Here is a 53,870-nt window from a genome sequence, read left to right as displayed (position 1 = left end):
TTATATTTGCCATTAAAGCAAAATGAAATAAATATTCACAATAGAATTTCGGAATGAAGTTCCAATTTTGGCTGATATTTCAAGTTTATATAATCTTGTCATTCTTTTCATATTGGGGTTCAAAATTATGAGACTGATTTCCAATGCCGCGCACCGGCCGGAAACTAGAAATTGCAATAAAGAACTGTGCATGATTGGTGAACCGAGCTGTAAATTCCGGACGAATTTCCTGTAGACGCGTTAAAGCTCGCGAACTCGGAACGGCAATGACGGGGAACGACTGTCGGAAGCGGGCCGAGCCAATCGCTTCCCCGCGTGTCACGCTCCGGTCCATGTCCGGCGGCATGTTCGCGATCCTTCACGTCGTCCCGTTGCCCGCTCGCGCGCACGGGCCGGGGCCAGATCCGATGCCGAAAGCCATGTTCACGTCGTCAGCACGATGCCCGCCGTCGCGGACGCGATCCGACGCGGTGAATGCCGGCCTCGTCGGTCGACTCCTCCGGAAGCGGCCGTGCTGATGGTCGCGAGCGCGCTCTGCCTTGTCACCGGAGTCGGGCTGGCGGCCCAGGCACACCACTTCGGCGCACGCTCGTCGCACGCCGAATCCCTGGCCGGTGTCCTTCTGATCCTCGGTCTCGTCCTGATCGGCTTCGGGCTGCCGGTGTTTCGATAGCGGCTTGTCGTGAGGACCGGCCGGCCCGAGGCGGGGCCCCTCCTCACGGGACGTCTCGTCCCCGATCCGCTCAATCCCTCGGGACCAGAGGATTTGGGCTTCGCTCACGCCCCTCGCGGGTTCACCGCTACGGTGCGGTTCGACCGGGCGGAGCTCTGCCGAGTGGTCACCGGCCGCCGCGGGCGGCGAGCCGCGCCTCGATCGCATCCCACACCGAAACCGCGAGATCGGGGCCGCCGAGCCGCTTGATGGTGCGGATGCCGGTGGGCGAGGTGACGTTGATCTCGGTGAGGTGCCCGTCGATCACGTCGATGCCGACGAGGATGAGGCCGCGGCGGCGCAGCTCCGGGCCGATGGTCGCGCAGATCTCGCGCTCGCGCTCGGTCAGGTCCGAGGCGCCGGCCGCACCGCCGCGGACCATGTTGGAGCGGATGTCGCCCTTGGCCGGCACGCGGTTGATCGCGCCCATCGGCTCGCCGTCGACGAGGATGATGCGCTTGTCGCCCTCGGTGATCTTTTCCAGAAAGCGCTGCACCACCCACTGTTCGCGGAAGGTGACGGAGAACAGGTCGAACATCGACCCGAAATTCGGATCCTCCTCCGAGACCCGGAACACCGCAGCGCCGCCATGCCCGTGCAGCGGCTTCATCGCGACGGTGCCGTGCTCCTTGCGGAACGCCTCGATCTCGGCGCGGTCGCGGGAGATCAGGGTCGGCGGCATCAATTCGGGGAAATCGAGGACGAACAGCTTTTCCGGCGCGTTGCGAACCTCGGCCGGATCGTTGACCACCAGGGTGCGCCCGGCGATCTTCTCCAGCATGTGGGTGGCCGTGACGTAGGCCATGTCGAACGGTGGATCCTGGCGCATCAGCACCACGTCGACCTGCGCGAGGTCGATGCGCTCCGGGCTCCCGAGATTCGCATGCGCGCCCTCGACATCCTGGACCGTCACCGGCTGAGCGTAGGCCGTCACCAGCCGACCCTGCATCGAGAGGCGGTCCGGCGTGTAGGTGTAGAGCGAGTGGCCCCGGGCCTGTGCCTCCAGCATCAGGCCGAAGGTGGTGTCGCCCGCGATGCGGATCGACTGGATCGGGTCCATCTGGACCGCGACGGTCAACGCCATGCTCGTCCCCGGATTGCTGCGCGTTCCGCCGAAAAAGCGGGCTCCCGGGGAGCCCGCATCGTTCCGACCGCTGATCCTCGAATGTCCCCTGCCTCAGCGCTGCCTCAGCGCTGGCCGCGGGGCTGCGAGGCGCTCCCGGTGCGGCGATCGTAGTCGCTGATCGCGGCCTTGCACTCGGGCGAGAGGCGGGGGCGGTTGCGGGTCATGCAGGCATCGGCATCGGGGCTGTTGGGATCGACGCCGGCGCAGAGCCGGAAATAATCGTTGGCGCAGCCGAGTTGCAGCCCCTGATCGTCGCGCTGAGCCTGGGCCGGGCTCGCGGCCACCAGGGCCAGCAGCGCCAGGGGAGCCAGTCTCAGAGCCGCGGACACGCCGCGCACCGGGCTGCCAAATCGTGAGAAGTCCGGACGCATTCTGCCTTGTCCTTCGCTCGATCAAAAGTGGGTTTGCACCGCATATCGGGCATCCGCCCTCGTTAGCAAGCGCAGCATGCCGCCGCTGCCGCGCGTCTCTCATGCCCGTTTCCGGCGCGTGGACAGGATGCGCGGAGACGCACGGAAACGCACAAGCCCTCGTTCCGGCATGCGGACCGACCGGCCCGTAAAGAAAGGCCCCGCAACGGGATCCGCGCGGGGCCGAAGTCAAGGGAGGAAACGCCCGCCATGGGCGAATCCGGCGTCGCAAGGACCGTGCCGGTAACGTCACAGGTCCGGAGGAGACCGCCCTCAGGCGGAGGAGAGACGGGCGAGAGACGTGAATGCGGCGTGCGCTGAAACACTCCGTTAACCACGTCGTGCTGAGCTTTCCCCTAGATCGCCCGGCCGGGGCGGGCCCGTCCCGCTCACGAGGAGCGCCCGCCCGACCCCGCCGACCCGTTCGGGAAGGCGACGGGCGGGAGCCGGCCGCCACACGCATCGACGGGACAGGCCCATGCCCCCTTCAACCACGTCCTCGTCCGCTCGGACCGCGGAACCCGCCCGCCGCGAGCGCGGTGCCACGGCCGCGGTCGTTCCCTTCATCCCTGACGCCACCCGACGCTTCCGCCGCGAGGCGGACGATGCGCCGCGCGGTCAGATCCTGCTGTTCACCGGGGTGCGCTACGAGCGGATGCCGGAGGCCGAGACCGCGCCGGTTCCGCGTCGCCGCCGCTCGTGACATCCGCCGGCTCGCGATCGTTCGGCCCGTTTCGCGCCGGCCTGCTCGCGGCGCCGCTGCTGCTGGCCGCCTGCGCGCAGGAGGGTGATTTCGGCCGCCCGGCGCCCAGCGCCTGGAACCGGCTGATCGACACAACGGGAACCCTCGCCGCCCGCGAGCGCGGCGCGCCGGCCTCGGTCTTCCCGCTCAACGACGACGAGGTGGCGCTGCGCGACCGTGCCTGGCGGTTCCTGATGCCCGCCGACAGCCGGGCCGCCTTTGAGGATGCGCTCGCCAATCTGACCCGGGCCCGTGTCCTGCCACCGCGCTGGCGGCATGACGACATTCCCGCCTATCACGGTGATTTGATCTCGGAAGCGTTTCGCTCTTCCTATTCCCGCTACCGCAGGTTGTCGGACGACGCCGTCGCCGATGGCCGGCTGATCCCGCCCTTCGTGGCCGTTGCCGGACGCGTGTTCGAGGCCGACGCGGTGCGCCTGCGCGCCTTGCCGTTTTCCGAAAGTCTCGACGGATGGGACGTGCGGCAGGCCGCCATGCGCGTCGCGGAGAATCGCTGCCTCGTCGCCTGGACACGTCTGGAGACATCCCTGCGGATCGCCCGCTACCGCTACGCCCTTGAGCATTTTCTGGTCGAGATGCCCGGCCGCGAGGCCGCTCCGGCGGAGCAGGCGGTGGCGTTCCTCGAAGGACGGCGGGCGCTTCTCGACCCGCTGCTGCCGCCGGACGCCGCGGCCCGCTGCGGCCTCGTCGAGCCGCCGATGCTGGCCGCGCCGGCCGTGGCCAAGCCGGTCGTGGCCAAGTATTAGCCTCGCTTCGAATTCGGCAGGCCCATCAGTTCGGAGTGAAGGGGATCGATGCGAACCATCGTCTACGCGGATGGCGGTTGCGACCCGAATCCCGGTCCCGGCGGCTGGGGTGTGGTGATCCAGGACCCCGCCGGCACCGTCGAGCTGCATGGCGGCGAGCGCGCCACCACCAACAACCGCATGGAACTGACCGCCGCGATCCGCGCTCTGGAGCATTTCCCTGAAGGAGCGCAGATCGAGATGCGCTGCGACAGCCAGTACGTGGTCAAATCCGTCACCGAATGGATGCGCGGTTGGAAGGCTCGGGGCTGGCGCACCGCCACGGGGCCGGTGAAGAACATCGACCTGATGCAGCGCCTCGACACGCTGGCCGCCGCCCGCGACGTGCGCTGGACCTGGGTGCGCGGCCATGCCGGTGAGGCCGGAAACGAGCGCGCCGACCGGCTCGCCGCTCTCGGCCGGCGCGAAGCCCTGAGCGGAAAGGCCTCGGGCGAGACGGTTCTGCCGACCGCTGACCCCGCGCCTGCGCCTGCCCCGACACCCGCGCCGCCGGAGACGACGCAGGTGGCGCTGAGCACCGACCTCGCCCGGGCGGTGTCGCGGGCCGCGGCCCGTGCCGGCATCAGCCCGCAGGCCTATCTCGAGGACGCCGTGCGGCTCGCGCTGGAGCTCAAGCCGCCGGGCGTCGCCCGCGTCCGCGCCGAGCTGCAGAAGGCGTCCTGACACGGCCCGGTGCGGCGCGATGGACCCGACCTTCTTCGATCGTCCCGCCGCGACCGTCGCCGCCGCGCTGATCGGTCACGGGCTGCTCGTGGACGGCGTCGGCGGCATCATCGTCGAGACCGAGGCCTACGACCGAACCGATCCGGCCTCTCACAGCTTCGCCGGGCCGACGCGGCGCAATGCCAGCATGTTCGGGCCGCCCGGCCGCGCCTACGTCTACCGCTCCTACGGCCTGCACTGGTGCCTCAACCTCGTCTGCGAGACCGGCAGCGCCGTGTTGCTGCGCGCGGTCGAACCGACCATGGGGCTGGCGACGATGCGCGCCCGGCGCGGACTCGATGCCCCGCGCCTGCTCTGCGCGGGGCCCGGCCGGCTCGCCCAGGCGCTGGGCATCGACCTCTCGCATGACGGCCTTCCGCTCGACCGGGCACCCTTCGCCTGGCTGGCGCCGCAGGGACCGGTGGCGGTCGCCGCCACGACCCGCATCGGCATCAGCCGCGGCGTCGAAGCGCCCTGGCGCTTCCTCGTGCCCGGCTCGCCCTATCTCAGCCGGCCGCTGCCGAGAGCACGATCCGGCACCGGTCCGGCGGCGTAGGGATCAGGTCTCGGCGAGGCCGGCGCTCGATTGCGAGGGAGCCCGCCCGTGCGGCGTGCCGAGATATTCCTCCGAGCGCATCTCGATCAGGCGGGACGCGGTGCGCTCGAACTCGAAGGCCTCACGACCTTCCGTGGCGGTGTAGAGGCCGGTCGGCTCGGCCTCGGCCGAGGCGACGAGCTTCACATGCGCGTCGTAGAGCGTGTCGATCAGCGTGATGAAGCGCTTGGCCTCGTTGCGGTCCGCCTCGCCCATCACCGGAATCCGCGAGACGATCAGGGTGTGGAAGCTGTCGGCGAGCGCCATGTAGTCGGAGGCCCCGAGCGGGGTCCGGCACAGATCGTCGAAATGGAAGCGGGCGACGCCGCCGGCTTCCTCCGGCACCGGCACCGCACGGCCCTTCACCGCAACCGTGCTCGGCTTGCCCCTCGCGCGGCCCGTGAGCGCCTTGAAGGCGGCGTCCAGCGCGGCATCGGCCGCCGCATCCGCCGGAACATGGTAGACCGAGCTGCCGCCGAGCTTCTCCAGCCGGAAATCGGTGCGGGAATCGAGGCGCAGCACCTCGACCCGCTCCTTCAGCTCCGCCACGAAGGGCAGGAACAGCGCGCGGTTGAGACCGCCCTCGTAGAGCCGGTCGGGCTCGACGTTCGAGGTCGCCACCACCGTCACGCCGCGCTTGAACAAGGCCCCGAACAGGCGCCCCAAAATCATCGCGTCGGCGATGTCGGTCACCGTGAATTCGTCGAAGCAGAGAAGCGTCGCTTCCGACGCGAGCGCGTCGGCCACCGGTGGGATCGGGTCGTCGCCCGTCACTTCACCCCGCTTGAGGGCCTGCCGGTGGGCGTGGATGCGCTCGTGCGCGTCGGCGAGAAAGCCGTGGAAGTGAACCCGGCGCTTCGGCCCCGGTGCGGCCTCGTGGAACAGGTCCATCAGCATCGTCTTGCCGCGGCCGACCGAACCCCAGATGTACAGCCCCTTCGGCGGACCGGCGTCGTCGTCCTTGCGCCCGAACAGCCAACCCAGCGCGCTGCCCTTCTTCGCCCGTCGGCGGCGTTCCAAATTCTGCGCCAGACGGTCGAGGGCCTGGACGAGGCGGATCTGCGATGGATCGCGCTCGATCGCGCCCGAACTCACCAGGGAATCGTAGCGCTCGCGCACCGGGCCGGGCGGGACCGCGCCCGCACGGGCATGGTCGGAAGGAGCGTGACTTTCGGGCATCCCGGCCGATCGTTCGCGTGAGGAGGCGCCTCGTTCGGCGGGCGGGCCGGCGGAGACGGGAGATGTGGCTCGCCCGCTCTGCCGCGCCGCGACACGGCGATCAAGCCGGCACGGGTCAACCGTGCAAACATGCGCTCCGATCCGAAGCGCCTCGCCGGCGCAGCCGCGGCCGCGCCGCGATCCCCGTACGGCGAGGGGGCGACGCTACTGGGTGATGCGGGCCACTTTGAGGGCCTGGTCGAACATCGCGCCGAGCGAGGCCGTGATGTCGGCCGCGCTGTTGGCCGTGAAGAAGAGGCCCGGCGAGGCACATTGCCGGAGTGGATCGGCGAGGGTCGGGCTGAATCCGTTGACCCGGCCATTCTCCCAAATGATGTAGCTGTCCTTGCTGTAGTTCTGGACATACCTGTAAGGGATGTACAGGACAGAGATGATTGCACCTGCGTCCTTCAGGGTCTTGCAATTCGCCGGATCGATTTGAGCCGGTTGAGACCCATTCCAATCTGCATTGGGGTAATTCTTGAACTTCGAAGGGTTGCCGGAGAACGTTTTTCCGTCTTTCCAAGCTGAGTAAGATTGGCTGTTCTGCATGCCGTCGGTGATGAGGAAGACGAACGGCTTCGGGTTGGTTGTGCTGGACCCGTTGCCGTAGGTCTGGATGGTCGACTTCATCTGCGGCAACGCCGTCTCGAAATGGGTGCCGCCGCTCCCGGTGCCGGTCTTCGGATCGTTGTTGGTGAAGAGCTGTGTGCTGCCGGTATCGAGCAGGTTGGTGAAGGCCAGCGGCCATTTCTGGCTGCACTGGGCCGCCGTCTTAAGCGAGGTCAGCGAGGTGGTGGTGTCACTGAGCGGGGCGAGCGTCGCCAGCCGGTTGATGAACGGGTAGATGCCGATCCGGTACTGGTTTGGAACGACCGGTGTCGAGGCCCGGTCGAGGAGGGCGCAGACGGCGTTGTTCACCGCGTCGGACCGCAACTGGATCTTTCCGGCTGCCAGGTTCCAGCCCTTTGCAGTTGGAAAATGGCACGCGAACTGGCAGTTGCCCTGACTCTCGATGCTCTGGCTGGCGAGCTTCGCCGCGTCGGCGTCGGTGGTCGGCAGACCCATCGAGCCCGACACGTCGACCATCAGGTAGAAGTCGGAGTAGCCCGCCAGGTCGGCCGAGGCGGTCACGGTGTTGCTGAAGGTCGTCGCCGAGACTCCCAAGATTTTCCCGAAGATGCTTTGAACCGTCGCCGTATAGGTGATCGTCGCGGTGAGCACGTTGCCGTTCCGTGTCACCTGCGGCGACGATAGATCGACCGTCGCGAATGACACGCTTCCGGCATTGATGTTGAAGGCCTTCAGAGCCTGGTTCTGACCCGCGGTGAGGCCGGCCGTCGTCACATCGCTCTGCTTCGCGTTGGCGGCGATGTACTCCTTGGCCGTCACGACACCGGCAAGCGCCGCATTGTCCGCCGCATTGTCGAGCCGCGTCTTGCCGGTGATCGCTACCCCGTAATCGACCCCGAGGCCAACGAGGCCGATGGTCGGAAGCACCGCCAGGGCAAACATGACGTTGATGCTGCCACCGTGATCGGAGGCCAGAGCGTTCGCCCGGCCCTTGAGCCGGCTTGCGCGGGTCAAAAGCCGGTACATTTGGTCGCAATCCCGTCGTTGTTGGCCGTATCGAAGTTCACCAGCGAGGCGTAGCGCGGCAGCACATAGGCCGATCGCGCAATCCGTATCGGCGGAACGAAGCCCGAACCGAAGGTCGGCTCGAAGTCGAACACGACGTCGATCGCCACCAGTGATCCGGGGCCGTAGGAGGAGCGCGGTAGGGTGGCCCGGCTCGGCGGTGCATCGTCGTTGGCCGGCATTTGCGCGGTGTCACAGGGCCGGTAATTGTCGCCGCTGGCCGGCTGTTGTGTGCCGGTGGTGGTCCAGACGACGTTGGCATCGTAGCAGCTGCTCAGGTCACCGCTGGTGCTGGTGCTGTTCTGACAGGCCGCGTTCCTCGCCCTGAACTGAATGGCGGCGTAGTTGATCGAGATGGTCTGCCACCACGCGACGCCGCGGCGCTTGGCATCCTTCATCACATAAGGAAATAGGACGAGCGTCGAATCGTAGCTGAAGTGCAGGTCGGCGGCGTTGACCGCCGCGACCGTCGTGTTCGGCGGCGGCGTGGCCTGCGAGATCATCTGGCTGATCGAGTGGGCGACCAGTTCGACCTTCCGGGTCGCATCGATGTACGCGACGATCTGGATGCTGGCGAACATGATCAGCAGCAGGGTGGGCAGGATCAGCGCGAACTCGACGGCGGCCATGGCGCCCTCCGCCGCGCGAAAGCCCGCGATACGTGCCGCGAGAGGAGCCTGAACGGCCCGAAGCCGCACCGCGCTACGGCGGCACGGGGAGGGCTCCGCCGCCGGATCGGTCTGCGCCGCGGGCGCGAGGGTGGGAGGGGCCACCATCAGTACTGCTCGTTGCGGAAGGCCGCGGCCGAGATCGCGAGATAGGCCGGCTTGCCCTTGAAGGTCGCTCCGCCACTCAACCAGGACGCGATCGGCGCGGGCAGGAAGGTGACCGGATAGACGACCTGCAGGTACTGGTAGTCGCCGCGGCTGCCCAGATTGAGCACGCCGGTCCCGGTCGCCAGATTGGAGACGATGAGGCCGTTCAGGTCGGGCGAGACGAAGGAGTAGTAGCCGCTGGGTTGCGACGATTTCGGCACCACGTAGAGATTCACGACGATGTCGTTGCAGGAGAACGTGGCGGGCAGATAGGCACAGACGCTCTGCTTGAAATTCTCCAGCGTCGCCGCCGTGGATTGTGATTGGAGGCCGCCGGTCAGGATCTTGCGGGAGGCCCGCACCGTGGCGTTGTCGACCATCTGGTTGATATACAAGACCAGTGCGGTCGCCAGCATGAAAAACAAGGTCAAAATGAAGGCTGTGCCGACCAGGGCGAATTCTACCGCCGCCGCACCCTCTTCATTTTGAATGTAATTCAATTTCCGCCGCATGAAGGCAGTCTATCGGCGAGGATTTAAATAAAAGATAACATGATGTTAGAAATCCGGGGCTTTGCTGCTTATGCGGTGACACGATCCCGTGCCAGGCCCGCCGACGGGCGGCTCGACGGTCAAGCTGGCTCCGGCAGACCAGCCATGCGCTCGGGCGCGACGATCAGGCACTTTGATGCATTGCGGTCTGGGCCATGCCGGACCAGATCCCTGCTGACCGCGCTGTGAGGGGGCAGCACGGCCGATTGCCGATCCGGCACGCCGTAAGAGTTCCGTAGCGTCCCCGATGTCCCGCCCCGATTCCGTCCCGCCCACTCCCCAGGCCGACCCCTCCCGTTCCGCCGCGCGCCGCGACCGGACGAGCCTGCGCCGTCTCTGGCCCAGCGACGGACCGGCGGTGCGCGCCTTCTTCCTGCGCCTCGACGCCGAGACCCGTGCGAACCGGTTCATGGCCGCGGTCGGGGACCGGATGGCGGCGGATTACGCGAAGCGGGTGACGGTGATGTCCGGCATGGTCGTCGGCGTCTTCGTGGGCGACACCCTGCGGGCGCTCGGCGAGTTGCGCCCGCTCGGCTCCGGGCCTTCCGGGGTGCGGCGCGCGGAGGTCGCGCTCACGGTCGAACAGGGGTTTCGGCGGGCGGGCCTCGGCTCCCTGCTGCTGCGGCGTCTCGCCGAGGCGGCGCGCAACCGCGGCATCGCCGAGCTTCGCCTGCGCTGCCTGCCCCACAACGTCGCGATGCGACGGCTGATCACGAGATTCGGTGCGCAGATGCGCCTGGAAGAGGGCGAGGGCGAGGGAACGATCCGGCTCGCCCAGGCGACGCCGTTCTCGCTGTGGCAGGAGGGCGTCGAGGCGGCCCTCGACTTTCAGCTCGCCGTGGCCGCTCTGCCCCTTTCCCTCTCCCTGCCCCGCGCGGCCTGAGCCGCCAGCCTCAGGCCGCCTCGCCCGGCCAGGCCACGATGCGCTCGATCAGCTCGTCCTCGGCAAACTCCTCCTCGTTGCCGGCGACGCGCCCGCGCACCGAGATGCCCGCCTCGTGGACGCTTGCCCGGCGGCCGGTCTTCAGCGGGTGCCAGGCCGGCAGGTCGCGGCCCTCGCGCACGAGGCGGTAGGCGCAGGTCGGAGGTAGCCACGGAATCGTGCGCACCGCCTCCGGGGTCAGGCGCACGCAGTCCGGCACGCGCTTGGCGCGGTTGCGGTAGTCGCGGCAGCGGCAGGCATGGGTGTCGAGCAGCGTGCAGCCGACATCGGTGTGGTGGATCTCGCCGGTGTCGTCGTCCTCCAGCTTCAGCAGGCAGCAGCGGCCGCAGCCGTCGCACAGGCTCTCCCACTCCGCCGGGCTCATCGCCTCGAGGCTCTTCACGCGCCAGAACGGCCCATCGCTGCGCTCGGCCATATCTGGCGCCTCGCTCGCCTTGTTCGTCTCGTTTCGGGACAGGGCGCCCCTCCTGCCGCAAGGCGTCGCCGGGAGCAAGCATGGCCGCGCGATCCGTAGGAGCGATCGCCCGGCGCGGATCCGCCATCCGACGGCCGGATTCGGCTGTCAGGATCCTCTTAAGGTTAACGCACGGTTGACGGGGCGAGGAGGGGGCGCCGGCCCGTCCTTCGCGTTCCTTAACGGAAGCGAAAGCTCGCGGGCGGGCGCGTGTCCTGATACAGAACGTATCGGGATATCGTTGTCCGGAGCGCCGCTCCCCGCCGACCCGGCCAACGTCGAGAGAAACCGGAATCCGCCTTGCGCCTGCCCAGCCTCAAGACGCTGACGACGCGGATCAGCCGCGCGGCCCTGGCCTTCGACGCCTGGGTCAACGCGAGCCTCTACGAGGGCGGCCATTCGACGACGGAGGCCTACGAGCGCTTCCAGGCGCGGATGCAGGTCTTCTCCGTCCGCGGCTGGAAGCGCTACGTCCTCGATCTCACCAGCGAGGGCGTCACCATCGGCACGGCCGGCGCCCTGCTGCTGCTGTTCCTGGCCCAGCCCGCCTTCAATCTCACCAGCGACAACTGGCTGAAGGCCCAGGACCTCGCGGTCACCTTCCTCGACCGCTACGGCACCGAGGTCGGGCGCCGCGGCATCAAGCACGACGACTCCTTGAAGTTCGATGATTTTCCCGAACTGATGATCAAGGCGCTGCTCTCGACCGAGGACCGGCGCTTCTACGAGCATTGGGGCATCGACCCGATCGGCACGGCCCGGGCGCTGGTCTCGAACTCCTCCGGCAAGGGCAACATGCAGGGGGGCTCGACGCTGACCCAGCAGCTCGCCAAGAACCTGTTCCTGTCGAACGAGCGCTCGCTGGAGCGCAAGATCAACGAGGCGTTCCTGTCCTTCTGGCTCGAGACGCACCTGACCAAGAACCAGATCCTCAAGCTCTATCTCGACCGCGCCTATATGGGCGGCGGCACCTTCGGCGCGGTGGCGGCGGCGGATTACTATTTCGGCAAGCGGCTGCAGGACATCACCCTGGCGGAAGCCGCGATGCTCGCCGGACTGTTCAAGGCGCCGACGAAGTACTCGCCCAACGTCAACCTGCCGGCCGCCCGCAGCCGGGCGGTGGACGTGCTGCACAACATGGTCGAAGCCGGCTTCGTCACGGAGGGCCAGATCCAGACGGCGCTCCGTAATCCCGCGACGCCGGTGACCCGCACCAAAGACATCACCGCCGACTACTACCTCGACTGGGCCTTCAACGAGGTGAAGCGGATGGCCGATGCGGGCAAGCTGCGCAACGACCGCGTGCTGACCGTCAAGACGCCGCTCGACCTCTCGATCCAGCGCTCCGCCGACCAGGCGGTCGAGAACATGCTGCGGCGGCTGGGCGACCAGTACGACGTGGACGAGGCCGGCGTGGTGATCCTCGATCCCGACGGGGCGCTCCGCGCCATGGTCGGCGGCGCCGATTACGGCGAGAGCCAGTTCAACCGCGCCACCGATGCGCTGCGCCAGCCGGGCTCCTCGTTCAAGCCCTACGTCTACGCGGCGGCGCTCGCCTCGGGATTGTTCAAGCCGGACACGCCGGTGGTGGACTCGCCGGTCTGCGTCGGCAACTGGTGCCCGCAGAACTACGGTCGCTCCTATTCCGGTCGCCAGCCGATGTGGCTCGCGGTCGCGAAATCGGTCAACACCATCCCGATCAAGGTCACCACCGCCATCGGCAAGGGGATGGGCATCACCCACGAGTGGAACGCGGCCAAAGCCGGACGGGCCAAGATCATCCAGCTCGCCAAGGCCATGGGCGTGACGACCCCGCTCACCGACACGCCCTCGCTGCCGATCGGCGCCACCGAGGTGACGGTGATGGATCAGGCGGCGGGCTTCGCGGTCTTCGCCAATGGCGGACGGGTCGCCAAGCCCTACGTCGCCACCGAGGTGCGCAATTCCAGCGGCGAGGTGATCTACCGCCACGCCGACGAGAAGCCGGTGCAGGTGCTCTCGTCCCAGGTCACGGCGGACATGAACTACATGCTCAACAAGGTCGTCGAGGAGGGCACCGCGCGCAAAGCCCAGATCGAGGGCGTGAAGGTCGCGGGCAAGACCGGCACCACCAACGGCTACCGCGATGCGTGGTTCGTGGGCTACACCGGCAATTACGTCGGCGCCGTCTGGTACGGCAACGACGACCACAGCCCGACCAACAAGATGACCGGCGGTTCGCTTCCCGCGATGACGTGGCACGAGATCATGGCGCCCGCCCACCAGGGCATCGAGCTGAAGCCGCTGCCGGGCCTGAACGACCGCAAGGGCGCGCCGCAGGCGGCCCAGGCGCAGGCCGACGGCGCGGCGGCGGCCGCTAGCTCCAGCGGCCGGCTCTCGCGCCGCTCCTTCGAGGTGCTGTCGAACCTGAACGGCCTGTTCCGCAACGTCGAGGCCAGCCGATCCGCCGCCAAGACCGAGCCGGCGCGCTCGGGCGCCGTTGCCCCGGAGCGGATGCGGGCGCCCGGTCTCGCACCCGTCGACGTCGCCGAGGGCGCGCGCGCCTCCGGCGGCTTCGGGACGCCCTGAGTTCGTCGCATGGCCCTGTCGAGTGGAGTCGGCCCGGCGACCGGAGCCCCCGGGCGCGAGGATGTCCTCCGGAGTCCGCGTGAGGATCAACGCTCGCGCCTGCGCCGCCTCGCGCGCGGCGCCGCCTCGCGCAGTTCACGGGTCGGGCTGTTCGTCTACGCGCTGACCCTCGGCGGCCTTCTGGGTCTCGCCAGCGCCGACTACGCCACCAGCGGCGGCTATCCCTTCGGCGGAACGGCGATCGGAAGCTGGACGGCGTGGCCGCGGGCGGGCTCGCTCGACACCGACCCCTATGCCCGCGCCGTGAACGCGCGCCGCGGCGACATCCCCCTCGCGGTCGGCGAGGGCATGTTGCTGACGGCGGCCAGCGACGACGACGGGCGCATCCTCGACGCCACCTGCACCTACCGCCTCGCGGGCGTCACGCCGCCGGCTCGCGCCTGGACGATCACCGTGACCGGGCGCGGCGCGCCCGCGCCGGGCCAGGAGCCGGTGCGCACGGGTTTCACCTCGACCGAGATCCTGCGCGAGGCCGACGGCCGCTTCGCGATTCTGCTCAGTCCCGAGGTTCAGGCGGGCAACTGGCTGCCGATGCCGCGGCCCAGCGGCCCGGTGCGGCTGGCGCTTCGCCTCTACGACACGCCGGTCGCCGCGAGCGTCGGCTCGCTCGACCGCGACAGCCTGCCCGCGATCGAGCGGACGGGATGCGCTTCATGAGCCGGAGCGCCTTCCTTCTCGCCACCGCCTGCGGTCTCGTCATCGCCGGCATCGTCCACATCGCGACGGTGCTGGCGATTCCGCGCTTCTCGGAGGGCGACGCCTTCACCCGTGCCCGAGCGAGCGAGATCCTCGACCATCCCCTGCGAATTCACGGCCTCGCGGGCGGGCCGCCCGCCGCGGGCGGGGCCTGGCTGCCCAACCCCGACCCTGCGGTCTCGGTCGGCGTGTGTTCCTACGATCTCGACGACGGGCCGATGCGGGTCTCGGCCCAGGCCGGCTCGCTGATGCTCTCGGTCTCGATGCACAGCCGCCGGGGCGCCTTCTACGCGGTGACCGATCAGGCCGCGGTGCGCGGCGGGCTCGATCTCGTGGTGATGACCCGGGCGCAGTACGACGAGGCGCTGGCCAACGACGTGGCCGGCGAGGTGACGCGCGACGTGCGCATCATCGCCCCCGCCCGGCGCGGCTTCGCTGTGGTGCGGGTCATCGCCGCCCTGCCGAGCGAGCGCGCCGCGGCCGACGCGGCGGTCCAGGCGGTTTCCTGCACCATCGACAGCCCGGCCGAGCCGACCGGGGACGAAGCGGGAGGCGGCAAGAGCTAAGGCCACGGAGCGCCGCGCGGATGCGCCGCGGCACGCCTTCAGCGGCGCACGGCGCCCGTGACGCGGTCTTTCGCTTCGATCGGGCGGAAACCGGTTCATGCGGGCGACCGGAAAAGCCATGCGCGTGGTTCGATTGTACCCACGGCGTTTTTTCTTTAGGGTCCGGACCTTAGGTCTGTCGCAGGGATTTCATCGCGCGGCGGCTATCGGCCGGGACGCCTGTCGCGGAAGATCGCGGAGCCGAGAGGCTGCTGCCTTCCGTGCAGAGGTCTTGTAGGTCGGCGGATCGCGAGGCGGTCGACGATTCGCGGTGGCGGCTTGCCGCCCCATATCTGCCGGTGTCGAACGCCCCGCGGGTTCGAAACGCCAGTGCGCCGGGTGCGCACCGAGGAAGAGTGTCATGAGTCAAACGGGCCGCGATGACCCGCAATCTTTAGACAACCAACTCTGCTTCGCCGTCTACGCGGCGGCGCACGCCTTCGGACGCGCCTATCGCAGCCTGCTGGCCCACCACGAACTGACCTACCCGCAATATCTCGTGCTGCTGGTGCTGTGGGAGGAAGAGGGCCTGTCGGTGAAGGAGATCGGCAGTCGTCTCTTCCTCGATTCGGGCACCCTCACGCCACTCCTCAAGCGCCTCGAAGCGTCCGGCCACGTTCGCCGCGCCCGCGACCGGCCGGACGAGCGTCAGGTCAGCATCTTCCTCACCGAGAAGGGGCGCGGCCTCAAGGGCAAGATGGACTGCCTGCCCCACACGGTGGGCGGCATGACCGGGATGACCCTCGACGAAAGGCGCGCCTTGCTCGAAAGCCTCGCCTTGATGCGCGACGAACTGCATGCCCGTGCCGGCAGCACCGATCCGGCGGCGGCCACCATGCCCGCCTGACGGGCCGACCGCCGCTTGCAGGCCGGAGACGAGAAAGCCGCCCCGAGGGGCGGCTTTCCGTTTGTCGAAGGGCAGCTCGCGGAGCCGCCCGGGACTCAGGACTTGGTCTTGAGGTAGGCGATGATGTCGTCGACCTTCTTCGGGTCCTTGACGCCGGGGAAGACCATCTTGGTGCCGGGCACCTTCTTCTTCGGGTCGACGAGCCACTCCTTGAGGTTGGCCTCGTCCCAGGTGATGCCGGACTTCTTCAGCGCGTCGGAGAAGGCGTAGCCGTCGGCACCCTCACCGGCCTTCGCACCGACGACGCCCTTCAGGGTCGGGCCGACGCCGTTCTTCTCGAAGTTGTGGCAGGCCTTGCAGGGGGCGAACGCCTTCTCGCCGGCGGCGGCATCGCCCTCGGCATGGGCGGCAACCGGGAGCAGCAGCGCGAAGGCGGCGCCGAGGATGAGATGACGCATCGTTTTTTTCCTCCTTGGAACGGCCGAAGCCGGCTTGCTTATGGCAGAGCTTGTAGCCTTAGAACAGATATAGACTAAGCCGGGCGGTCGTCCAGCCGAGGCTGCTTCACGAAGACGCTCACGTTCCTTTCGGCGGCTGCATGGGTCGAGGGGAACCACTCGTGCGTCTCGAACGTGTTTCGGCTAGATCGAGCCTCCGGCCTCGTCCGGATGAGACTGGCGCGTGGCGGCTGAAGCGGGGCTGAAGGTCGCGGGCGCCCCCTGTGGATGGCTGGACGTCGGAGGCTTACCGTCGAAGTGAGCCAGGTCCATGAGCCCGGTCAACGAAGGCGTCCGAGCAAGGGCGCCGAACAAGATTCTGGAGGAGATGCCGGCCATGTCGATCGCCTTCCCCGCACCGGATGCGGATGTCGTCGCCCGCCGTGAGGCGATCATCGAGGGGTTGTCCGCGCTGGTGGCGCCGGAGGCCCTGGTGACGACGGAGGACGAGCGTCGCGCCTTCGAGACCGACGGGCTCACCGCCTACCGCAAGATGCCGCTTGCCGTCGTGCTGCCCTCGACGACGCAGGAGGTCTCGGCGGTGATGGCCTTCTGCCATGCCAACGGCGTGCGGGTCGTGCCCCGCGGTGCCGGCACGTCGCTCGCCGGCGGCGCCATCGCCCAGGAGGACGCGATCATCCTCGGGGTGGGCAAGATGACCCGCATCCTCGACCTCGACTTCACCAACCGCACCGCCCGGGTCGAGGCCGGCATCACCAATCTCGCGATTTCCGGAGCGGTCGCGCACGAGGGCTTCTTCTACGCCCCCGATCCGTCGAGCCAGCTCGCCTGCACCATCGCCGGCAACATCGCCATGAATTCCGGCGGGGCGCACTGCCTGAAATACGGCGTGACGACCAACAACCTCATGGGCGTGACCCTGGTGACCAACGACGGCACCGTGGTGGAGATCGGCGGCGAGCACCTCGATTCCGGCGGCTACGACCTGCTCGGCCTGATCTGCGGCTCGGAGGGCCAGCTCGGCATCGTCACCGAGGCCACCGTGCGCATCCTGCGCGCGGCGGAAGGCGCCCGCCCGGCGCTCGTCGGCTTCTCCTCGGTCGAGGATGCCGGCGCCTGCACCGCGGCGATCATCGCCGCCGGCATCATTCCCGTCGCCATCGAGTACATGGACCGCGAGGCGATCCTCATCACCGACGATTTTTCGGGCGCCGGCTACCCGCGTGACGCCGCCGCGATGCTGATCATCGAGGTCGAGGGATCGGACGAGGAATGCACCGACATGCTGGCCCGGATCGAGGCCATCGCGGCGCGCTTCAACCCCACCAGCATCCGCGTCTCGAAGTCCGAGGCCGAGTCCGCCGCGATCTGGAAGGGCCGCAAATCCGCCTTCGGCGCCACGGGCCGCATCTCCGACTACATGTGCATGGACGGCACGATCCCCACCGGCCAGCTCGGCCACGTGCTGGAGCGGATCGAGGCGATCTGCGCCGAGAAGGGCCTGCGCGTCGCCAACGTGTTCCATGCCGGCGACGGCAACCTGCACCCGCTGATCCTGTTCGACATCAACACGCCGGGCGAGTTGCAGAAGGCGGAGGCCGCGGGCGACGCGATCCTCAAGCTCTGCGTCGAGGTCGGCGGCTGCCTCACGGGCGAGCACGGCGTCGGTATCGAGAAGCGTGAGCTGATGCGCTTCCAGTACGCGCAGGAAGATCTCGAACAGCAGATGCGCGTGCGCAACGTGTTCGATCCGGCTTGGCTGATGAATCCGGCCAAGGTGTTCCCGCTCGAGGGCCGTGTCACGTCCTGACCGGGCACGGAACGGATGCGGTCGCGATCGGTTGGCGTCTCACCCGATTGCATCGGCCCGGAGCACGATCTTCGGGCGATGCTCCAACGAGAGGTTCACGCGATGAAGCATCCGATTCTGACCGCGGCCGCCCTCGCTCTCGGCGTCGCGGCCCTCGCTGGGCCCGTCGAGGCCAAGGGCTGCCTCAAGGGCGCCGTCGTTGGCGGCGCGGCCGGCAGCATGGCGGGCCACGGCAAGGCCGGCGCCGCCGCGGGCTGCGCCATCGGCCACCACGAGGCCAACAAGAAGGACAAGTCCGGCGGACAAGACCCGCAGCAGGGCCAGTCCCAATCCAAGTAGGCCAAGCCGAAGCAGGCCCGGTCCAGGCAAGTCCAGCCCCAGTCAGCGAAGCGTTTCCTCGTGCCGCGCTACTTCTTCCACACCCGTATCGGCGCCGACACGCTCACCGACGAGGAGGGCGTGGAACTGCGCGATCCCGATCAGGCGTGGCGGGTGGCGCGGGCGACGATTCGGGCGAGCCTGGAGGACGAGGGAAGCGATCCGCGTCTGGTCGCGGCCATCCTCGTCGTCACCGACGCGTCGGGCGAGATCGTCCTGGAATTTCCCTTCGCCGAGGCGATCGACGAGATGGACGCTCCGCCCGAGCCGGGGCAGGAGACGCTGCATTGAAAGGGCGGGGGCCTCTTCACGCCTCCCGCCCCAGCCGCTCGCAGCGGAACGCCCCGTAGCCGCTGCGCGCCAGCCGCTCGGCCAGGGCCGGCAGGAACATTTCCGCCTCCTCCGCCAGCGTCCAGGGCGGATTGACGACGACGAGACCGGTGCCGGTGAGGCGGGTGGGATCGTCGGGCCGTTCGATCATCAGGTCGAGGCGGAGTGCCGGCCGCTCCAGTCCCGCATCGAGTGCGGTCGCCATGCGGTCGACGCCTGAGACGTCCTTGATCGGATACCAGCCGAGATAGATCCCGGTTGGCCATTTCCTGGCGGCCTTCAGAAGCTGCATGCCCAGCCGGTCGATCTCACCGCGCTCCTCGTAGGGCGGATCGATCAGCACGAGTCCGCGACGCTCCGGCGGCGGGATCAGGGCGTTGAGCGCGGTCCAGCCGTCGAGATGCAGGGTCTTGGTGCGGGAATCGCTGGCGTAGCGCTGCGCCAGCGTCTGCGCGTCGACCGGGTGCAGCTCCACGAACACGCCCTTGTCGCCCGCGCGCAGGTTCTCGCGGATGATCGCGGGCGAGCCGGGATAGGTGGTCGCGCCGTGGCGCGCCCGCACCGCCGCGACCGCGGCACGGTAGGGCGCGAGCAGAGCCTCCACCTCGGGGGCGAACGGGAGGTCGAGCCGGCCGAAGCCGTCATGCCATTCTCCCGTGCGCCCGGCCTCGTCCGCTTCGAGATCGTAGACGCCGAGGCCCGCATGGGTGTCGATGGCCCGAAACGGCTTGTCCTTGGCGCGGAGATGCGCGAGCACGCGGGTCAGCACGAGGTGCTTGAGCACATCCGCGAAATTGCCGGCGTGGAAGGCGTGACGGTAGTTCAGGGCGCGTTCCTCACTGTGTAAGGCCCGCGCTTATCAGGAAAGTCGTTCGCGCGTCAGCGCGCCGCTTCGACCGAGACCTCGCCCGCGCGGCAGTTCTGGCGCGCGACCTCGGGGCAGGGGGTGAAACCGCGCAGATCCTTCGAGAAGCAGATCCGCACCTCCTGCAACTGTCCGCGGCGGCAGGTCACCGACATCATGTCGGGGCGTAGTCCCTTGTTGGCCATCACGAACTGCCGGGCGATCTCGATCGGGGCGGCGCGCATGTCGCCCTGCGGCTTCACGAAGGCCTCGGGGATCGTCACGGCCTCACGGGCCGTCTTCACCGACTTGAAATAGGCGACGGGATCAAGCCCGGAGCAGGTGCCGTGGGCGCGCCATTCGTGGCGGGCGAGGCCCTCGCTCGGCATGACCTCGCCCGCGGCCTCGACCGCGTTGCGGGTGAGGGGGCGCTCCACCGCCGAGCAATTGGAGGGGTAGCCGCGCTCGTATTGCGGCCACAGTCCGTGCACCACGAAGCCGAGCCCGCGGCCCGGCGCGCATTGCCCGTTGCGGTCGCGGCGTGCACCCTCGCCGTCGCAATAGGTCGGCGACCACGACAGCGCCAGCACGTAGAAGTCGAAGCTGCCGGGCTCGCCGCCGCGTCGAAAGCCGCCGAAATCCTGCGCCTGAGCGCCGGAGGCCAGGGTGAGGCCGAGGGTCAGGGCGACGAGGCGGGACAGGCGCGGCATGGACGGGACTCGGGATCGGGACGTCTCAGGACGATGCCGGGCGCAGGGTACAAGTCAAGCGTGTGCCCGGCGCGCCCGCGCCTTTCCCGCTCGGATCAGGGCCGGGCCATCCGGCAGGCGGTGGCGTAGGCGTAGGCGTTGTTGCGGTCGAGGCCGTGAACGCAGAAATCGACGCCCCAGGTCGAGCCGATGATGCCGAGGCTCTCGCGCACCGAGTAATCGACCTTGCGCCGCACCCCGTCCGAGGTGGTGGCGAGCGCCGAGCAATAGCGGCGCGGGATGAAGTCGACGCCGTAGGGCCGCCACGCCGTGCGCTCGATCCGCTCGTAGGAGACGATCGTCAGCGACGAGTTCCAGAACTTCGCCTCCTTCTCGGCGAACTGGGTCGAGACCTTCTCCAGAACGTCGGTGTCCTGGCAGCCGGGAATGTCGGCGTCGTAGGGGAAGGTCTGCTCCTCGGCCGGCGAGATCTCCTCGCGGCCGGAGCGGGCGAGCGCCGGCAGCACGGAGGACGCCGTGAAGAGGCCGAGCGCTAGGACGGCGAGGGGAAGGTTCGGGCGCATGCCGCTCAAAAATCCGCCTGTTGAGGGTGTCGTGGCGCGACGCTCGCCTCGAGGCGTGTCGCGCGGGGCACCGGATGGCGAGAGACGATGCGCCGCCCCCGGCCCAAGTCAAGCTTGGACCGGGCGGGAGCGCCGCTTTTGACCGACCCTGGGGTGCGCCGGGCACACCTCCAAGGGATTAATAGATCGGCTCGTCTGAGGCGTGGGGCGCGGCGAGCGACAGCGGTTCATAGGCCGCATCGTGCGCCGGAACCGGAGCGCGCGGCCGGCCGGGTGCCGGCGCGGCGGCGTAGGCCGTCGGCGCCGGGGCGGCCGGTGCGCGGGCGACCCGCGTGCCGGTGGTGCGCGAGGAGGTCGGCGCGACGCCGTAGGGGTCGTCCTCCTCCACGTCGATCGGCGCCTGGGTCGGGATCGTCTGGCGCGCGGGCGGGCGGGGCGAGGCCAGCGGCCGGGGCGAGCCGTCGGCGGCGGTGAGCTGCGACTCGAACTTGAGCAGCGGCTTGCAGATGCGCTTCAGGCCGCGCGGGTCGTGCATCGCCAGATCGACGTGGATGTGGTCGTAGTGGAACACGTTGGAGCCCGGCGCCAGCACCGTCGAGAACCGGGCGCAGGCCCCCACGAACACCTCGCGCAAGAAGGCCTGCTCGGCCTCGGTGCCGCGCCAGCCGCCCTTGACGGTGATGACGTGGCCGTCGGCGAGCGTGAAGGACATGATGTCGAGCGCGTTGCCGAAGGAATGCTCGGAGAGCTTGGCGCCGGCCTGGTTGTTGCGGCCGCGGCAGGAATAGGAGCCCGCGTTGATCTCGGCCACCGGCACGCCGAAATACAGGTTGGCGGCGGGCTGGATCGTGTCGGCGAGCCACGCCTCGGCCTCGGCGAGGGCTGGGCAGGCCAGCGTCATGCGCTGCTTGAGCGCCACCGAGCCGCCGCCGAGTTTCGTCACCCGGAAGGGCTGCTGCATGCCGCAGGGGCCGGGGCCGTCGATCTCCTTCGCCAGCGAGACATAGGCTGTCGGCTGCACCAGCTTGCGGGCGATGCACATCTGTTCGGCCTGGTCGCGCCATGCCTCCCGGCGTTCGAACCGGTTGATTGCACAGCCCGTGAGCCCCGCGCCGAACAGCACCAGGGCCGAGAACGCTAACGCTTTACGCCACATGGCCGGAACGATGCGCACCGTCCCGTAAACGAGCCGCTAACGATGCCGCGTCGCATTCCGCCCATGTGGAGGGCTGTTGACAGATTCGATACGGAGCGGGACTCGGGTGCGCATGATCTCGCTTCTCGATCTCCGTGCCCGCATCGCGGACGGCACCCTCTCCGCCGCGGACGCGGTTCGCGCGGCACGCGAGCGGATCGCCGGACGCGACCCTGCCATCGGTGCCGTCCTGCGCACCGCGCCTGAGGCGGCAGTGCCCACGAACGGGCCGCTTGCCGGCATCGCGGTCGGCATCAAGGACATCATCGACACCGCCGACATGGCGACCGAATTCGGCTCGGACATCTATGCCGGCTGGCGGCCGAGGGCCGATGCGGCGATCGTGTCGCGGCTGCGGGCCCTCGGCGCGGTGCCGCTCGCCAAGACCGCGACCACGGCCTTCGCCGGCCTCGACCCGGCGGCGACGGTCAATCCGCGCGATCCCGGCCACACGCCGGGCGGCTCCTCCTCGGGCTCGGCCGCCGCGGTCGCTGCCGGGATGCTGCCGCTGGCGCTCGGCACCCAGACCGGCGGCTCGGTGATCCGCCCGGCGGCCTTCTGCGGCCTGGCGGCGATCAAGCCCTCGTTCCGGCTGCTGCCGACGGTGGGCGTGAAGACCTTCTCCTGGGCGCTCGACACGGTGGGCCTGTTCGGCGCCTCGGTCGCCGACATCGCCCACGCGCTGGCCCTGATCGCCGAGCGGCCGGCGATCGAGGCCCCGGCGCCGGAGCGCCCGCGCCTCGCCCTCTGCCTCCAGGACTTCGCCGGAAGTCCCGACGCGGATGCCCTCGCGGCCCTTGAGCGCGCGGCCAGCGCCGCCGAGCGGGCCGGGGCGGTGGTCCACGACCTCGTCTTGCCCGAACCCTTCGCGCGGGCCTGGGCCGCGCATCCGACCGTGCAGGATTTCGAGGCGCGCCAGGCGCTCGCCTGGGAATATGCCGAGCATCGCGACGCCCTGCCGCCGGTGCTGCGCGGGCAGCTCGACCGGGCGCAGGACCTCACGGCCCCCGACTACGACGCCGCCCGCCGCGAGGCGCACCGGGCGCGGCGGCAGCTCAAGGAGCTGTTCTCGGATTTCGATGCGATCCTGACGGTCTCCAGCGTCGGCCGCGCCCCTCAGGGTCTCGGCTCGACGGGGGATGCGCGCTTCAACCGGCTCTGGACCCTGATGGGCGTGCCCTGCGTCAATGTTCCGGTGCCGGGCGACGGCCTGCCGCTCGGCGTGCAGATCATCGCCCGCTTCGGCGACGACGGGCGCGCGCTGTCCGTCGCGCGGGCGATCGAAGCGGTGCTGGCGCGGGATTAGGATTCTAGCGCATCGTGCTGGATATCGGATCCAGCACGATGCGCTAGGGATCTGTTTTTGCATCATCTTTTTCCGAAAGCCGCAAACCACCTTTCGGGATGATGCTCTAGGGCTGCTGCCTCCGCTCCACGAGCGGCAGGTCGATGGCGCAATGCAGGGTGGTCTCGCCCAGTTCGTAGCGCGTGCGCGCGTCGAGGGTGTAGGGCAGTGCCTTCTCGATCAGCTCCCGCCCATAGCCGCGCCGGTCCGACGCCGGCTCCTCGCGGGGTCGATCGATCCCTCTCTCGCTCCAGTACAGGGCGAGCCGCATCCGGCCGTTCTCGGTGTAGGTCCGCCACGTCACGCTCAGCCGTCCCGCGCTTCCGGCGAGCGCCCCATATTTGCGGGCGTTGGTGGCGAGTTCGTGCAGGGCCAGCGCGAAGGTCTGCACCGTCGCCTTGCGCAGCCGGACGGGGGGACCGTTGAGATCGATGCGGCCGGCCGCCTCCCAGGCGCCGAGGGCGTCGAGTTCGGTCGAGATGAGCGTGTGCAGGGTGATCGGCTCGATGCTGGAGCGGGAGAGCAGCCCCTGCACCCGTGAGAGCACTGCGAGACGATCGTAGAAGCGCCCGCGGAACACATCCATGGAGGCGCTGCGGCTCATCGTCTGTTCGGCCAGCGAGCGCACGACGGTGATGAGGTTGCGGGTGCGGTGCTGCAGCTCGGCCACCATCACGTTCTGCTGTTCCTGAAGGTGCCGCAGGTCGTCGATGTCGGTCGAGGTGCCGAGCCATTCGACGATGTCGCTTCCCTCACGCAGCGGCAGGGCGCGTGTCTGGAACCACCGGTAGCGGGCCTCGCAGGCGTGATAGATGCGGTACTCGACGGTCAGCCGCTCGGCCGTGGCCGCGTCGCCCCAGGCGTCCCGGGCCCGCTCGCGATCCTCGGGATAGACCGCTTCGAGCCAGCCGAAATCCCGGCTCTCGGCCTCGGTCTGGCCGGTATAGCCGCACCATTGCCGGCTCGCCCAGGTCCAGGCGCCGCCATGTCCCGCCCGCCAGAGGAGCTGGGGGATCCCTTCGACCAGAACGCGCTGTCGCGCTTCGCTCGCGCGCAGCTCCGCTTCGGCCTGGGCCCGCTCCGCCGCTTCCCAGGTCCGCGCGGCGACCTCCTCGATCAGCGTCGTTTCCGAGCGCGTCCATGTTCGGGGTTGATGATGGGTGATGTAGAGGACGGTGCGCACTTGGCCGTCGCGGACCAGCGGGACCGCCACGAAGCTGCCGACGCCCCCCTCTCTCCAGACGATGGGGGCCGCGACGCTCGAGGCATCGTCCACGACGACCGTCTCGCCGTTGCGGAACCGGGTGTGGATCGTCGCGCCGAAGAACCGGAGCGGCATCGGCCCGAGGCGGGGCTCGGCCTCGCCGGTGTAGCCGACTTGCCGCTCGACCCGCTCGCCGTCGGCGGAGATGCGGGCATAGCCGACCCGGCTGACCCCGAGATGGCGTCCGAGCGCCTCGACGATGCTGTGAAGGGCCGCCTTCGGATCGGTCAGCCCCTGCAGCCGGTCGGCGAGGTCGAGGAGAAAGGCTTGACGTGCCTCCTCCGCCCGCAGGTTCTCGGAGGCAATATGCTGGTCGTGGATATCCGTGGCGGCGCCGAACCAGCGCAGGATCCGTCCTTCCGCGTCCCGTGCCGGCGCATGGCGGACCAGGAACCAGCGATAGGTCCCGTCGCGGCGGCGGATGCGCTGCTGCCGCTCCAGGGGCTGGCCGGTGGCGAAAGCCTCGACGGCGATGCGTTCGACCTCTTGCCTCTCGGCGGGGTGGATCGTCGCCAGCCAGCCGCCGTCCTGAGCCTCCTGCGCGGTCTGGCCGGTATACTTGCTCCATTGCTGGTTCAGCACGATGACCTTGCCCTCGGGATCGCAGTTCCAGAGCAGGCTCGGCACGAGTTCGGCCAGGGTGCGGAAGCGCTCCTCGCTCTGGCGCAGGGTGTCGGCCGTCCGCTTGCTCAGAAGCGCCTGAAAGATCGCCGGAGCGAGGGCCTCCGCCGCCTCCCGGTCCTCCGCCCGATACCCGCCCTCGCGATTGCCGAGCCCGACCATGCCCACCGTCTGCCCGTCGCGCTTGAGCGGCACACCGAGAAAGGACCTGAGCGGCGGGTGGCCGCGCGGCGTGCCGATACGATCCGGATGCGCGTCCGGGTCGTTGACGATGAGGCTCTGCCCGTCCTTCAGGACACGGCCGTAGATGCCGTGAATCTTGAGTCCCTTGGGTGGCACGCCCTTCGGAAAGGCGGGATCGTCCATGGCGAAGTGCTGCCAGCCGCGATCGCTGATGGAGAGCTCGTCGAACTGGCAGCGCTCGTGGTTGACCTCACCCATGAAGCTGAAGGCGCTCTGGGTCACATCCTCGGCAACCGCGAGGCAGAAGCGGCCGAGCTCCTCCTCCGTGCGTGCGGTCAGCGCCTCGCGGAAGATGCGGTTGATCCCTTCGAGCACCGCGTTCTTGCGCCGGATATCTGCCTCGGCCCGTCCGCGCTGGACCGCCGACCAGATCCGCTCGGCGACGTCGCGCAGCAGCGCGACGTCGGTCTCCGTCCAGTCCCGCGGAACCGATTGCGTGACGCAGAGCGCGCCGACGAGACGGCCGTTCTTGATGAGCGGCGCGCCCAGGCAGGCCGCGATCCGCAGAGCTGTCAGGGAGGGACGGTCCGCCTCAGGGACCGCGGCCGACGTCTGCGTGTCGGTCACGACATGGCACCGGCCGCGACGGAGAATGTCCACCGACCATGGAAAGTCCGCGACCCGGTGCTCGCCGGCCAATGAGGGAACGTCGCCGCGAAGGTAGTCCCACGCAACCCGCGCGGTGCCCGCAGTCTCGTCGATGGCGACGTAGTAGGTGCGGTCGACCTGCAGCCGCTCGCCGAGCAGCCGGCATGCCTTTTCCTGGATCGCCATCGGGTCGATCAGCGTGCGCACCGCATCGCTCAGCGCCAGGAGAAAGGCCTGCCGCTTCTCGCGTTCCTGCAGGGCCGTCTCAGCCGCTTCGGGCCCGGTGACGCCGTCGTAGAGGATCAGCAGCCTGTCCCCTGCCTGCGGATAGGCGCAGACCTCGAACCGGCCCCCCATCGGCCCGTCCGCACGGTCCAACCATGCCGGCACGCCCGAGGCGGCGATCCGCGCGCAGGCCTGCACCCAGCCGGAATCGAGATCCGGCACCACTTCGCGCGCCGTCCGCCCGTGCAGCTGCGCTGCCGACAGGCCGGTCATCCGCTCGAAGGCGGGATTGAGCGCGATATAACGGAGATCGACGGCGCGGCCCTGTTCGTCGCGCACGAATTCGAGCTCGCACCACCCCTGGCCAGCCGCTTGGAACAGGGTGCTGTACTTCTCCTCGCAAACCCGCCGTGCCGTCTCGCACTCGGCGTCGCCGAGCGTTGCCCCGGTTCCGGTCACGAGCGCCAGAACCCCCGCCACGGCGCCATCGGATCCGCGCACCGGACTGAGGCAGAGCATCACCGGGGGACGGGACGCGCCCGTTCCGAGGGGAAGGCCGGCGGCGGTGACCGTTTCGCCGGATCGGGCGCGGCGCAGAAGACGCGTCAGCGCCTCCGCGTCATGCCCGTTTCGCGCGAGGGCGGAGAAGGCGAGCCCGGTCGGAACGGGGCCGAGAAGCGCGGTGAAGGCATCGTTGCACAGGACGGTCAGCGCCGAACCCCATGCCAGGGCCGCCGGCGCGCCCAGACCGGTCACGAGCCCGAGGGCGGATCGCAGCGCATCCGCCTCCATCTCGATCGAGCCGAGCGGTGGCCCCGCCCGATCGTCCGCACCGATCCCGCGGTCCGCCGTGCCCGGATTCGACGGCCGGTCGGACGGATCCGTCTTCGCGCCCATCCCACACCCCGTTGTGGCTCGATGGGCTCAACCTAAGAGACAGTCCGATACGCTTGTAAAGCACGCTCCGGTTGGATCGGGCGTGTCCGGTGCTCGAGCCAACCGAGCCCCGCCGAACCCGATTTCGGGCCAGCGGGGCAATCGGATCGACTACGCTCCGCGCAGGGACGAGAGATCGAGCGGCAGCGAGCGCAGGCGCTGACCCGTCGCGGCGAAGACCGCGTTGGCGATGGCCGGCGCCAGCACCGGCACGCCGGGTTCGCCGATGCCGGTGGGCGCGACGTCGGAGGGCACGATGTGAACCTCCACCCGCGGCATCTCGGAGATGCGCGTCGGCTGATAGCTGTCGAAGTTCCGCTCCTGCACCACGCCGTCCTTGAGGGTGATGCGGTTGCGCAGCACCGCCGAGAGGGCAAAACCCACCGCACCCTCGACCTGGGCGCGGACGACGTCCGGGTTCACCGCCACGCCGACATCGACCGCCGCGACGATGCGATTGACCCGAACGTTCGAGTCCGCCGCCGTCACGTCCGCCACCATCGCAACGTAGGAGCCGAAGGATTCGTGCACCGCGACGCCGAGGCCGCGGCCCTTCTCGGAGGACTTCTGGCTCCACCCGGCCCGCTCGGCGGCGAGCCGCAGCACGCCGGACAGGCGCGGGGCGCGGGTCAGCAGCGAGAGGCGGTAGGCGACCGGGTCGGCACCCGCCGCATGCGCGAGCTCGTCGATGACCACCTCCATGACGTGGGCGGTGTGGGTGTGGCCGACCGAGCGCCACCACAGCACCGGCACGCCCTCGCGGGCATTGTGCACCTCGAAGCGGTAGGCGGGCAGGGCGTAGGGCGTGTCGGAGGCGCCCTCGACGGTGGTGGAATCGATGCCGTTCTTGACCAGCATCGCCTCGAAGGGCGAGCCGATCATGATCGACTTGCCGACCATGGCATGGCGCCAGCCGGTGATCTGGCCCTTCTCGTTCAGGCCCGCCTTGACCGTGTGATAGACCTGCGGGCGGTAATAGCCGGCGGTCATGTCGTCCTCGCGGGTCCAGACGAGGTGAACCGGGGCCTTGCCGTCCCAGGCCTTCACGATCGCGGCGGCCTCGGCGAAGTAGTCGGCGCCCGGGGTCGCGCGCCGGCCGAACGAGCCGCCGGCCCATTGCGTGTGCAGCCGGACCTTGTCCGTCGTCACGCCCAGCGTCGCCGCTACCACCGCCTGCTCGATCGTCTGGATCTGGCAGCCGGCATAGACGTCGTAGCTGCCGTCCGCCGCCCGCTCGATCGTCGCGTTGAGGGGCTCCATCGCCGCGTGGGCGAGGTAGGGGAAGGAGAACTCCGCCTCCAGCACCTTGGCCGCGCCCTTGATGCCGGCATCGGCGTCGCCCGCCTGCGAGGCGACGAGACCGGAGGCCTTGGCGGTCTCGCGGTACTCGGCGAGGATCGCGTCCGACGAGCGGGTCTCGGCGGCGGATTCGTCCCAGGTGACCTTGAGGGCCTCGCGGGCCTTCATCGCGCTCCAGGTGTCGCGGGCGATCACCGCCACGCCTGTCGGGATCGTGACGATGCCCACCACGCCCGGCATGCCCTGCGCGGCCTCCGAATCCACCGACTTCACCGTGGCGCCGAAGCGCGGCGGGTGAGCCACGAGGGCCGTGACCTGGCCGGGGCGGCGGATGTCAAGGGAGTAGATTGCGGTGCCGTCGGTCTTCGCGACCGAGTCGATGCGCGGCACGCGCTTCCCGATCAGCGTCCACTCCGCCGGGGTCTTGAGGCGCGGCTCCTGCGGCACCGGCTTGGCGGCGGCGGCCTCGGCGAATTCACCGAAGCGGGCCTGCTTGCCCGACTTGTGGCCGATGACGCCCTTGGCGACGGTGATCTCGCCCGCCGGCACGCCCCATTTCTCGGCCGCGGCGGCGACCAGCATGGCGCGGGCGGCCGCACCCGCCTTGCGGAGCTGGAACCAGGAATTGGCGATCGCCGTCGAGCCGCCGGTGCCCTGGACCGGGCCCATCAGCAGGTTGGCGTAGAGCTTCGCGTCGGCCGGGGCGAAGGCGACGCGCATCTGGCTCCAATCCGCGTCGAGTTCGTCGGCGAGGATGGTGGCGAGGCCGGTCGTGTTGCCCTGGCCCATGTCGAGGTGCTTGATCATCACCGTGACGGTGTCGTCGGCGGCGATCCGCACGAAGGCGTTGGGCTGGGGCGGAGCCTTGGACAGCGCGTCGGAGGCCTCCGCCGCGCGGGCGCCCTTCAGGTCGACGCGGAAGGCGAGCAGAACGGCGCCCGCCGCCGCGCCGGTGAGGAAAGCGCGCCGGGACGGGGCGGGCGCATCGGTGAGATCGAGCTTGAGCATGCCGGGCTCCTTGTTCCGATAGGCTGCGAGGCGGCTCAGGCGAGCGAGCGGGCGGCTTCGTGGATGGCGGCGCGGATGCGCTGATAGGTGCCGCAGCGGCAGACATTGCCGTCCATGGCACCGTCGATATCGGCGTCGCTCGGCTTCGGGTTGTCGGTGAGCAGGCCGATGGCCGACATGATCTGGCCGGACTGGCAGTAGCCGCACTGCACCACGTCGAGGCCGCGCCACGCCGCCTTCACCGCATCGGCCACCTTGCCCTCGACGCCCTCGATCGTCGTGATCTTGGCCTCCCCCACATCACCGATGCGGGTCTGGCAGGAGCGCACCGGCTGGCCGTCCATGTGCACGGTGCAGGCGCCGCACTGGGCGATGCCGCAGCCATACTTGGTGCCGGTCATGTCGAGCCGGTCGCGGATCACCCAGAGCAGGGGCATGTCGGGGTCGGCATCGACCTCCCGGACCACGCCGTTCAGGTTGAGGGTCAGCATCGGCGCACTCCGTAATCGACGTGCCGCGCGAGGCGCCGGGGACCACCGCCGCCGTCCCACGTCGGGGAAGGCGCTACGGCGCGTCGCTTCGAGGGCACTTGAGGTCGCGGCTTGGAATCGTTCCGATTCTGATCCTCGATCGCCATTCCTGATGTGCGGCAACGCACCTGAATACGAAATGGGCTTGTCCCGCCCGAGATCGGCGCAATTCGCCGGAGTGTCGAAGCCGCTTCTTAACGGTTCGAGGGCACGCTGCCGGCTCTCCACCTTGCCCCGTGCGCCGCAAGACCACGATCAGGCCCCGCACCGCTTCCGATTGGCGATCTCGACTGTTATGGCCGACCTCACAGCGGAGATGGTTCAGCGCGGGCGGGGGCCCTCTTCGCAGGAGGTGGCCAAGCGCCGCGGCATCGCGCGCGACATGCGCTCGGCCCGGGAGCGGCTGACCTCGACGAGCGGCCTGGAGCGGGCCTTCGACACCGAATTGCTGCGGCTCTACGCCCAGTACAGGGTCGGGGCGGGCATCCCGCTCCTCGTGCTGGCGCTGGCCGTGGCGGCGGCCTCCTCGATCTGGGTGCCGGCCGTGACCGTCTCGGTCTGGGCGGCCGTGGCGCTCGCCGCCACCGCGATGATGCTGATCCTCAGCCGCCGCTTCCTGCGGCAGGCGCCGGAAAGCCTGCCGCTCAAGCGTTGGGGCCGCCTCTTCGTCGCTGCCGAGTTCGGCCAGAGCCTCGCCTGGGCGATGCTGCTGCTGGTCGGCATTCCCGGAGCCCAGACCTTCGCTCTGTTCGGCCTCGTCATCGTCGCGGCGGTGACGACGATGCTCGCCGCGACCGTGCCGGTGGCCGCCCTGTCCGGCCTCGTGCCGCTGATGCTGGCGGCGCTGTCGCTGCTGCTGTTCTCCCGCGACATGGACACGATGCTCCTCGTCGCGATGACGGTGGCGAGCCAGATCTTCTTCGCCGGCTTGGCGCGCCGCCTCTACGCCTCCGCCGTCGGCACCCTGCAATCGCGGGCGGAGAAGGACGCGATCTTCGCCGAGCTCGAACAGGCCAAGGCCAATTCCGACGAGGCGCGGCGGCGGGCGGAGGAGGCGAACCTCGCCAAGTCCCGCTTCCTCGCCACCATGAGCCACGAGCTGCGCACGCCGCTCAACGCCATCCTCGGCTTCTCGGAGGTGATGAAGAACGAGGTGTTCGGCGCCCACACCGCCCCGGCCTACCGGGAATATGCCACCGACATCCACGACAGCGGGATGCACCTGCTCAATCTCATCAACGAGATCCTCGACCTCTCGCGCATCGAGGCCGGCCGCTACGACCTGAGCGAGGAGGCGGTGCAGCTCGCCCACACGGTCGAGGAATGCCGCCACATGATGACCCTGCGCGCCCGCAGCAAGGGCCAGACCTTCGCCAGCCTGATCGACGATTCCCTGCCCCGCCTCTGGGCCGACGAGCGGGCCCTGCGCCAGATCGTGCTCAACCTCCTGTCGAACGCGGTGAAGTTCACGCCGCCCGGCGGCGAGATCACGATCAAGGTCGGCTGGACCTCGTCGGGCGGGCAGTATGTCAGCGTCAAGGATTCCGGGCCCGGCATCCCCGAGGACGAACTCGGCACGGTGATGTCCTCGTTCGGACGCGGCTCGCTGGCGATCAAGACCGCCGAGCAGGGTTCCGGCCTGGGGCTCCCGATCGTGAAGGGCCTGATCGACCTCCACGGCGGCGGCTTCCAGCTCAAGTCGAAGCCGCGCGAGGGCACCGAGGTGATCGTCACCTTCCCGGCAAGCCGCGGCATGGACGCCCTCGCCGCCGTGAACCTCGGCGACGGCAAGGCCGCGGCCGAGGCCGAGTCATCCCAGTCCCGGCGGGCGCGGGCGGCCTGATCCGTTCGAGGCGAGTCCGACCGCTTCCGAAAAACATCCCCGGCCCGACAGGTTCTCGTCAGCTTGCACGTTCTACGTGTGTCCATCGGCAGCGAGGGGCATGCATGACCGGCGGTATCTCGAACTTCGCACAGGGACCCGGCGGCGCGCCCGGCTCGTCCGGGCCGCTTCAGATCCGGATCCGCCCGCAGGGTGCTGCACCGCTTGGCGGGGGCGGCGGTGCCCTGCCGGGGGACGGAAGCTACGGTGACCCGATCCAGGGTTTCAATCAGATCAACCGGCAGATGGCGGAGACGCAGCGCGCCTTCTCGGCGACGCTGAACGCCAGCAACACGATCAATGCCGGGTTCGAGGCGGCCAACACGGCCCGCAACGCCGCGCAGCGGTCGCAACTCGGGCTGGGCTTCGACGCCGCGCAGGCCGCGCGCGCGGCGGCCTTCCCTGCGCCGCCCGTCACGGGACCGCTGCTGCCGCCGAACTTCGCCGCGACGGCGCAGGTGCCTGTCCAAGTGCCTGCATCGCCTCAGGTTCCGGCGCCGGCACCGCAACCTACGCCAGTGCCCCCGCAACTGCCCCCGCAGCCCTCGCCGCCGCAACCCCCGCCAGTGGCCGCGCCTCCGCAAGCGCCCGCACCGGTGACCCCGCAGCCGGTCCCGGTTCCGGGGGCCGCCGCTTCGCCACCGACCCCCGCGGCCGCGCCGCCACCCGTGGCCACCGCGACGGCATCGGCCATCACGGTGCCCCCGTCGCCGGGCCTGTTGGCCGGGGCCGCGCGCGTGGCGACGGCGGCGCGGGTGCCGCTGCCCGGCCCGGCGCTCCTCCCAGCCCTGCTCAGCGGACTTGTCGCCTCCGGCCTGGCCATCCTGACGGGCCGATCCCAGGGGACGACGCCGACGAGCGGGTCGCTGGCGCCGGGCCTCGACTACCACTTCGATCCGGCGGCGCCGGGCGGCGCCCGGGTCACGCTCACCCGGCCCGACCCGACCACCGGGGTGCCGCAACCCGATGCCGCGCTGACCGCGAACGCGCAGGGCGCGCTGACGACGGCCGGCGGCGCCGTGGTCGGGCGCCTTCGGGAGGGCGGCAGCTTCGAGATCGACGTGAACGCCCTGCTGGCGGCCCATCCGCCGGCCCCCGCCGCGCCGCTCAGGATGACGCCGGCCCCTGGCGGGGCGGGGCGTCGAAAGGAGCAGTCCGGCGGCCTCGGGGTTCGATCGACCAGAATTACTCCGCGCTCTTGCCCGAAACCCCCGCCTGCTCGAACGTCGCCATGTCGCGGTGGCAGGCGAGCGCGCCTTTCAGGAGGCCCAGCGCCAGGGCCGCGCCCGAGGCTTCGCCCAGCCGCATGTCGAGCGACAGAACGGGCTTGAGGCCGAGCCGCTCCAGCACCTCGCCATGCGCCCCTTCCGCCGAGCGGTGGCCGGCGAGGCAATGGTCGAGGGCGTTCGGGGCGGCGGCGTGCAGCACGGCCGCCGCGGCGGTCGCGACGTAGCCGTCGAGCACCACCGGCACACGCTGCAGCCGCGCGGCGAGGATGGCCCCGGCCATCGCCGCGATCTCCCGGCCGCCGAGCCGTGCCAGCACCGCCAGCGGGTCGCTCATGTGATCCTTGTGGGTCTCGACCGCCAACCGCACCGCCTCGGCCTTGCGGGCGAGGCCGGCGGCGTCGAGCCCGGTGCCGCGCCCGACCCAGTGCTCGGCCTCGCCGCCGTAGAGCGCGGCGTAGATCGCCGCCGCGACGGTGGTGTTGCCGATCCCCATCTCGCCGACGGCGAGGCAGTCGGTGCCCGCCGCCACCGCCTCCATGCCGAAGGCCATGGTGGCGACGCACCCCTTCTCGTCCAGCGCCGGGCCGGAGCAGATGTCGCCGGTCGGCAGGTCGACGGCGAGATCGAACACCCGGAAGCCGAGGCCATAGGCGGCGCAGAGCTGGTTGATTGCCGCGCCGCCGGCGGCGAAATTGTCCAGCATCTGCCGGTTGACCGCGGCCGGGAAGGCGGAGACGCCGCGCTCCACCACGCCGTGGCTGCCCGCGAAGACGCACACCATCGGCCGGTCGAGGGTGGGCTTGGCCTTGCCCTGCCACGCGCCGAGCCATTCCACGAAGGCTTCGAGCCGCCCGAGCGCCCCCGGCGGCTTGGTCAGCTGTGCGTCCCGCGCCCGGATCCCGGCGACCGCATCCCCGTCGGGGCCGGGCATCTCGGTCAGCAGGCGGCGGATATCGGCGAAGGGGGAGGCGGCCGGGTCTGAGGTCATGGAAGGGACTCGTGCGCGTCGAAAGGCGGGGGCACCGCGAAAGGAGATCGCCCGATCGGCGCGGGATTTGCCACCGGATAGACGGCGGCGCCGCGTAGCAGGCAGGAGGCTCCCGGCGCTATAGAAGCGGATGGGCCTGCGGGTCCAGGCGGCGAGGCGAAGGGGGGCGGAATGATCGAGCGCAGCGGTCGCGATCTCGGGCCGCCCTTTCCCGGGGCGGAATGGGTCTACGACCTCGCCGCCTGCCTCCGCTTCTTCACCCGCCTGCCGGTCCCGCCCCTGCCGGACGAGCCCGCACCCCACGCCGCGCCGGATTTCCGCACCGTGCCGCGGGTGCTGCCGCTGGCCGGACTGCTGATCGCGCTGCCGGCTGCCCTCGTGCTGGTGCTCGCCTGGGAGATCCGGCTCGGGCCGTTCGTGGCCGCCGCGCTCGCCCTCGTCGCGCTGGCGCTGATCACCGGCGCCATGCACGAGGACGGTCTGGCCGACGTCGCCGACGGGTTCGGCGGCGGGGGGAGCCGCGAGCGAACCCTGGAGATCATGCGCGACAGCCGGATCGGCGCCTATGGCGGCACCGCTCTGTTCCTCGGGCTGGCGCTGCGCGCGGCGATGCTCGCGACCCTGCTCGACCGCTCCGGCTCGCTCGCTGCCGTCGCGCTGCTCTTCGCCGCCGCCCTGTCGCGGACGGTGGCGCTGATCCCGCTCGCGATCCTCGACCCCGCCCGTCCCGGCGGCGCGGGCGCCGCCGTCGGCCGGCCGACCCGCGCGACGCTCGCGGTTGCGGGGCTGATCTGTCTGGTCCTCGCCGGGATCGCCGCCGCCCTCGGCCTGCCGCCGCTCGGCCTCGTCCTCGCGCTGATCCTGGCGCCGCTCGCGGCCTTCGGCCTGAGCGCGCTCGCCGAGCGGAAGATCGGCGGCCAGACCGGCGACGTCGTCGGCGCCTGCCAGCAGATCGGCGAGATCGCGGTGCTGCTGGCGCTGGTGGCGGCGACGGCGTAGGCGGGGGACGCGTGATGCTGAGGATCCTCCGCCGGCTCTTGGCCGGCCGACGGGCGGAGGGGCGGACCTCTCAGCCCGCCGACACACCCGCGGAAACGATCGACCGCACCGACACCGCCGAGCGGATCGAGGTTCTGGCGCGCGGCGGCTTCGAGAGCGAGGCCTCGACGCTCGAGTCGATCCGGGACGAGTACCTGAACCCCGACGCGATCGATCCCGACGATCGCCGCTGGGTCGAGGCGGAGGTCGCCCGTGCCTTCGCGCGCAAGCGGGCCGACGAGGCGACGTGGCCGCTGGAGACGGATTTCGATCGCCTCGCCATCGCCTTCGACACGCTCGACGCCCGCGGCATCATCGCGCTGCATTGTGCCGGCTACACCCGCTCGGACGGGATTTCGGACGCGGCTGAAGTCTATCACCAGCGTCGGGAGCGCGGGCGCCCCTCGCGCGGGTTCGTGTTCTACCACGGGCAGGACGTCGAGGCGGTCGTCGTCGACCAGGGCCTCTACCTCGCCTTCGGCTCGTTCGACGACCGCGACGAGTCCATGGCCGCCATCGCCGCCGAGATCGTGGCGGCCGTGGAGGCACAGGGCCTGCGGACGCAGTGGAAGGGCGATGTCGGCACACGCATCCTCGTTCACCCGATCCGCTGGTTGAAGCGCAGCCCGGCCGACGACCCCCGGGACGGATAAGGTTTCCCGCCAGACCTTGATTCACGGCCCCGCTCGGTCCCATCTGCACGGGCGATGCTGGCGACTCCTTCGAGAAAACCCTCCTCACCCTGCACCAAGGTCTGCGTGCTCGATGCCGTGACGGGCCTGTGCGAGGGCTGCGGGCGCACGCGCGAAGAGATCGGGCTGTGGGGCTCGCTGTCCGAGCCGCAGCGCCTGGCGGTCATGGCGGTGCTGCCCGAGCGGCTGCGCCGGGCCTATCCCGAGCGGGACCCGCGCGCGCGATGATGTGGGCTGGCCTCGCCATCCTCGGGATCGGCCTCGTCGTCTTGGTTGCCAACCACGACGGCGGCCCGGTGATGGGACTCGATTCGGATCAGCTCGCCGGCCTCGTCTCGATGACGGCGCTGCTGCTCCTCCTCACCGCCGGGCGCTGGCGGCAGGCGCTCGCCATGCCGGGCAAGACCCTTGGCTCGATCCTGATCTGGCTCGCCATCGGCGCGGTGATCATCATCGGCTACACCTACCGCGACGACGCGCAGCGCGTCGGCGCCAATGTCGTCGGAGCCCTGCGCCCCGGCACCGCCGTGGTCGGCCCCGGCGGCGAGGTGACGATCACCCGCCGCTCCGACGGCGACTTCTCGGTCCTGGCGGAGGTGAACGGCGGCTCCGAGGAGCGCTTCGTCTTCGACACGGGGGCGAGCAGCGTCGTGCTCACCGCCGCGACCGCCGAGCGGCTCGGCATCCGCCCGCCGGAGAGCGCCTTCACCCAGCGAGTCTCCACCGCCAACGGCACCGCGCTCACCGCGCCGATCCGGCTCGACTCGATCACCGTCGGGCCGATCACCGAGCGCAATGTCAACGCGATGGTGAGCCGGCCCGGCGTGCTGACGACCAACCTGCTCGGCCAGAGCTTCCTCGACCGGCTGCCCTCGTACGAGGTGCGCGGCGACCGGCTGATCCTGCGCAGCCGCTGACGGCGGCCATCAGCGGCGCCCGCCGCCGCCGGGGCCTCCGCCGAAGCCGCCGCTACCGCCGAAGCCGCCACCGCCGGGGCCGCCGCCACCGAACCCGCCCGGTCCCCCGCCGCCGGGGCGATCGAACCCGCCGCCAGGGCCGCCGAAACCACCGCCCGTTCCGATACCGGGCCCGGGGCGCGTGTCGATCGGATAGCCGCCGGGCTTCGCGCCTCCCGCACCTGCGCCGCCCCGGCCCGGTTCGAAGCCGCCGGCTCCGCCGCCGGGACGGGAGACCGGCGCATCGCCGCCCCCTCCGGGGCGCCCCGGTCCACCGGGTCCCTGGCCGCCGTCGCGGCCGCTGCCCGGGCCTCGCCCGCTGCCGGGGCCTTGGCCGGCGGAATCGAGCCCGCCCCGCCCCGAGGCGTCGCCTCGGACCGATTCCACCGTCATCCGTCCGCCCCGGCCGATCGCGGTCTCGATCACGGCGGGGCGAGCCGGTCCAGGCAGGGCCGAGGGTGCAACCCGTCCGGACACGGCGAGGCCGGAGCCGAGCCGCAAACCGCCGCCGCCCGGTGCGACGTAAGCCTCGATCGAGGCCCGGGCGAGCCCCGCCGGGAAGGGGCGGCTGACGTCCCGGGCCGACGCGACGGTCATCCCCGTCGGGCCGGCCTCGCCCTCCACCAGTGCCCGCCGCCCGACGAGCCCCGATTCGAGGCCCGGGAGGCGCAGGCCGCCGATGCGCAGCGCACCGTCGGCGCCGCGCCGCACCGGCCCGGCGACGCGGGCGCTTCCCGTTGCGCGCGGTTCGATCAGGCTCGCGACGACGGTGCCGTCGGGCCGGCGCAGGCCGCTCACCGCCACGCGCTCGCCCACCGCGAGCGTCGTCAGGTGTCTCAGGCCCGCCGTGGATACGGTCTGGCCGAGCACCTTCAGGCGGCCGCGGGCGACAGCCTCGACCGGACCGACGACCTCACTCGTCACGTCGATGGCACCCGTCGAGAGGTCTCCCTCCGGCCCCCGCGCCACCACGCGCACGACGTGGCCGATCCTGAGGTCAGCGACGCGCGCGGGGGCACCGTCGATGCGCACCCGCACGTCCGGCGGATAGGTGATGCGCAGGTCGTTGACGACGATCGAGCCGAACCGGCGGATCGTGCCGATCACGCCCGTGCCGCCGATGCCGCGATCGCTGCCGGGCGTCTCATCCTCGGCGGGACGCGCGCCGGTGCCGCCGATGCCGCGGTCCTGGATGGGGTCGGCGAGGGGGGCTGCCGGTGTCTGAGGCCATGCGGGGCTCGGCCGCGACAGAAGAGTACCGGCCAGGAGCGCCAGCAGGCCGCGTCGGGTCGGGGCGATGCGGCTCACGGCGCGCGGCCTTCCGTTCCTGTCGATTCCGGCTCCGGACCGGGATCGGCGGTGGGCACCTCCTCCCGATAGATGTAGATGCCGAAATTCCAGCGATGGCGTCCGCCCTCGTCGTCGGCGCAGGCGGCGTGAGCCTCGGCATTGGCCTGCTTGAGCGCCGCCATGGCGATCTCGCGGGCCCGGGCCTCCAGCCGTGCGGCGAGCGCGTCGGAGAGGCCGTCGTAATGAACGGCGCGCTCGAAGAAGCGCGGGGCAGGCGCGGAAACGTTCCCGGCGGCGGCCGCGATGTGGTCGTGCAGGTTCCGCCCGAAATAGTAGAGCTGCGGCTCGGCTCCGCCCTTGGGCAGATAGGCGGATTCCAGCAGGCGGACCCGGCCCTCGGCGTCGAGGATGGCGAGACCTCGGTCGAGCCACTCGTCGAGCACGGCGCGGGGCCGAACGTCCTTGGTCACGCCCGCGACCAGGCTCTCGAAGGAGGGAGCCGCATCGTCGGCCGAGCGCGGCAGCGGCAGCGGCCGGCCCTGACCGTCGGTGAATTCGGGCGCGGCGATCCAGCGGGCGATGATCCGGCTCGTGCGCGACACCGTCGCCGGCACTCGGCTCACCGGCGCGCCCGCCCCGCGCAGGCGCCGCACCTCCTTGCGGTGGATGCCCGTCAGCAGGCTGACCCGGCTGTCGGTCTGCTCCTTGCCGGATAGGGCGAAATCGTACTCGGCGACGTTCACGTAGAGTTCGCGCAGCAGGTTGGTGAGCGCCGGGAAGGTGATGCCGCGCTGAACCAGCAGGCGCACCAGCGGCCGCAGCAGACGCGCCACGGGCCCGTGCAGGGCGGCGCCGTCCGGAGACGGGGCGGGTTCGATCGGCTGAGACATGGCCCGAGCTTAGAGGCAACTGCGTGGGACGCAATCCCACGATGTGCGTTCGAGCACCCGCGTCCGACGGATTCTCGTTGACGTGTGAATTTTTCACACGCAAGTTTTGTGGGTAAAATTCCCACTATATCCCTTGGCTTCGGTAAGGCATCGCGATGATCGAACTGAGACCTCTCCTCGTTCGGAGCGAAGCGCCGCTCCTGCTTGCCGCTCACCCGGGCAGAGTGCTCGGTGCGTCGCCTCGGCCTCTGATCCGCGGCGTGATTCTGGCCGCGATCCTGTCCGCGGTGCTCGGACTTCCCGTCCTCCGGACCTCGGCTGATGGCGAGCGGCCAGCCTTTCGTGGTCCCGCGGCGCAAGCCGTCGACCTCAACGCTCCGCGGCCTGGCGTGACGCGGGTCGTGCGGGAGGCTCTTCGATGAGGGCTGCCAGCCAGACCGCCTTTCCCACGGCGGGCCTTGCCGCGAGCCGGCTGTGGCCGACCGGTCGGCACCGCGTCCGAGCGCCGGCCCGGCACACCGAGCCTGAACCCAAGTCCTGCGGCGGCGAGAGCGTCATCAATTTCGCCCTCTGCCTGATCCTGGCCGTCGCAGTCGTCGGCCTGCTGGTGCTCGCGCTCTGACCTCGCCTCAGGGGCGCGCCAAAACTGAATCCGAACCCGAACCGAGAGACAACGATGATCCGACGCCCGATACGGCCGGCCCTCGCCGGCCTTCTGAGCAGCCTTCTCGCAGGCGGCGCGTCCAGCGCCGACCTTCCGCGCCGGGCCGCACCTCCGCCGCCGCCGGTTCTGCCGGTCTTCAGCTGGACCGGCTTCTATGTCGGCGTGAATGCCGGCTATGGCATCCGCGGCGGGGCTTCGAGCCACACGGATGCGACTTACGGCACCGTCACGGAGAGCGGAGGCCGGGGCGGTTTCGTCGGCGGCGGCCAGTTCGGCTACAATTACCAGCTGACGCCGGGCGCGGGCTGGGTGCTCGGGGCCGAGGCGGATTTCCAGGGCACCGGGTTCGGGCGCCGCGGCGACGGCACCGTCGGTACCACGCCCTATTACGGTATCGCCCCGAGCCTCGACTGGTTCGGCACGGTGCGCGGCCGACTCGGCTACGCCTTCGACCGCTGGCTCATCTACGGCACCGGCGGTTTCGCCTATGGCGGGGGCAGCAAGTCTCCCTACGCCTCCGCTTATCCCTACAGCCTGCCGGACACCACGCGGCTCGGCTACGCTGCCGGAGCGGGCATCGAATACGCCCTTACCGACCGTATTTCGGTGAAAGTCGAGGGGCTCTATGTCGATCTCGGCAAGCAGAACGTCGGAGCGACCGTCTACGACGCGACCGTCCCTGCCTACTACGGCACCGGTCGATCAGAATCCGGTTTCGGCGTCGTGCGCGGAGGCTTGAACTATAAGTTCTGAAATCAGGACCCTGGCTTGTGTCTTGCGTGAAAGAGTGAACCGCGACCACGGAAAAATCGTTTGAACGGCTCAGCCTTCCCCGGGCGGGTGATGAACCCGGCCGGCGAAGGCTGTGAGGGGAGCGTGTCGAACGGAGACTTTGAACGTGGCCACTCCTGCCTATCCCGCCGCCCGGCGCCGTCCCCTGGTCGCCGGGCTCTCGGCCGTCCTGCTCGGGCTCGCCCCGCTGGCGGCTTTCGCTCAATCCGTCGCCCCACCGGTGGTCGAGGCCCCCACCCTCGAGGCACCGGCCGCGCCCGACCTCGGCAACGGATTGCCGCAGGGCGCGCTCGTCTTCCATGGCAATTATTGCGGTCCGGGCAGCCGCGGTGCCGGCCTTCCTCCGACCGACGCCCTCGACCGGGCCTGTATGCACCACGATGCCTGCTCGCCGCCCGTGGGGCAGGGGCTGCCCACCTGCTCCTGCAACGACCGGCTGGCGCGCGAGGCCACCGTAGTGGCCCGCACGCCGCGCATTAGCGACGAATTGCGGACGGCGGCGCAGTTCGTGGCCATCGGTGCGAAGGCGCTGGCCTGCGAACCCTGACCGTTCTCGGCTGAGGCCGGAATCGGCCCGGGAAGCGGGTCCCGCCCCGCGCATCGGCCCGGTCATCAGGTTGCGGACCTGATCCGGGACGACGCGCGGGGTTGTCGCTCTTGCAGGCCTTGTTCCCGAAAGCCGCGATTCACCTTTCGGGTGGAGGCTTTAGGGCGCCTCGGGCGTCTCCATGGGAATGCCCAGCGCGTCGAGACCTTCCTCGAGCAGGGAGGCCGCGTCCGGGGTGCCGAGCAGCTCGCGCATCACCGTGTCGCCGGCCGCCTCGCGCTCCTTGGCGAAGGCGACCGCATTGTGCCACTCCGCCGCCTCGTAGTCGCCGCGGCCGATATAGAGGAGCGCTCCGAGATCGGCGCGCTCATCCTCGTTGAGCCCGGCGATCATGCTGCGGACCTCCTGCTCGGTGGCGTCGTCGGTGCCGCTGGCCAGGATGTCGATCGAGCCGTCGTCAGTCGGGTTGGAACCCGAATCCGGATCGGTCACGCCTTCCTTCACCTCGACCGCCCGCAGCCGAAGGATGATCTCGGTGACCTTGTCGAGGGCGATGTCCATACGTCACTCCAGCTTCGACGGGCCCTGCGGAGAGGGCAGCGCGTCGGGTTCGAACGGAACGCGCGGGATCCGTCGCGGTCGTCCGGACCAGCCGGTGACATCGGGCCGCAACGGGGGCGCAGAGCCTCGACAACCCGTGGCGTGGCCATTGGTTCGGCGCGACCGGGGGGCCGGCCCGGCGGGGATGACGCAGGGGCGGCAGGCGGGGCGTTTCGCGAAGGCTGGAGCGCGTCAGGCGCGCGGCGGATACCCGCCCGGCTCGGCGGGCACGGTCCGCGCCGGGCGCTCCTCTTCCCGCCGGTGCCACATCAGGAGGAGGGCGGAAACCACGAGCCAGGGGCCGGCGATCCCGATGAAGAACGACATGGGCGCATCTCCCGCGCGGTGGCCTCCGTTTGGTGAGGGAGATCCGTTCCGCGTCGAAGGATGATAGGCGCTGCCGCCCGGCCCGCAAGCCGGCGGTCAGGCGAACAGCTCGGGACGGCGCAGGCGCAAGGCGAGCAGAAGCACCAGCGTCTTCATGTCGGTGATCTCGCCGGCCTCGCTCATCGCCGCGAGGGAGGCGAGCGGCATCTCGACCACGGTGATGGCCTCGTGCTCCTCGGCCAGGCCGCCGCCCTGTCCCTCCCGGTCGCTCTCCGCGTAGGGGGCGAGGAACAGGTGCATCCGCTCCGTGGAGATCCCCGGCAGACTCCACACCGTCGAGACCGGCTCGAGCCGCGACAGTCGCAGGCCGGTCTCCTCGAAGGCTTCCCGGCGTACGCCCTCTGCCGGATCCGCCTCGTCGAGCAGGCCCGCGGGCACTTCGAGCAGATCGGTCACGCCCGCGGTGAAGAAGGGCGGCGCGCGGAATTGGCGAATCAGCACGGCGACCCGACGCTCCGGGTCGTAGGGCAGCACGCAGACCGCCTCGCCGTGATCCTCGATCTCGCGGGTCACCTCGGCGCCCTCGGGCGTCGTCACCTCGGCGACGACGAAGCTGGCCCAGCCGTCGTGGACGGTGCGGGTGCCGCGGATCTCGGGGGGCATGGCGTCTCCAGGGAGGGCGTGGGGCAGGGCGCGTTCGGGATCAGGCTGGTTCGGGCGCACGGTCGGCGCCGCGGCGGATCAGGAAGCGCGAGGCCGGACCGTTCCGTTCCTGCGCCTCCAGAGCGGCTCCTTCCTCGCGGACGACGTTGGGGATGTCGATCCCAGCCAGCGGATCGGTCGCGGTCACGGCAAGACGCGCTCCGGGCGCGAGGGCGCGCAGGGCTTTGCGCGTGCGCAGCGCCGGAAGGGGGCATTTGAGGCCGCTGAGGTCGAGTTCGACCGCGCCGTCCTGCGAAAAATCGAGCATGGGCACGGCGCATAGCATGAAAAAGCCCCGCCGGCTGAACCCTGCCGGCGGGGCGACCGTCTCACGAGATGGGGTGGCTACCAGCCGTAGGGGCCGTAGCCGTAATAGCCGCCATAGGCCGGATAGCCGTAGCCATAGCCGCCGTAATAGCCGACGGGGCGGGCATAGCCGTAATCGTAGTAGCCGTAGCCGCCGTAATAGCGCGGAGCGGCGCTGGCGGCGATCGCGCCGCCGATCAGGCCGAGCGCCGCGCCGGCGAAGAGCGCGCCGCCGATGTTGCGGCGGCGATAACCGTAGCCGTAACCGTAGCGGGGGCCGTAATAGCCGCCGTAGTAGCCGCGCCGCCAGCCGACGGTGTCGACGGTGGTGTTGCCGCCCCCGACCTGCGCGGCGTTCATCGCGGGGAGCGGCGCGGCCTGGGCAGTCGGAACGGCCGTCACGGTCAGACTCGCTGCGGTGAGGCCGGCCAGCGTCAGGGTCGTGATGCGGGACATGGATGCGGACTCCTTAGGCATAAGGAACACGCAGAGGAACAACGAAGCGCCGAACGCGTTCCAACGGCAAAGCTTGCCCGCACACGAAAATCCGCCGCGGGCGAGGCTGCCGCTGCAACCCGTCCTGCGGCAGGCCGTTCGTGCCGGCCCGGCCCTTCATCGGGTGGTAAGGCCGGCATGATGGAATCGCGAGCGACCACGCGCGATCCCGATGACCGTCTCACCCGCAACCGCGTCTGCGCCGCTGGCGCGGACCCCGCTCGACCGGCGCGTTGAACCCGACCTTCGCGTCGCGCTTTGCGCCGCAATCTGTGTCGGCCTGGCGCTGCTGTGGTGGGTGCGCGGCGGCTGGATCTTTCCCCTCGACGACGCCTACATCACGCTCCACAACGCCCGCGTCCTGATCGAGGGGCACGACCCGAACTACGGCGTCCCGGCGCTCGTCGGCGCGAGCAGTCTGATTCACCTCAGCCTCGTGACGGCATTCAGTCTCGTGCTGCCGGGCGAGGCCGCTGCCTATCTCGTCGCCGGCATCGGCCCGGTTCTGTTCCTCGCCGGGCTGCTGACGCTGGCGCAAAGGCTGAGCCTGCCCTGGCCGGAGGGCATCGCGCTGGCTCTCGCGGGACTCGCCTCGGGCACCGGCCAGTTCCTCAACGGTCTGGAGACCGGCCTCGTCATGGCCGCCGTGACCTGGACGCTGGTGCTCGCCCTCGATCGCCCGTCACGGCTCCTCGCGCTGATCTGCGGGCTCCTGCCGTTCCTGCGGCCCGAGCTCGGCCTGCTCTCGCTCATCCTGATGACACGGCAGACTTGGTCGCGACTCGCGGCCGGGTCCGACCGCGCGGCGGCCTTGCGCGCCGTCGCGGCGGACGCGGCGCTCGCGCTGGCGGCGGCGAGCCCCTGGCTGCTCTGGAACCTCGCCGCGACCGGTGCCCTGCTGCCGCGGACGATGGCGGCCAAGCAGGCGTTCTTCGGCCATCCCCCCGGCAGTCTGCCCGCGAGCGTCGTCTACGCCGCCGCAATGACCGCGGGCGGGATCGGACCGGCGGCGGCTGCACTGCTCTTCCTCGGCCGTGATGGTCCCGGCCCGGCGCTCCTATGGTTCGTGAGCCTGTTCATCCTCGGCTTCGCGCTGACCAACCGGGAGGTGCTCGCGCATAACGGCTACCGCTACACCTTCGCGCTGCTGCCGATTGCGCTGTTTGCGGTCATGCGCCTCGGCGCCGCGCGGGGCCCGAGCGTGTTGCGCCTTCTCATCCTCGCCCAGTGGGCTGTCGCCCTCGCCGTCGCCGTCGCAGCGCCGACCGAGATCGCGGCGCAGCAGGAGCGCGTGGCGCAGTACCGGGCTGTCGCGCATTGGGCGCAGGCGAACCTGCCGCAGGCGCGCCTGCTGATTCATGATGCCGGCGTGATCGCGACGGCGAGCGACCTGCCGCTCACCGATCTCGTCGGTCTGAAATCACCCGACAGCATCGCCGATCATCGCCGCTGGACAGCGCCGAGCAACGGGGCGGAGCGGTTTCGAGCACTCGACGCGATCGCCCGGCGCAGCGGGGTGACCCACGCGATCATCCTCGACGACGCGCCCGACCACTTCTGGGCGTCTCTCGCGGACGATCTGCGCCGCGGCGGCTGGAGCCTTGATCCGATCGAGACGGGGAGCGCACGCGGTCCCTACATCCTCTACCGACTCGCGCCGCCCACGGACCCCGCAGCGAAATAAGAAACTGCGGAAAAAAGGTCCGCCCGACCTCAGAAGGTGCAGGCGGTGAAGGCCGGATCCACCGACTTCTCCCAGGCACCCTCGTAATCGGCGAGCCGCTCCTCCGCATGGCTGCGGCCGGCGGCGATGATCGCCTCCAGCGGCTGGAGGTACACCGCCTCGTCGCGCCCGTTCCCGTCGCGGCGCGCCCGCGCCTGCAGGCCGGTGCGGGCGATGGCGAGCGCCTCCGCCGCGACTGCGCCGAGGCAGCGCCCGCCGATGCTGGCATGGAGCCCGAGCCGCGGCACGGCGGCGCGGATCGATTCGCGCTCGCTGGTGGACCAGCCGCGCACGAGATCCCAGGCGGCGGAGAGCGCGGTCTCGTCGTAGAGCAGCCCGACCCAGAAGGCCGATTGCGCGGCGATCATCGCCGGCCCGCCGACATCGGCGCCGCGCATCTCGAGGAATCGCTTGAGCCGCACTTCCGGGAAGACGGTGGAGGCGTGATTGGCCCAGTCCGACACCGTCGCCCGCTCGCCCGGCAGCTGTGCGAGGCGCCCCGCCAGCAGATCGCGGAACGATGCCCCGGCCACGTCGTGGTAGGTCTCGCCGCGCTTGACGAAGTACATCGGCACGTCGAGCAGCCAGTCGACATAGGCCTCGTAGCCGAAGCCCTCGTCGAAGACGAAGGGGAGCATGCCGGTGCGATCGGCATCGGTGTCGCGCCAGATCTCGGAGCGGCGCGACAGGAACCCGTTGGGCCGCCCGTCGGTGAAGGGGGAATTGGCGAAGAGCGCCGTGGCGATGGGCTGGAGGGCGAGGCTGACGCGCATCTTGCGCACCATGTCGGCCTCGGAGGCGAAATCGACATTCACCTGCACGGTCGCGGTGCGCAGCATCATGTCGAGGCCGAGCCTGCCCACCTTGGGCATGTAGTTGCGCATGATGCGGTAGCGGCTCTTCGGCATCTGCGGCGTCGCCTCGCGGGTCCATTTCGGACTCATGCCGAGGTCGAGGAAGCCGATGCCCAGCGGTTCGGCCGCGCGCCTCGCCGCCGCGAGGTGCTCGTCGAGTTCGCCCACCGTCGCGTGGATGTCGGGCAGCGGAGCGCCGGAGAGTTCGAACTGGCCGCCGGGCTCGATCGAGATCGCGCCCCCGCCCTCGTTGTTGGCCAGCCCGATGATGTTGCCGGCGTCGAGAATCGGCTCCCAGCCGGTCTCGCGGCCGAGGTTTTCGAGAAGCGCCCGGATGCCGCGCTCGCCCTCGTACGGCACCGGGGTATGGTCGGCCGTGTAGAAGGGAATTTTTTCGTGCTCGGTGCCGATGGCGAAGCGTTCGCGCGGCTTCTCGCCCGCGGAAAACCACGCGATCAGTTCATCCCGCGTGGTCAGCGGGGTGGTGTCGGACGTGTCGCGCGCCATGCGCTGCCTCGAAGGTGACGTCGGTCGAAGGGGATCAGCGGCGCGCCGAAGGTCCGCCACCGGACGGGGCCGGCAGCGGCCTCACCGGATGTCGTGTCCTTAGAGGACGTCGCAAGACTGAACAACGCGCCCGCCGACCGCATGGCAGACATGCTTCAAGCTTCCGTTTACGGCCTCGAACCCCGCGATCACGGATCCGCGAAGTACGGGGCGTAGGCCGCCCGGTCGATCCCCGCCCGAAGGAGAAGCTGGAGCAGCAGCCGCGCCTTCAGGCCTGACAGGAGACCGGCCGAGAGCGCGCCGCGGGACAGCAGGTCGATTTCGCCGCCGGGATACCCGTATGTGCGCGAGAACACAGGACCCGTTTCCGCGCGGGAGGCGAGGACCACCGGTATCCGCGCGACCAGAGCGGAGACGGTGTCGGCGAGCGCCTCCGGCACGTGGCCCGCGCCCATCCCCTCGATCACGACGCCGCGGAAGCCGAGGTCCGGCAGGGCAGCGAGCAGGCGCCCGTCGTCGCCGATGCCCATCTTCAGGAGCGCGACCGGGACCGGTTCGTCGGCCAGCGGGCCGGTCAGGACGGGCGGGCGGCGGGATCGCAAGACGATCCGGGCATCGCCCTCGATCACGAGGCCGACCGGGCCGGCGAGCGGGGAGCGGAAGGCCGAGGGCAGGGCGGTGTGGGCCTTCTGCACGAGGCGCGCGGCGTGGATCTCGTCGTTAAGCACGGCGACCACGCCGAGGCCCCGTGCCGCCGGGCTGCCCGCGACGATCGCGGCGGCCAGCAGGTTGCCGGGCCCGTCGGCCCCGGCGCTCTCCGGCCCGCGCATCGCCCCGGTGACGACGACGGTCTTGTCGCCGTCGACCAGAGTGTCGAGGACGAAGGCGGTTTCCTCGATCGTGTCGGTGCCCTGGATCACCACCGCGCCGTCGAGATCATCCGCGAGACGGTCGTTCAGCGTGCGCGCCACCCCGATCAGGTCGTCGAGGGTCAGCCCGGCGCTCGGCCGGCGCAGGGGTGAGAGCGTCTCGATCGCCGCCACCGCGGCAAGCCCCGGCACCGAAGCCGCGAGGTCGGCCGCCGTCAGCGTCGGCACGATCCCGCCCCCAGCGCTCCGGGTCATGGTGATCGTCCCGCCCAGCGACAGGAGGAGGATGCGGGGGAGGGGCATGTCTCAACACATCCTTGTGGCGGGCCGCTTCACCGTGCGTCGCCCAGCACCGCCTGCACCAGCGCCAGCACCGCGACCGCCGCAGTGTCCGCTCGCAGGATGCGGGGCCCGAGCGACAGGGCGACCGTGTTGGGGCGGGCGGCGATCAGGGCGCGCTCCTCCGGGTGGAACCCGCCCTCGGGGCCGACCAGCACGGCGAGCGGCGGCGGGGCCGCCGGATCGGCCGCGCCGCGAAGCGCGGCTACCGGATCGGTGACCGTCGCGTCCTCGTCGCAGAACACGAGCAGCCGCTCGGCTTCGAGGGCATCGAGGCAGGCGGGCAGGCGGGCCGGCTCGCCGATTTCGGGGATCGAAAGGATGCCGCACTGCTCGGCCGCCTCGATCGTGTTGGCCTGGAGCCGGTCGAGCTTGATCCGCTCGCCTTGGGTGAAGCGGGTGAAGACCGGCTGGAGGCGCCCGGCGCCCATCTCGACCGCCTTCTGCGCCATGTAGTCGAGCCGACCCGTCTTCAGGGGGGCGAACAGGTAGTGCAGACCGCTCGGCGCCGGCTGCGGCCGAGTCCGCGCCACCACGCGCAGATCCGCGCTCTTGCGGCCCTGCGGCACGATCTCGGCGCTCCACTCGCCGTCGCGCCCGTTGAACAGCAGGACCGGTTCGCCCTCGGCTCGGCGCAGCACGGTCAGCAGGTAATTCGCCTGCGCCCGCTCCAGCGGCAGGACGCGTCCTTCCGCCAGATCCGCTTCGACGAAGAGGCGCGGGGCGGTGAAATCGTAGGCGGCCATGGTCTCTCGCAGGCAGGCCGGTCTCGTCGCGTGGCGGCCGCCGCCTGTCAATCGGCTCCCGGTGAGCGGCTGATGCGGAAATGTCACGTGCCGCCGGTTTCGAAGTGTTTCCCACGCCCGCGGCCTCGAGGCGGCGGACCGCACCATTGGCGCCACAATCCCGTGCGCAGAAGACTGCCGCATCGAAACACGTTCAAGCCTCTCAGCCGGACCCGCCGTGCAAGCGTCGAGGGATCGTGCCGGGCGGGCGCTGCGGGATCGGGGGCAAACCCGTCGCGGCATGCGGGGAGAAGGACCGGGCCGAATGTCTGCCAGGATGACTGCACCGACGAAGACCGCCGCCGCTCTGCTCGGCCTTGTCCTGCTGACCGGGCCAGCTCTGGCCCAGGGCATGGGCGGCATGGGCGGGATGCCGCTGCCGTCGATGGACACGCCGGCCGAGCCCGCCCCCTCGGCCGGGGTGCCGATGAGCATTCCCGCGCCGATGGCCCCGGCCGCTCCTGCCCAGTCCGTGCCGCAGCAGGCGGGCACCGATTGCGGCGCGATCCAGAAGACCCTGATCGAGCGCAAGAACCTCGTGGCCAAGGCCAATGCCGCCTCGAACTCCAAGAAGAAGATGACGCCGCAGGAAGCCTGCTCGCTGTTCGGCCAGCTTCAGGCCAACGGCACCACCGGCATCAAGTGGATCACCGCCAACAAGGAATGGTGCTCGATCCCCGATTCGTTCTCGGAAGGCTTCAAGGCCGACCACAGCAAGGTCGCGGCGATCCGTACCAAGGTCTGCGGCATCGCCGCCCAGGCCTCGAAGATGGAAGCCCAGGCCAAGACCCAGGCGCAGAACGGCGGCGGCGGCGGTCTGCTCGGCGGTCCCGGCCTGTCCGGTGCCTTCCGCATGCCGCAGGGCGCGCTCTAAGAGGCGCGCTCCAAACCTTCCCCGCCTCCTCACCGTTGCCCTCTCCGTCCGAGCCCGGCTCCGGCCGCGTCGCCGACGCGGTCGCCGGCCACTGGGCCGACCGGCTCGCGCCGGCCGCGGCGCGGCCCTACCTGCGGCTCGCCCGAATCGAGCGGCCGATCGGCTGGTGGCTGCTGCTGCTGCCGTGCTGGTGGTCGGCGGCCCTCGCCGCCATCGCCGCCGGACATCCCGGTCCCCATCCCGGCCACCTCGTGCTGTTCCTGATCGGCGCGGTGGCGATGCGCGGCGCCGGTTCGACCTACAACGACATCGCCGATCGTCGGCTCGATGCGCAGGTCGAGCGCACCCGCTCGCGCCCGCTTCCCTCGGGCCAGGTGACGACGCGCCAAGCCGCCGCCTTCCTCGTGGCCCAGGCGCTGGTCGGCCTCGCGGTGCTGCTTCAATTCAATACGACCGCGATCCTGGTCGGCATGCTCTCTCTCGCCCCGGTGGCGATCTACCCGTTCATGAAGCGGGTGATGCCGATGCCGCAGGCGGTGCTCGGACTCGCCTTCGGCTGGGGCGCGCTGATGGGCTGGGTCGCCGTGTTCGGCCGCCTCGACCCGCCGGCCCTGTGGCTTTACGCGGGCACGATCCTCTGGATCGTCGGCTACGACACGATCTACGCCGTGCAGGACATCGAGGATGACGAGATCGTCGGCATCCACTCCTCGGCCCGGCTGTTCGGAGCGCGGCTGCGTCTCGCGGTCGGGCTTTGCTACGCCGGCACCGTCGCCCTGTTCGCACCGGCGCTGGCCGGTGCCGGGGCCGGTCTCCTGGGCTGGCTCGGGCTCGCGCTGTTCGCCGCCCATCTCGCCGGCCAGGTGAGCCGGCTGTCCGAGCGCGACGGCGCGCGCGCGCTGGCGCTGTTTCGCTCGAATCGCGATGCCGGCCTCATCCTGTTCGCGGGACTCGCCGCCGACGCTCTGTGGCAGGGCCTGCGCTGATTCGGCCGTGGCGGGCGCCGGCCCCTGCGCCATATCCGGTTGCATGAGTGAGAAGGATCCGCACCGGCAGCCCGACGACGCGATCGCCGAGGGAGCCCGCGCCAGGGCCCAGGGGCGTCCGCGCGACGCCTGCCCCTATCCGCAGGATTCACCCGAGCGCACCGAGTGGTTCGAGGGCTATGACGGCTCTCCGGCCGATCGCGCGCCGGACGGTCCGCTGGACAAGGGCTGAGGCCCGAACCGGGCTGAGGCGGGAGATCGCCTCAGCCGCGCGAAATGATCTCGCTCTCGCCCCGGTGAATGCAGGGCCGGGCCGGGAGTCGGGCGGTCTTGCGCCGCACGAGGAAGCGCGGACGGCGTCCGCTGAGCGCGGCGTGGCGGCGGCGCTGGCGGCCCTTGCCGAGGACGACCGGGCCGAGCTGCTGCGACACCGGGACGATGTCGCCGTCCTCGCGCAGGAGCATCCGGGCCAGGCCCCCCTTGGACGAGACGGCGCGCCACACGGCCACGACATCCTCTTCCGGAAACGGCCCGAGCCGCATCGATACTTCGCCCTCGCCGTCGACGAGCAGCAGGGCGAAGCGATCCTCGCCGCAGGCATCGGCCGCCTCATCGGCGAAGGCCAGCGCCACGCCGACGGGTGCGGTGCCGCCGGAAACAGCGCCCAGGATCGGCAGCGGGGTCACCGGAGCTGCGACGGGCTGCACGTTCGCCTCGTCATCGAAGCCCGGCCGACAGTTCAGATTCGCGATCTCGAAAGTCATCATCGGTTCGACGCCCTATCCCTCGCCGCGGTCTCTGTCGGACGCGCTGATCTGACAAGCAAAGTGCCGGTCGTCTCCCCCAAGCCGCCTTAAGAGTGAGCGTTAAGCGTTCGTGGATCGAGCCGAAGTCTGCCGGATGCTCAACGGACCCTTGCCGGGATTGGTGCAAATGTCGGTAACCCTGGTGCGAGGCCGGGGCCGTAGCGGCACTGCGTCGGATCGTCTCGGAAGTGGCGCAGCCGGACTTGCATCGCTGCGTTTCCGAAAACCGGTGGCCACTTTTCCGATCGATGCCCTAGAACGAAGGGGCGTCGGCGCCGTTCAAACGGCATGAGGCCGGCCTCGCACGAACGGCTCCGACCGGATCCATGACCCAGACGACATCCTCTTTCGCGGCGCTGCGGCCCGTGCTGCACGACGCGATGCGGGAGGCCGCCGCGCTCGCGCTGCCCTCCTTCCGGACAGGCGCGCACACGACGGCGCGGGTCTGGTCGAAGGCCGGCGGCTCGCCGGTCACCGAGGCCGACGTCGCCGTGGACGCCTTTCTCAAGGTCCGCCTGTCGCAGATCGAGCCGCGGGCAGCCTGGCTCTCGGAGGAGACCAGCGACGATCCGGTGCGGCTCGGGCACGACCTCGTCTGGATCGTCGATCCGATCGACGGCACCCGTGCCTTCCTCTCCGGGCATCCGGACTGGTCGATCGCGGTGGCCCTGTTGTCGCGGGGGGAGCCGGTGATCGGCGGCGTCTTCGCTCCGGCGACGGATCATTTCTACGAGGCGGTGGCGGGCGAGGGGGCGACCCTCAACGGAACGCCGATCCGCGTCGCGCCGCAGGACCGGCTGGAGGGCGCGCGCGTCACCGGGCCGAAGCCGTTTCAGGATCGTCTGCTCGACGGCGCGGCCCGGCTCGGACACCGGCCCACGGTTGCGGTGATCGAGCGGGTGCCGTCCTTGGCCCTGCGGCTCGCACGGGTGGCCGAGGGCCGGATCGATCTCGGCCTCGTGTCACGGGATGCGCGGGATTGGGACCTCGCCGGCGCGGACCTGATCGTCCGGGAGGCGGGCGGCGTCGTCTGCGACCTTCAGGGCCGACCGGCGGTCTACAACCGTCCGGAGCCCCGCCACGGCGAGCTGATCGCCGTGCCGCTCGCCCTGCGCGAACCCGCGCTGGCGGCCTTGGAGGCCTGATCGCTGAGTCGGCGAAGACCGGCGACGCGTCGGCCGGTCGATCGCTGCCGATCTCCTCCGTCATCCCGGGGCCGCGAAGCGGGAACCTGGGATCCACCTGTGATGCGAGAGGCATGACCTCCGTCGAGGCCAGTGACGGGTTCCGGGTTTGCCTGCGGCGCCCCGGAATGACGGTGGTGAAGCCGGAACGAACGCTTCAGCCGGAAACCGGATCAGTCGGGAAGCCACGGGCTCTTACCGGCCCGAATTCACCCAACGCACGAGATCGCCGAGGACCTGGCTCAGCGCCGCGTCGAGGCCGGCGGCGGCGCTCTGGGGATCGACCTTGGCCACCGGCACGCGGGCGGTGAAGACGCGGGCGTTGACGACCCGGCCGCTGCCCTCGGCGATCAGCTTGGCCGAGAGGTCCACCACGGCCTCGCCGGTCCCGGAATTGATGTCGAACTCACGGATCTCGCTGACGAGCTGGTAGTCCGACGGCACCTTGTCGCCGGGCCGCGAGACTGAGCGCAGCCGGCCGGTATTCTCCAGGCTCTGGATCACCCGCGTCTGGATCAGGCGAGGCAGGCGGTCGGCCCACTGGCCGCCGCCGAGGAAGGACAGGGAGCCGCCGGGTTCGCGCACGATGATGCGGTCGGCCTCCATCGGCTGCAGGCCGACGGGCTCGGATACGACGATGGAGCGCGCAGCACTGCCGGGCCGCGCCTGACCCGGCAGGGCCGCGAGGTCGAAGGTGAGCGGCGTCGCGCCGCCGCCGCAGCCGCCGAGGAGCGCGAGCGGTGCGAGCAGGACGACCGTCCGCAGGAGCCGACGGGGAGGGGCAGGCGAGAGAGGAAGACGCGTCATACGCTCGGGCACCGTCCGTTCGCTGTCGGGGAGATTGATCTCCCCTCTAGCACACGAGAGCATACGCCAACGCTCAAGCTGCGCCGTGCGTGCCGACACATCGTCCGGAATCCGGGTCGCTCAGCGGCCACCGTTGTATTCTGGCAACGACGGCTTGCCGCCGAAGATGACCTGCGAAGGGTCGCGCTCCAGGCTGCGGGCGGCGCGGCTGAGGGTGTTGAGCGTGCGCTGGCCATCGGTCGACAGGGCCTCGACCTCGCGGCGGCTCGTGCCGGACAGCCGGTTGAAGCTCGTCGAGATGTTGGCGGTGCGCTTGTCGAGGTTCTCCGAGAGCGCCCGGAACGCCCGGCCGGCGTCGCGCACGGAGATCGCCGCCTCGCGGATCTCGGCGAAGGTGCCCGCGCCCTGCTGGCCCGAGGCGGAGCCGAGGAAGCCCTCGGCGCCCTTCAGCACGCCGTCGATCCGGTCGGCGGAGGCGCTGAGCTTGGCCGCGAGCGCGCGGGCATCGTGGAGCCCGGCCTCGATGTCGGGGCTCGAATTGGCCAGCGCCGTCGAGAAGGTGTCGGCGTTCTCGATCACCCGGTTCAGGCGCTGGCCGTCCACCGCCTTGACGAGCCCGGCGATCGAGGGGCCGGCCTCGGCCAGCGTCTTCGAGAACGACTCGACATTGGCGAGCGTGCGGTTGATCGCGCCCTCGTTGCCGGCCACCACCTTGTCGAGGCGCTGGAGCACGTCGTCGGCCCGCTGCGCGATCTGCTTGGCGGCGGCCATCATGTCCTGGATGTCGCTCGAATCGGCGAAGATCGTCGGCATCTTGTCGCCCGAGCCCGGCGTGAGGGCCGGCGCGTCGGCGCTGCCGCCCGACAGCGCGATCTGCGAGAC

At 70.4% G+C, this 53,870-nt stretch carries 58 protein-coding genes (1 of these 58 cut by a window edge); 27 read left to right on the top strand and 31 right to left on the bottom strand.

From position 1 onward, the window contains the following. Window positions 1-85: 85 nt before the first annotated feature. Window positions 86-346, bottom strand: a complete 261-nt coding sequence (locus tag MPPM_RS28380) for a hypothetical protein (protein WP_162296254.1) — start codon at window positions 344-346, stop codon at window positions 86-88. Between the two features lie 165 nt (window positions 347-511). Here MPPM_RS28380 and MPPM_RS27810 point away from each other — a divergent pair, with 165 nt between their 5' ends. After that, window positions 512-673, top strand: coding sequence for a hypothetical protein (locus MPPM_RS27810; protein ID WP_157914110.1), 162 nt, complete (start codon window positions 512-514; stop codon window positions 671-673). 166 nt (window positions 674-839) lie between these two features. Here the strand turns inward: MPPM_RS27810 and gshB are convergent, their stop codons facing one another. Together gshB and MPPM_RS04745 are read right to left on the bottom strand one after the other, a co-directional pair. Further along, complete coding sequence (gene gshB / locus MPPM_RS04750) at window positions 840-1,796, bottom strand: glutathione synthase (RefSeq protein WP_096484067.1); 957 nt, start codon at window positions 1,794-1,796, stop codon at window positions 840-842. Window positions 1,797-1,900: 104 nt separating this feature from the next. Next, window positions 1,901-2,209 carry a hypothetical protein gene (locus MPPM_RS04745; protein WP_096484066.1) on the bottom strand — a complete coding sequence of 103 codons (309 nt, stop codon included), beginning with the start codon at window positions 2,207-2,209 and terminating at the stop codon, window positions 1,901-1,903. A gap of 517 nt (window positions 2,210-2,726) precedes the next feature. Here MPPM_RS04745 and MPPM_RS04740 point away from each other — a divergent pair. From MPPM_RS04740 to MPPM_RS04725, 4 genes are read left to right on the top strand one after another with little or no spacing between them, the layout of a single operon-like run. After that, entirely contained in the window at window positions 2,727-2,951 is a 225-nt protein-coding gene (locus MPPM_RS04740) for a hypothetical protein (RefSeq protein WP_096484065.1), read from the top strand. Further along, entirely contained in the window at window positions 2,948-3,757 is an 810-nt protein-coding gene (locus tag MPPM_RS04735; protein WP_096484064.1) for a hypothetical protein, read from the top strand. The genes MPPM_RS04740 and MPPM_RS04735 overlap by 4 nt, the downstream gene beginning before the upstream one ends. A gap of 48 nt (window positions 3,758-3,805) precedes the next feature. Next, window positions 3,806-4,480 (top strand): ribonuclease HI, encoded by a 675-nt coding sequence (rnhA, locus tag MPPM_RS04730; protein ID WP_096484063.1) that lies wholly within the window; start codon window positions 3,806-3,808, stop codon window positions 4,478-4,480. A 19-nt stretch (window positions 4,481-4,499) separates the two neighbouring features. Continuing rightward, window positions 4,500-5,075: a DNA-3-methyladenine glycosylase gene (locus MPPM_RS04725; RefSeq protein ID WP_096484062.1), complete on the top strand. Its 576-nt coding sequence runs from the start codon at window positions 4,500-4,502 to the stop codon at window positions 5,073-5,075. Between the two features lie 3 nt (window positions 5,076-5,078). On the opposite strand, the gene zapE is transcribed toward MPPM_RS04725, so the two are convergent. From zapE to MPPM_RS04705, 4 genes are all read right to left on the bottom strand, one after another. Continuing rightward, on the bottom strand, window positions 5,079-6,293 hold the full coding sequence (gene zapE / locus MPPM_RS04720; RefSeq protein ID WP_096484061.1) for a cell division protein ZapE: 1,215 nt from the start codon (window positions 6,291-6,293) through the stop codon (window positions 5,079-5,081). A gap of 204 nt (window positions 6,294-6,497) precedes the next feature. Continuing rightward, window positions 6,498-7,931, bottom strand: coding sequence for a pilus assembly protein TadG-related protein (locus tag MPPM_RS04715; RefSeq protein WP_173807874.1), 1,434 nt, complete (start codon window positions 7,929-7,931; stop codon window positions 6,498-6,500). Beyond that, window positions 7,916-8,746, bottom strand: coding sequence for a TadE/TadG family type IV pilus assembly protein (locus MPPM_RS04710; RefSeq protein WP_096484060.1), 831 nt, complete (start codon window positions 8,744-8,746; stop codon window positions 7,916-7,918). The genes MPPM_RS04715 and MPPM_RS04710 overlap by 16 nt, the downstream gene beginning before the upstream one ends. Beyond that, the gene (locus MPPM_RS04705) at window positions 8,746-9,297 is read right to left on the bottom strand and encodes a TadE/TadG family type IV pilus assembly protein (RefSeq protein WP_096484059.1); all 552 of its coding nucleotides are present in this window, start codon (window positions 9,295-9,297) and stop codon (window positions 8,746-8,748) included. Before MPPM_RS04705 ends, MPPM_RS04710 begins: the two co-directional genes overlap by 1 nt. A gap of 286 nt (window positions 9,298-9,583) precedes the next feature. On the opposite strand from MPPM_RS04705, the gene MPPM_RS04700 reads away from it, so the two are divergent. Continuing rightward, window positions 9,584-10,219, top strand: a complete 636-nt coding sequence (locus MPPM_RS04700; RefSeq protein WP_096484058.1) for a GNAT family N-acetyltransferase — start codon at window positions 9,584-9,586, stop codon at window positions 10,217-10,219. A 10-nt stretch (window positions 10,220-10,229) separates the two neighbouring features. Here the strand turns inward: MPPM_RS04700 and MPPM_RS04695 are convergent, their stop codons facing one another. Next, the gene (locus MPPM_RS04695; RefSeq protein ID WP_096484057.1) at window positions 10,230-10,694 is read right to left on the bottom strand and encodes a YcgN family cysteine cluster protein; all 465 of its coding nucleotides are present in this window, start codon (window positions 10,692-10,694) and stop codon (window positions 10,230-10,232) included. Window positions 10,695-11,033: 339 nt separating this feature from the next. On the opposite strand from MPPM_RS04695, the gene MPPM_RS04690 reads away from it, so the two are divergent. The 4 genes from MPPM_RS04690 to MPPM_RS04675 all read left to right on the top strand — a co-directional run bounded on the left by MPPM_RS04690 (window position 11,034) and on the right by MPPM_RS04675 (window position 15,509). After that, the gene (locus MPPM_RS04690) at window positions 11,034-13,301 is read left to right on the top strand and encodes a transglycosylase domain-containing protein (RefSeq protein WP_096484056.1); all 2,268 of its coding nucleotides are present in this window, start codon (window positions 11,034-11,036) and stop codon (window positions 13,299-13,301) included. Window positions 13,302-13,310: 9 nt separating this feature from the next. Then, window positions 13,311-14,018: a DUF1214 domain-containing protein gene (locus MPPM_RS04685; protein ID WP_096484055.1), complete on the top strand. Its 708-nt coding sequence runs from the start codon at window positions 13,311-13,313 to the stop codon at window positions 14,016-14,018. Further along, on the top strand, window positions 14,015-14,623 hold the full coding sequence (locus MPPM_RS04680; RefSeq protein WP_096487722.1) for a DUF1254 domain-containing protein: 609 nt from the start codon (window positions 14,015-14,017) through the stop codon (window positions 14,621-14,623). The genes MPPM_RS04685 and MPPM_RS04680 overlap by 4 nt, the downstream gene beginning before the upstream one ends. A 400-nt stretch (window positions 14,624-15,023) precedes the next feature. Further along, window positions 15,024-15,509, top strand: coding sequence for a MarR family winged helix-turn-helix transcriptional regulator (locus MPPM_RS04675; protein WP_096484054.1), 486 nt, complete (start codon window positions 15,024-15,026; stop codon window positions 15,507-15,509). 95 nt (window positions 15,510-15,604) lie between these two features. On the opposite strand, the gene MPPM_RS04670 is transcribed toward MPPM_RS04675, so the two are convergent. After that, window positions 15,605-15,967, bottom strand: coding sequence for a c-type cytochrome (locus MPPM_RS04670; RefSeq protein ID WP_096484053.1), 363 nt, complete (start codon window positions 15,965-15,967; stop codon window positions 15,605-15,607). 376 nt (window positions 15,968-16,343) lie between these two features. Here MPPM_RS04670 and MPPM_RS04665 point away from each other — a divergent pair, with 376 nt between their 5' ends. From MPPM_RS04665 to MPPM_RS04655, 3 genes are all read left to right on the top strand, one after another. Then, window positions 16,344-17,777, top strand: coding sequence for an FAD-linked oxidase C-terminal domain-containing protein (locus MPPM_RS04665; RefSeq protein WP_096487721.1), 1,434 nt, complete (start codon window positions 16,344-16,346; stop codon window positions 17,775-17,777). Between the two features lie 102 nt (window positions 17,778-17,879). Continuing rightward, a complete protein-coding gene (locus tag MPPM_RS04660) occupies window positions 17,880-18,116 on the top strand; it encodes a hypothetical protein (RefSeq protein ID WP_096484052.1) in 237 nt (78 codons plus the stop codon). A gap of 60 nt (window positions 18,117-18,176) precedes the next feature. Further along, entirely contained in the window at window positions 18,177-18,446 is a 270-nt protein-coding gene (locus tag MPPM_RS04655) for a DUF6894 family protein (protein WP_096484051.1), read from the top strand. A 16-nt stretch (window positions 18,447-18,462) separates the two neighbouring features. Here MPPM_RS04655 and MPPM_RS04650 read toward each other — a convergent pair whose 3' ends face one another. The 4 genes from MPPM_RS04650 to MPPM_RS04635 form a co-directional block, all read right to left on the bottom strand. After that, window positions 18,463-19,269 carry a 23S rRNA (adenine(2030)-N(6))-methyltransferase RlmJ gene (locus MPPM_RS04650; protein WP_096484050.1) on the bottom strand — a complete coding sequence of 269 codons (807 nt, stop codon included), beginning with the start codon at window positions 19,267-19,269 and terminating at the stop codon, window positions 18,463-18,465. 95 nt (window positions 19,270-19,364) lie between these two features. After that, window positions 19,365-20,039 carry a ribonuclease T2 family protein gene (locus tag MPPM_RS04645; RefSeq protein WP_096484049.1) on the bottom strand — a complete coding sequence of 225 codons (675 nt, stop codon included), beginning with the start codon at window positions 20,037-20,039 and terminating at the stop codon, window positions 19,365-19,367. A gap of 95 nt (window positions 20,040-20,134) precedes the next feature. After that, window positions 20,135-20,602: a hypothetical protein gene (locus MPPM_RS04640; RefSeq protein ID WP_096484048.1), complete on the bottom strand. Its 468-nt coding sequence runs from the start codon at window positions 20,600-20,602 to the stop codon at window positions 20,135-20,137. A gap of 178 nt (window positions 20,603-20,780) precedes the next feature. Further along, a complete protein-coding gene (locus MPPM_RS04635; protein WP_096484047.1) occupies window positions 20,781-21,758 on the bottom strand; it encodes an extensin-like domain-containing protein in 978 nt (325 codons plus the stop codon). 112 nt (window positions 21,759-21,870) lie between these two features. Between MPPM_RS04635 and MPPM_RS04630 the strand changes: the two genes are divergently transcribed. Beyond that, window positions 21,871-23,103, top strand: a complete 1,233-nt coding sequence (locus tag MPPM_RS04630) for an amidase (protein WP_096484046.1) — start codon at window positions 21,871-21,873, stop codon at window positions 23,101-23,103. Between the two features lie 106 nt (window positions 23,104-23,209). Here the strand turns inward: MPPM_RS04630 and MPPM_RS04625 are convergent, their stop codons facing one another. From MPPM_RS04625 to MPPM_RS04615, 3 genes are all read right to left on the bottom strand, one after another. Continuing rightward, the gene (locus MPPM_RS04625; RefSeq protein WP_244573468.1) at window positions 23,210-26,980 is read right to left on the bottom strand and encodes a GAF domain-containing protein; all 3,771 of its coding nucleotides are present in this window, start codon (window positions 26,978-26,980) and stop codon (window positions 23,210-23,212) included. Between the two features lie 150 nt (window positions 26,981-27,130). After that, the gene (locus tag MPPM_RS04620) at window positions 27,131-29,326 is read right to left on the bottom strand and encodes a xanthine dehydrogenase family protein molybdopterin-binding subunit (protein ID WP_096484045.1); all 2,196 of its coding nucleotides are present in this window, start codon (window positions 29,324-29,326) and stop codon (window positions 27,131-27,133) included. Between the two features lie 35 nt (window positions 29,327-29,361). Further along, window positions 29,362-29,817 carry a (2Fe-2S)-binding protein gene (locus tag MPPM_RS04615; RefSeq protein ID WP_096484044.1) on the bottom strand — a complete coding sequence of 152 codons (456 nt, stop codon included), beginning with the start codon at window positions 29,815-29,817 and terminating at the stop codon, window positions 29,362-29,364. A gap of 334 nt (window positions 29,818-30,151) precedes the next feature. On the opposite strand from MPPM_RS04615, the gene MPPM_RS04610 reads away from it, so the two are divergent. Beyond that, window positions 30,152-31,699, top strand: a complete 1,548-nt coding sequence (locus MPPM_RS04610) for a sensor histidine kinase (RefSeq protein ID WP_096484043.1) — start codon at window positions 30,152-30,154, stop codon at window positions 31,697-31,699. Between the two features lie 268 nt (window positions 31,700-31,967). Here MPPM_RS04610 and MPPM_RS04605 read toward each other — a convergent pair whose 3' ends face one another. Beyond that, a complete protein-coding gene (locus MPPM_RS04605; RefSeq protein WP_096484042.1) occupies window positions 31,968-32,156 on the bottom strand; it encodes a hypothetical protein in 189 nt (62 codons plus the stop codon). Window positions 32,157-32,923: 767 nt separating this feature from the next. Then, window positions 32,924-33,955 (bottom strand): nicotinate-nucleotide--dimethylbenzimidazole phosphoribosyltransferase, encoded by a 1,032-nt coding sequence (gene cobT, locus MPPM_RS04600; RefSeq protein ID WP_096484041.1) that lies wholly within the window; start codon window positions 33,953-33,955, stop codon window positions 32,924-32,926. Window positions 33,956-34,126: 171 nt separating this feature from the next. Between cobT and cobS the strand changes: the two genes are divergently transcribed. From cobS to MPPM_RS04580, 4 genes are read left to right on the top strand one after another with little or no spacing between them, the layout of a single operon-like run. Continuing rightward, window positions 34,127-34,954 carry an adenosylcobinamide-GDP ribazoletransferase gene (gene cobS, locus MPPM_RS04595; RefSeq protein WP_096484040.1) on the top strand — a complete coding sequence of 276 codons (828 nt, stop codon included), beginning with the start codon at window positions 34,127-34,129 and terminating at the stop codon, window positions 34,952-34,954. A 14-nt stretch (window positions 34,955-34,968) separates the two neighbouring features. Beyond that, complete coding sequence (locus MPPM_RS04590) at window positions 34,969-35,646, top strand: DUF6891 domain-containing protein (RefSeq protein WP_096484039.1); 678 nt, start codon at window positions 34,969-34,971, stop codon at window positions 35,644-35,646. 54 nt (window positions 35,647-35,700) lie between these two features. After that, window positions 35,701-35,913, top strand: coding sequence for a DUF1289 domain-containing protein (locus tag MPPM_RS04585; RefSeq protein WP_096484038.1), 213 nt, complete (start codon window positions 35,701-35,703; stop codon window positions 35,911-35,913). Further along, window positions 35,910-36,602, top strand: coding sequence for a retropepsin-like aspartic protease family protein (locus tag MPPM_RS04580; RefSeq protein ID WP_096484037.1), 693 nt, complete (start codon window positions 35,910-35,912; stop codon window positions 36,600-36,602). Before MPPM_RS04585 ends, MPPM_RS04580 begins: the two co-directional genes overlap by 4 nt. Before the next feature lie 9 nt (window positions 36,603-36,611). Here the strand turns inward: MPPM_RS04580 and MPPM_RS04575 are convergent, their stop codons facing one another. Together MPPM_RS04575 and MPPM_RS04570 are read right to left on the bottom strand one after the other, a co-directional pair. Further along, complete coding sequence (locus MPPM_RS04575; RefSeq protein ID WP_096484036.1) at window positions 36,612-37,949, bottom strand: DUF5666 domain-containing protein; 1,338 nt, start codon at window positions 37,947-37,949, stop codon at window positions 36,612-36,614. Further along, window positions 37,946-38,821, bottom strand: a complete 876-nt coding sequence (locus MPPM_RS04570; RefSeq protein ID WP_096484035.1) for a DUF6502 family protein — start codon at window positions 38,819-38,821, stop codon at window positions 37,946-37,948. Before MPPM_RS04570 ends, MPPM_RS04575 begins: the two co-directional genes overlap by 4 nt. A 418-nt stretch (window positions 38,822-39,239) precedes the next feature. Between MPPM_RS04570 and MPPM_RS04565 the strand changes: the two genes are divergently transcribed. The 3 genes from MPPM_RS04565 (at window position 39,240) to MPPM_RS04555 (ending at window position 40,824) form a co-directional block, all read left to right on the top strand. Then, window positions 39,240-39,443, top strand: a complete 204-nt coding sequence (locus MPPM_RS04565) for a hypothetical protein (protein WP_096484034.1) — start codon at window positions 39,240-39,242, stop codon at window positions 39,441-39,443. 54 nt (window positions 39,444-39,497) lie between these two features. After that, entirely contained in the window at window positions 39,498-40,238 is a 741-nt protein-coding gene (locus MPPM_RS04560) for an outer membrane protein (protein WP_096484033.1), read from the top strand. Between the two features lie 145 nt (window positions 40,239-40,383). After that, complete coding sequence (locus MPPM_RS04555) at window positions 40,384-40,824, top strand: phospholipase A2 family protein (protein WP_096487719.1); 441 nt, start codon at window positions 40,384-40,386, stop codon at window positions 40,822-40,824. Window positions 40,825-40,983: 159 nt separating this feature from the next. On the opposite strand, the gene MPPM_RS04550 is transcribed toward MPPM_RS04555, so the two are convergent. The 5 genes from MPPM_RS04550 to MPPM_RS04535 all read right to left on the bottom strand — a co-directional run bounded on the left by MPPM_RS04550 (window position 40,984) and on the right by MPPM_RS04535 (window position 43,215). Further along, window positions 40,984-41,385, bottom strand: coding sequence for a DUF3775 domain-containing protein (locus MPPM_RS04550; RefSeq protein WP_096484032.1), 402 nt, complete (start codon window positions 41,383-41,385; stop codon window positions 40,984-40,986). Window positions 41,386-41,616: 231 nt separating this feature from the next. After that, entirely contained in the window at window positions 41,617-41,751 is a 135-nt protein-coding gene (locus MPPM_RS29160; RefSeq protein WP_280176348.1) for a hypothetical protein, read from the bottom strand. A gap of 96 nt (window positions 41,752-41,847) precedes the next feature. Beyond that, window positions 41,848-42,414, bottom strand: a complete 567-nt coding sequence (locus MPPM_RS04545; RefSeq protein WP_096484031.1) for an NUDIX domain-containing protein — start codon at window positions 42,412-42,414, stop codon at window positions 41,848-41,850. A 40-nt stretch (window positions 42,415-42,454) separates the two neighbouring features. Beyond that, complete coding sequence (locus tag MPPM_RS04540; protein ID WP_096484030.1) at window positions 42,455-42,721, bottom strand: sulfurtransferase TusA family protein; 267 nt, start codon at window positions 42,719-42,721, stop codon at window positions 42,455-42,457. 77 nt (window positions 42,722-42,798) lie between these two features. Continuing rightward, entirely contained in the window at window positions 42,799-43,215 is a 417-nt protein-coding gene (locus tag MPPM_RS04535; RefSeq protein WP_096484029.1) for a hypothetical protein, read from the bottom strand. Between the two features lie 211 nt (window positions 43,216-43,426). On the opposite strand from MPPM_RS04535, the gene MPPM_RS04530 reads away from it, so the two are divergent. After that, the gene (locus tag MPPM_RS04530) at window positions 43,427-44,938 is read left to right on the top strand and encodes a DUF8728 domain-containing protein (RefSeq protein WP_096484028.1); all 1,512 of its coding nucleotides are present in this window, start codon (window positions 43,427-43,429) and stop codon (window positions 44,936-44,938) included. Window positions 44,939-44,967: 29 nt separating this feature from the next. On the opposite strand, the gene MPPM_RS04525 is transcribed toward MPPM_RS04530, so the two are convergent. The 3 genes from MPPM_RS04525 to MPPM_RS04515 all read right to left on the bottom strand — a co-directional run bounded on the left by MPPM_RS04525 (window position 44,968) and on the right by MPPM_RS04515 (window position 48,292). Then, on the bottom strand, window positions 44,968-46,338 hold the full coding sequence (locus MPPM_RS04525; RefSeq protein WP_096484027.1) for a glutamate--cysteine ligase: 1,371 nt from the start codon (window positions 46,336-46,338) through the stop codon (window positions 44,968-44,970). Window positions 46,339-46,526: 188 nt separating this feature from the next. Beyond that, complete coding sequence (locus tag MPPM_RS04520; protein ID WP_096484026.1) at window positions 46,527-47,510, bottom strand: asparaginase; 984 nt, start codon at window positions 47,508-47,510, stop codon at window positions 46,527-46,529. A gap of 29 nt (window positions 47,511-47,539) precedes the next feature. Then, window positions 47,540-48,292, bottom strand: coding sequence for a 16S rRNA (uracil(1498)-N(3))-methyltransferase (locus tag MPPM_RS04515; RefSeq protein ID WP_096484025.1), 753 nt, complete (start codon window positions 48,290-48,292; stop codon window positions 47,540-47,542). A 484-nt stretch (window positions 48,293-48,776) separates the two neighbouring features. Between MPPM_RS04515 and MPPM_RS04510 the strand changes: the two genes are divergently transcribed. Genes MPPM_RS04510 through rmf form a run of 3 tightly spaced genes read left to right on the top strand, consistent with a single transcriptional unit; the run spans window position 48,777 to window position 50,423 of the window. After that, on the top strand, window positions 48,777-49,205 hold the full coding sequence (locus MPPM_RS04510; protein WP_244573561.1) for a hypothetical protein: 429 nt from the start codon (window positions 48,777-48,779) through the stop codon (window positions 49,203-49,205). A gap of 35 nt (window positions 49,206-49,240) precedes the next feature. Then, window positions 49,241-50,191: a 4-hydroxybenzoate octaprenyltransferase gene (gene ubiA / locus MPPM_RS04505; RefSeq protein WP_096484023.1), complete on the top strand. Its 951-nt coding sequence runs from the start codon at window positions 49,241-49,243 to the stop codon at window positions 50,189-50,191. A gap of 43 nt (window positions 50,192-50,234) precedes the next feature. Then, the gene (gene rmf / locus MPPM_RS04500) at window positions 50,235-50,423 is read left to right on the top strand and encodes a ribosome modulation factor (protein WP_096484022.1); all 189 of its coding nucleotides are present in this window, start codon (window positions 50,235-50,237) and stop codon (window positions 50,421-50,423) included. Between the two features lie 31 nt (window positions 50,424-50,454). Here the strand turns inward: rmf and MPPM_RS04495 are convergent, their stop codons facing one another. Further along, window positions 50,455-50,958, bottom strand: a complete 504-nt coding sequence (locus MPPM_RS04495) for a DUF6101 family protein (protein ID WP_096484021.1) — start codon at window positions 50,956-50,958, stop codon at window positions 50,455-50,457. A 365-nt stretch (window positions 50,959-51,323) separates the two neighbouring features. Here MPPM_RS04495 and MPPM_RS04490 point away from each other — a divergent pair, with 365 nt between their 5' ends. Further along, window positions 51,324-52,142 carry an inositol monophosphatase family protein gene (locus MPPM_RS04490; protein WP_096484020.1) on the top strand — a complete coding sequence of 273 codons (819 nt, stop codon included), beginning with the start codon at window positions 51,324-51,326 and terminating at the stop codon, window positions 52,140-52,142. Window positions 52,143-52,376: 234 nt separating this feature from the next. On the opposite strand, the gene MPPM_RS04485 is transcribed toward MPPM_RS04490, so the two are convergent. Both MPPM_RS04485 and MPPM_RS04480 read right to left on the bottom strand, forming a co-directional pair. Further along, a complete protein-coding gene (locus MPPM_RS04485) occupies window positions 52,377-52,988 on the bottom strand; it encodes an ABC-type transport auxiliary lipoprotein family protein (RefSeq protein ID WP_096484019.1) in 612 nt (203 codons plus the stop codon). A gap of 120 nt (window positions 52,989-53,108) precedes the next feature. Continuing rightward, on the bottom strand, window positions 53,109-53,870 hold the 3' portion of the coding sequence (locus MPPM_RS04480) for an MlaD family protein (protein ID WP_096484018.1). The gene runs 321 nt beyond the window's last position; the window shows 762 of its 1,083 coding nt (coding positions 322-1,083); its start codon lies beyond the right edge, outside the window — the gene reads right to left on this strand; its stop codon occupies window positions 53,109-53,111.

This window comes from Methylorubrum populi (assembly GCF_002355515.1).
Classification (GTDB): domain Bacteria; phylum Pseudomonadota; class Alphaproteobacteria; order Rhizobiales; family Beijerinckiaceae; genus Methylobacterium; species Methylobacterium populi_A.
This window is presented reverse-complemented; position numbering and strand designations above follow the sequence as displayed.

Coding starts and splice junctions, on each gene's coding strand:
- MPPM_RS28380 (WP_162296254.1), bottom strand. CDS start 346: ATGCCGCCGGACATGGACCGGAGCGTGACACGCGGGGAAGCGATTGGC.
- gshB (WP_096484067.1), bottom strand. CDS start 1,796: ATGGCGTTGACCGTCGCGGTCCAGATGGACCCGATCCAGTCGATCCGC.
- MPPM_RS04745 (WP_096484066.1), bottom strand. CDS start 2,209: ATGCGTCCGGACTTCTCACGATTTGGCAGCCCGGTGCGCGGCGTGTCC.
- MPPM_RS04740 (WP_096484065.1), top strand. CDS start 2,727: ATGCCCCCTTCAACCACGTCCTCGTCCGCTCGGACCGCGGAACCCGCC.
- rnhA (WP_096484063.1), top strand. CDS start 3,806: ATGCGAACCATCGTCTACGCGGATGGCGGTTGCGACCCGAATCCCGGT.
- MPPM_RS04725 (WP_096484062.1), top strand. CDS start 4,500: ATGGACCCGACCTTCTTCGATCGTCCCGCCGCGACCGTCGCCGCCGCG.
- zapE (WP_096484061.1), bottom strand. CDS start 6,293: ATGCCCGAAAGTCACGCTCCTTCCGACCATGCCCGTGCGGGCGCGGTC.
- MPPM_RS04715 (WP_173807874.1), bottom strand. CDS start 7,931: ATGTACCGGCTTTTGACCCGCGCAAGCCGGCTCAAGGGCCGGGCGAAC.
- MPPM_RS04710 (WP_096484060.1), bottom strand. CDS start 8,746: ATGGTGGCCCCTCCCACCCTCGCGCCCGCGGCGCAGACCGATCCGGCG.
- MPPM_RS04705 (WP_096484059.1), bottom strand. CDS start 9,297: ATGCGGCGGAAATTGAATTACATTCAAAATGAAGAGGGTGCGGCGGCG.
- MPPM_RS04700 (WP_096484058.1), top strand. CDS start 9,584: ATGTCCCGCCCCGATTCCGTCCCGCCCACTCCCCAGGCCGACCCCTCC.
- MPPM_RS04695 (WP_096484057.1), bottom strand. CDS start 10,694: ATGGCCGAGCGCAGCGATGGGCCGTTCTGGCGCGTGAAGAGCCTCGAG.
- MPPM_RS04685 (WP_096484055.1), top strand. CDS start 13,311: ATGGCCCTGTCGAGTGGAGTCGGCCCGGCGACCGGAGCCCCCGGGCGC.
- MPPM_RS04680 (WP_096487722.1), top strand. CDS start 14,015: ATGAGCCGGAGCGCCTTCCTTCTCGCCACCGCCTGCGGTCTCGTCATC.
- MPPM_RS04675 (WP_096484054.1), top strand. CDS start 15,024: ATGAGTCAAACGGGCCGCGATGACCCGCAATCTTTAGACAACCAACTC.
- MPPM_RS04670 (WP_096484053.1), bottom strand. CDS start 15,967: ATGCGTCATCTCATCCTCGGCGCCGCCTTCGCGCTGCTGCTCCCGGTT.
- MPPM_RS04665 (WP_096487721.1), top strand. CDS start 16,344: ATGTCGATCGCCTTCCCCGCACCGGATGCGGATGTCGTCGCCCGCCGT.
- MPPM_RS04660 (WP_096484052.1), top strand. CDS start 17,880: ATGAAGCATCCGATTCTGACCGCGGCCGCCCTCGCTCTCGGCGTCGCG.
- MPPM_RS04645 (WP_096484049.1), bottom strand. CDS start 20,039: ATGCCGCGCCTGTCCCGCCTCGTCGCCCTGACCCTCGGCCTCACCCTG.
- MPPM_RS04640 (WP_096484048.1), bottom strand. CDS start 20,602: ATGCGCCCGAACCTTCCCCTCGCCGTCCTAGCGCTCGGCCTCTTCACG.
- MPPM_RS04635 (WP_096484047.1), bottom strand. CDS start 21,758: ATGTGGCGTAAAGCGTTAGCGTTCTCGGCCCTGGTGCTGTTCGGCGCG.
- MPPM_RS04630 (WP_096484046.1), top strand. CDS start 21,871: ATGATCTCGCTTCTCGATCTCCGTGCCCGCATCGCGGACGGCACCCTC.
- MPPM_RS04625 (WP_244573468.1), bottom strand. CDS start 26,980: ATGGGCGCGAAGACGGATCCGTCCGACCGGCCGTCGAATCCGGGCACG.
- MPPM_RS04620 (WP_096484045.1), bottom strand. CDS start 29,326: ATGCTCAAGCTCGATCTCACCGATGCGCCCGCCCCGTCCCGGCGCGCT.
- MPPM_RS04615 (WP_096484044.1), bottom strand. CDS start 29,817: ATGCTGACCCTCAACCTGAACGGCGTGGTCCGGGAGGTCGATGCCGAC.
- MPPM_RS04610 (WP_096484043.1), top strand. CDS start 30,152: ATGGCCGACCTCACAGCGGAGATGGTTCAGCGCGGGCGGGGGCCCTCT.
- cobT (WP_096484041.1), bottom strand. CDS start 33,955: ATGACCTCAGACCCGGCCGCCTCCCCCTTCGCCGATATCCGCCGCCTG.
- cobS (WP_096484040.1), top strand. CDS start 34,127: ATGATCGAGCGCAGCGGTCGCGATCTCGGGCCGCCCTTTCCCGGGGCG.
- MPPM_RS04590 (WP_096484039.1), top strand. CDS start 34,969: ATGCTGAGGATCCTCCGCCGGCTCTTGGCCGGCCGACGGGCGGAGGGG.
- MPPM_RS04585 (WP_096484038.1), top strand. CDS start 35,701: ATGCTGGCGACTCCTTCGAGAAAACCCTCCTCACCCTGCACCAAGGTC.
- MPPM_RS04580 (WP_096484037.1), top strand. CDS start 35,910: ATGATGTGGGCTGGCCTCGCCATCCTCGGGATCGGCCTCGTCGTCTTG.
- MPPM_RS04570 (WP_096484035.1), bottom strand. CDS start 38,821: ATGTCTCAGCCGATCGAACCCGCCCCGTCTCCGGACGGCGCCGCCCTG.
- MPPM_RS04565 (WP_096484034.1), top strand. CDS start 39,240: ATGAGGGCTGCCAGCCAGACCGCCTTTCCCACGGCGGGCCTTGCCGCG.
- MPPM_RS04560 (WP_096484033.1), top strand. CDS start 39,498: ATGATCCGACGCCCGATACGGCCGGCCCTCGCCGGCCTTCTGAGCAGC.
- MPPM_RS04550 (WP_096484032.1), bottom strand. CDS start 41,385: ATGGACATCGCCCTCGACAAGGTCACCGAGATCATCCTTCGGCTGCGG.
- MPPM_RS29160 (WP_280176348.1), bottom strand. CDS start 41,751: ATGTCGTTCTTCATCGGGATCGCCGGCCCCTGGCTCGTGGTTTCCGCC.
- MPPM_RS04545 (WP_096484031.1), bottom strand. CDS start 42,414: ATGCCCCCCGAGATCCGCGGCACCCGCACCGTCCACGACGGCTGGGCC.
- MPPM_RS04540 (WP_096484030.1), bottom strand. CDS start 42,721: ATGCTCGATTTTTCGCAGGACGGCGCGGTCGAACTCGACCTCAGCGGC.
- MPPM_RS04535 (WP_096484029.1), bottom strand. CDS start 43,215: ATGTCCCGCATCACGACCCTGACGCTGGCCGGCCTCACCGCAGCGAGT.
- MPPM_RS04530 (WP_096484028.1), top strand. CDS start 43,427: ATGACCGTCTCACCCGCAACCGCGTCTGCGCCGCTGGCGCGGACCCCG.
- MPPM_RS04525 (WP_096484027.1), bottom strand. CDS start 46,338: ATGGCGCGCGACACGTCCGACACCACCCCGCTGACCACGCGGGATGAA.
- MPPM_RS04520 (WP_096484026.1), bottom strand. CDS start 47,510: ATGCCCCTCCCCCGCATCCTCCTCCTGTCGCTGGGCGGGACGATCACC.
- MPPM_RS04515 (WP_096484025.1), bottom strand. CDS start 48,292: ATGGCCGCCTACGATTTCACCGCCCCGCGCCTCTTCGTCGAAGCGGAT.
- MPPM_RS04510 (WP_244573561.1), top strand. CDS start 48,777: ATGGCCCCGGCCGCTCCTGCCCAGTCCGTGCCGCAGCAGGCGGGCACC.
- rmf (WP_096484022.1), top strand. CDS start 50,235: ATGAGTGAGAAGGATCCGCACCGGCAGCCCGACGACGCGATCGCCGAG.
- MPPM_RS04495 (WP_096484021.1), bottom strand. CDS start 50,958: ATGATGACTTTCGAGATCGCGAATCTGAACTGTCGGCCGGGCTTCGAT.
- MPPM_RS04490 (WP_096484020.1), top strand. CDS start 51,324: ATGACCCAGACGACATCCTCTTTCGCGGCGCTGCGGCCCGTGCTGCAC.
- MPPM_RS04485 (WP_096484019.1), bottom strand. CDS start 52,988: ATGACGCGTCTTCCTCTCTCGCCTGCCCCTCCCCGTCGGCTCCTGCGG.